We start from the raw sequence: 55,115 nt of genomic DNA, 5'->3' as shown, positions 1-55,115 counted from the left end.
ACGCGATGTCGGTGCGATCGCCCGAGCGCAGGATCTGGCCGATCGCCTTTGCCGCACGTTCGATATTGCGGGTGCTGCCGACGAGCGTCATGACGTCGCCGACATAGACCCGCGTGTCCGCACTTAAGGGCACCTCGCGGCCCATGCGGCTGAGCGCACGCAGAAAAACGCCGCGGGCGTCGGTGCCGACGCGCGTCGCGATCTCCTGGATCGAGCGGCCATGGAGATGGCGATTGTCGACGAGCACTTCCAGCACGTTGCCGGGGACGGCTTTCAGGATCTCGTCGGCATCGATTTCGGTGCCGATGATCGGCCTGGCCGCGACAATGACCGCAGTGCGCCCCGCAATGACGATGTCGTCGCCGGCCTCGAGCACGGTCTCCAAATGCGGCTCGACGTCCGCGCCTTGGCGGACGATGCGCTCGATGACCGTGCGGCTTCCGATTTCCTCCTCGATCGACTTGACGGTCCGGCCGGCGCCCGCGGTCACGCGATAGGCGCGCGCCTGGAATTTGCGATAGGACAGGTTTTCGGTCTTCGGCGGATCGCCGCCGGCGAGCTCCGCCTCCAGCTTCTTGGCCTCGGCCTTCAGGTCGATTCTCATCAATCTCGGCGCAACGAAGGGGACGAACAGCAGCGTCAGGATATAACCGAGCACGTAGGTCACCGCGTAGCCCGCCGCGATGTTCGCCTCCTGCTGGCTCAATATGTCCTTGGGCAGGCCGAGCTGGGCCAATGCGCCCGACGCCGTTCCGATCACCGACGATTGCGTCAGCGCTCCGGCCGCAATCCCCGAAGCGGTGCCGGGATCGAGCCCGAAACCGTGAGCGAACAACAGCACGATGGCGAGACCCGTACCGCCCAGCACCAACGCCAGAGCCACCTGGGCGAGCGTGCGGACGCTCAGCGATGCGAAGAATTCGGGGCCGGATCGATAGCCGATCGTGAACACGAACAGGCTGAACAGGATCACCCGCAACAACGCGGGAAACGCGAAATGGCCGAGCTGTCCGAGCAGCACGGACACGATGAGGATGCAGGCGGTGGTACCGATGGCGAAACCGCGGACCCTGATGCGACCGAAGATGGTGCCGATCGCGATCGCGAGCAGCAGAAATATCTCCGGTGCAGCGGTGATGATCCACCTGACGGTTTCCATGGTCGCATTCCCCCGGCGCGTTGACGCGATTTGATTGGTGCTGCCAGGACATTTGCTTGATCCAGATCAAGCCTCAGTGGAGACGAGGCGATGCCTATGGCGCGATGGACCGTTCGCGACAGCGCCTATTGCCGACATGAGCACCCTGGACGTCGCAGCCGGAGCGATCCGCCGGGACGAGACGGTCGGGATCGTATTGCTGCTCGCCTTCGCCGGCGGCTATATCGACGCCTACACTTGGATCATCCACGGCGTGATGGCGAATGCCCAGACCGCCAATCTGATCTTACTCTGGGTCTATGCGACCGCCGGCAACTGGACGGAGGCGCTGCACTTCGTGCCGCCGATCGTGGCTTTCGTCTTTGGCGTCGTGATCGCGGCATGGCTGCGCCGTGCCGCCGGCGAGCGCGCCAATGCGATCAGCACCCTGGTCGAGATCATCCTCCTCATTGCGGTCGGCATCCTGCACAATCGTCTGCCGGATGCCGCCGGCACGCTCGGTATCTCCTTCGTTGCGGCGATGCAGGCTGCGACGTTCACCAGGGTCGAAGGCACCGCTTGCAGCACGGTGATGCTCACCGGCAATCTGCGCCAGGCGATCGAGACGATCTTCGCGGTCGCGTCCGGCGGCGCGCCGGTCGGAACGCTGCGCCGCTCGGGCATCTTCTTCGCGTTATGTGCCGTGTTCGGTTTCGGTGCCGCGGCCGGTGCTTTTGCCACCAAGAGCATCCCCGATCTTGCGCTGGGCCTGCCCGTGGTGGCGCTGTTGCTCGTGTTGCTGCGCTGCGAAGGGGCGCGTTCGGAGGGCGGGCGATGAATCGGCCATCCGCTCCGGCCTGGATACGGCCCCGGCTCTCAGAATGCACGTGACCGTTGACTTGGATCAATGGAGCGACCGGCGGCCCACTCACGATCCCGCATCACTCGCAAGGATCGGGAGAGACAGATGTCCAAAGAGGCGAAGCCCGCACATCATCGCATCGACCAGTTCTTTTCCGGCCCGGGAGCGCGGGCGGACGACTGGCGGGACCTCGTGGAGGCGGCAAAGACCTGGGCTCGCGTGGGCAATCGCGCGGCCTATGATGCGGCGCTGGCCGATCTCTCGATCACCGAAGAGTATCACGGCTATCCCGGTCTGCAGCTGATGGCGGCGCTGCGGGAAGCCGCGGCTGCGGGGGACGGTGCGACGTCGTTCGCCCTTGCAACGAGGATTGCCCAGGCACTTGCGACGCGATCCTTCCGCCAGCATGCCGGCGATTGGAGCGCCAGGGATGAAGGTAATGGCGATGCGCCCGAGCTGGTGCCGCCGAGCTTCGGCGCGCATGTCGCGCGCCGGCCCTATTTCGAGACCCTGGTCGTCACCGGCGTGTCATCCTCCCAATGGCCGACACTGGCCGCGGAATGGCGCAAGCTGCGACGCCCGGTCGATGCTTTCATCTATGAACCTGTCATCGTCGGCAGCCTGGAGGACGCTTTCTGCGCGACGATTCTCAATCCGAACATCGGTGCGGTTATCGTCAACGACGGCTTTGGGCTGCGTTCGCGCCACGATGCGCCGGTGCTGCGCTCGATCATGGCCTCGGCCGGCCTCAACGACGAAACCGACGCCTCGGCGCTGCGGCTTGCCCAGATCATCAAGCGCGTCAGGCCCGAGCTCGATCTCTACATGATCTCCAATCGCGACGTGGAGGAGCTGGCCGGCAATCCCGAGGCCAGCGTCGTCCGCCGCATCTTCTATTCGGTGGAAGAGCTTCTGGAGCTGCACCTGTCGATCCTGGAAGGCATCCAGGATCGCTACGACACGCCGTTCTTCGATAATCTCAAGAAATACGCGCAGCGCCCGATCGGCACTTTCCATGCGCTGCCGATCGCTCGCGGCAAGTCGATCTTCAAGTCCGACTGGATCCGCGACATGGGCGAGTTCTACGGCCCGAACCTGTTCCTGGCCGAGAGCAGCGCCACCACGGGCGGCCTCGACAGCATGCTGGAGCCGACCGGCAACATCAAGAAGGCGCAGGAGAAGGCGGCGAGGGCGCTCGGTGCCGATCGCGTCTTTTTTGTCACAAACGGCACTTCGACGTCGAACAAGATGGCGGTGCAGGCGCTGCTCGCGCCCGGCGACATCGCGATCGTCGATCGCAACTGCCATAAGTCGCATCACTACGGCATGGTGCTGGCCGGTGCGCAACCGCTCTACGTCGAAGCCTTCCCGATGACGGAATATTCGATGTACGGCGCGGTGCCGCTGAAGACCATCAAGCAGGCGCTGCTCAACGCCAAGGCCGATGGCCGGCTCGATCGCGTCAAGATGATCGATCTGACCAACTGCACCTTCGACGGCCACATCTACAACACAAGGCGGGTGATGGAGGAATGCCTCGCCATCAAGCCCGACCTGATCTTCCTCTGGGACGAGGCCTGGTTCGGCTTCGCGCGCTTCTCGCCGTTCCTGCGCCGCCGCACCGGATTGGGCGCGGCCAACGAGATCGAGGCGTGGATGCGCGATCCCAAGTCGGTCGCGGCCTATGAGAAGCAGCAGGCCGAGCTCGGCAAGAATCCGTCCGACGAAATGCTGCTCAAGACCCGGCTGATCCCGGACCCGCGCAAGATCCGGCTGCGTGTCTACCAGACCAACTCGACCCACAAGTCGATGTCGGCGATCCGCCAAGGTTCGATGCTCTCGGTCAAGGACGTCGAATTCCACACCGTCGAGCAGCAGTTCAAGGAGGCGGTGTTTACCCACGCCTCGACCAGTCCGAACCAGCAGCTGATCGCCAGCCTCGATATCTCGCGGCGGCAGATGGAGCTGGAAGGCTATGGCCTCGTCGCCAATGCGATCGAGATCGCGTTCGCGATCCGCCAGGCGGTCAACAACAATCCGCTGATCTCGAAATATTTCCGCATCCTCGGTGCCGACGCCATGGTGCCGGCGCAATACCGCCAGAGCGGCTTCACCGACTTCCTCGCGCCCGGCGTCAACTGGGCGAACACGCTCAAGAGCCTGGACGACGACGAGTTCTGCCTCGACCCGACCCGCATGACGCTGGTGTGCGGCATGGCCGGGTTCGACGGTACGCAGTTCAAGGGGATTCTCGCCAACGAGTACAACATCCAGGTCAACAAGACCTCGCGCAACTCGGTGCTGGTCCAGTCCAACATCAACAACACCCGCAGCGATGTCGCACATCTCATTCGCGTGCTCGCCGAGATCGCGGGCGAGATCGACCGCGGCCTTGCCCAGGGCGGCGCCAATGCCCGGAAGACCTTCGAGGCACGGGTGACGAGCCTGATGAAGGATGTGCCCGACCTGCCGAACTTCTCGCACTTCCACCCGAGCTTCCGCGGCGATGCCGGTACCAAGACCAACGAAGGCGACATCCGCAGCGGCTTCTATGCGGCCTATGACGTCGCCGGCTGCGAGCACATCCGTCTCAACGATCCCGAGATCGATCGGCGGCTGAAGGCCGGGCCCGAGCTCGTCTCGGCCAATTTCGTCATTCCGTATCCGCCGGGCTTCCCGATCATGGTGCCCGGCCAGGTCATCACCCAGGAGACCATCGACTTCATGCGCAAGCTCGATGTGAAGGAGATCCATGGCTACGACGCCAAGGAGGGCCTGAAGCTCGTGCGCAGCGAAGCCTTGGCGAAGCTCGGCCGGCCAAAACCCGGCGCGCAGGCGAAGCTCAAGGCCGCATCCTAAGGCTTGGAGGGGACCAACATGCAGGCATTTTTCCAGTTCCTGCAGCAGTACCCGTATCTGCTGCTGTTCTTCGTGGTCGGTCTCGCCGTCTATATCGGCCGGGCCAGCATCAAGGGTTATGGCCTCGGCATGGTCGCCGGTGCCATCGTGGTCGGCGCGGGCATCTCGGTCTGGGCATCCAGCTACGGCGTGAAGCTGGAGCTGAACAACTTCGCCAAGAGCCTGTTCTACTATCTCTTCATGTATGGCGTCGGCCTGCGCGTGGGCCCGTCCTTCGTCAACAGCCTGAGGGGGGACGGCATCAAGTTCCTGTTCCTCGCGGTGGTGTCGAGCGTGATCGGCTTGGCGCTGGTGGTGCTCGGCGCAAAGCTGTTCGCGCTTCCGCCAGGAGCGGCCGGCGGCATGCTGGCGGGGTCGCAGACCATGTCGGCAGCGATCGGCTCGGCCGAGCAGGCCGTCACGTCGGGAGTCGTGAAACTGCCTCCGGGCATGAAGCCTGAGGATGCCTCCGGCATGATCGCCCTGTCCTACGGGATCACCTATATCTGGGGCACCGTCGGCATCATCCTGATCTGCAAATATCTGCCGCGCTGGTGGGGCGTCGATGCCAAGGCCGCTGCGAAGCAGTATGAGCAGGAATTCGGCGTCAAGGATCTCGAAGGCGGCGGCCTGACCGGCTATCGCCAGTTCGGTCTGCGGGCCTACCGCTTGGAAAATCCCGCAACCGTCGGGATGAGCATCGCCAAGTTCCGCGCGATCAATCCGGAATACCGGATCGTCAATGTCGGGCGTAATGGCGAGCCGCAGGGCGCTGATCCTGATCTCGTGCTGCAGAAAGGCGATATCGTCGCGCTGGGCGGCGCGACCGAGCATCTGACCGAGAAGATGGGCCTGATTGGTCCGGAGGTCGCCGACGCCAAGACGCTCGGCATACCCATGGACCAGGCTGAGATCGTGGTCTTCAACAAGGACGTCGTCGGACGTACCTTCGAATCCTTCCGCGAGACGGCGATCGCCGGTCAGTTGCAGGTGACCAAGGTTGAGCGTGGCGGCGTGCAGATCCCGGCCGGTCTGAAGACCAAGCTGGAACGCATGGACATCGTCTCGGTGGTCGGCCTGAAATCGGCGGTCAATGAGCTCGGCGAGATGTGGGGCCGCATCGCGCGTGCCAACACCTCGACCGACCTGCTGACCCTGTCGATCGGCATGATCATCGGCTTCCTCATCGGCATGGTCGAATTCCCCGCCTTCGGTGCCAAGGTTGGCCTCGGCAACGCCGGCGGCCTGTTGCTGTCCGGCGTGCTCGTGTCGTCCATCGTGTCGCGGCTGCGCTTCTTCGGCAACACGCCGAATGCGGCGCGAAACGTGCTCGAGGATCTCGGCCTCGTCGTGTTCGTCGCGATCGTCGGCGTCAATGCCGGCGCAGGCCTGTTGGCCCAGCTCACCGGTGCGGTCGCGCTGAAGATCTTCATCGTCGGCTTCATCGCGTGCACGATCCCGCCCTTCATTGTCTGGGCGATCGGATTCCACGTCTTCAAGATCAATCCGGCGGTGCTGATGGGCGGCGTTGCCGGCGCGCGCTCGCATTCCGGCCCGTGCCGCGAGGCCGCGGTCGAGATCCAGAGTTCCGTGCCCTGGATCGGATTCCCGGTTGGCTACGCCGTCTCGGGCATCCTGCTCACCATCTTCGGCTACTTCGCGATGATCCTGGCTCAATAAGGGGAAAATGCATCATGAGAAAACTGACCTTCGGCGCCGTCCTGGTCGCCTCGCTCGCTGCCGTTGCCGGCTTCAGCACGTCCGCGCGTGCCGACACCGGCCAGGTTGCGGTCGTTTTCACCAAGGGTGGCTTTATCGTTGGCGCCGGTGGCGGCGAGGGCGTTCTGCTCTACCGGGGCAAGAAATACCCATTCACGGTGTCCGGCATGAGCGTGGGTCTCACCATCGGGGCGTCCACCACGAAGTTCGTCGGCCGCGCGCTCAATCTGAAGGGGCCGGCGTCGATCGAAGGCTCCTACGCGGTGGGTGGAGCGGGTGGGGCCATTGCTGCAGGCGCCGGCGCCGTGCAGCTGCAGAACGGCAATGGCGTCATCCTTCAGCTCAGCGGTCCCAGGGTCGGTGCGGAAGTGTCGGCCGCCGTCGGCGGGGGCACGATCCGTCTGAAGTGATCGGAACAGCCGGCGGGCTGCGTCACCGCGGCTCGCTCGCGCTTCAATATCGTTCGGCGACGAAATTCATTCCCTTCAGGCTGGCCTGGTCGTTGTAGCGTCCCTTGTCGGCGCGCTTCGGCAGCTTGATCTTGTCCTTCTTGATGCGTTTGTAGGGGATGGCGCCCAGAATGTGGGCGATGCAGTTCAGTCGCGCTTTGCGCTTGTCGTCGGAGCGGACGATGGACCAGGGCGCATCCTTCGTGCTGGTCTTCTTCAGCATCAGGTCGCGCGCCCGCGAATAGTCGTACCAGCGCCGAAACGATTCCAGATCCATCGGACTGAGCTTCCATTGCCGCACCGGGTCGTCGATGCGGGCCTTGAAGCGGCGCTCCTGCTCGTCCATGCCGACCTCGAGCCAGATCTTGACCAGGATGATGCCGCCGTCGATGACGTATTTCTCCATCTGCGGGCATAGCGTGAGGAAGCGCTGGTGATCCGCGGGGGTGCAGAAGCCCATGACGTATTCGACGCCGGCGCGGTTGTACCAGCTCCGGTCGAAGATCACGATCTCGCCGCCCGCCGGAAACCGCTCCATGTAGCGCTGGAAGAACAGCTGCGTCTTCTCGCGGTCGGAGGGCGCGGGCAGGGCGACGACCCGGAACACGCGCGGGCTGACCTTCTCGGTGATGGCCTTGATCGTGCCGCCCTTGCCGGCGGCGTCCCGGCCCTCGAACAGGATGATGACGCGAAGCTTGTTCTCCCGCACATAGTCCTGGAGGTGACACAGCTCGACCTGGAGCTTTTCGAGCTCCTTCTCGTAATCCTTCCGCTTCATGCGTTCCGCAGCTGCGCCCTTGGCCATGCGACCCTTCCCTCTGCTAATCGTCCCAGGAAATGGTCACGCCGATGTCGCCGGGCACGCCGCCAGGAAAATCGATGATCTGATAGGCGATGCGATAGCCGCGCGGCTTCAGATAATCGGTCCAGAGCTGGAAGATCTCCTTGGGGATTCCGGTCAGGGTGTTCTCCCATCCCTTTTCCATCTGGTTGATGGCGCGTCCCTTGTCGGTGCACAGCGAGTTGGGGAAGCGATAAACCATGACTTCCGTGAGGCCGTTGCGCACCGCACGCTGGATGATGGTGGAGGCGAGCTTGATCTTCTCCTCCTCGCTCTTGCCGGAGGGTTTGCTCAAGCGTTCGATCAGCGCGCGCTTCTCGGCCTCGGCTGCGGCGGCGAGGCGGACATATTCTTCCGCCTTTTCAGCTTCCTTGAGAGCGGCTTCCTTTCGAATCTGGGCGGCGCTGGGGATGAGATCGTCTAGGCCGGGCATGGCGAGCGGCTCCTGATGGTTGTCCAATCAGCATGCCGGAAACGCTAGGGCGGGCAGAGCGCGTTCCCTTGACTCAAGTCAAACAAACGCGAACATACCCGAACACAATACCGCACCTGCACGTTTTGACCGGGAGAGACGCGTGAGCGATCAGCTTCATCCGATGGCACCGCATCATCTGCCGTTCTATCTGGCGCCGGGCAGTGGGACCGATACGCTGATGGTGGTGATGGGCGTGTTCCTGATCGGGATCGTGCTCTGGGTCGGCACGCTCTATTGGAAGCTGCACAGCCTGCCGGAGCGGATGGCGCACAAATCGCAAAAATTGCAGTTCGAGTTCGTTGCGGTGCTTGGCCTGATCTCCCTGTTCACGCACATGCACATCTTCTGGATCGCCGGCCTGCTCCTCGCGATGGTCGATCTTCCGGATTTCGGCACGCCACTGCGCAGCATTGCAGGGTCCGTCGAGAAGATCGCCGACGCGACGCCGGCTTCTGATGCGGGCGAAGTCCAGGCCGAGGCCGCCGTCGCGCCGCCTGCCGCGGACAAGCCGGGGCCCGCCAAGGAGAAGGAGCCCAGCCATGCTTGAGCTGCTGATCTGCTCGCTGGTGACGATCCTGCCGGACTATCTCTACCGGCGCTACGCGCAAGGAAAGCGCCTCGGCAAGGAGATCACCCTCTTCTCGGTCTGGCACGAGCTGCGTTGGGGCATCACCAGCTGCCTGATGCTGACGATCTCGTTGATCACGATGATCTTCTATTTCCATCCGGCAACGCCGTCCGCGACGCTGTACTTCCGCACCGTGCCGATCCTCCCCGAAGGCTCGGGCCGCGTCGCCGAGGTCAAGGTCGGGTTCAGCGCGGCCGTGAAGAAGGGCGATGTCCTGTTCACGCTCGACAGCTCGAAGCAGCAGGCCGCGTTCGAGACTGCCAAGCGGAAGGTAGCGGAGGTCGACGCCACGATGCAGACGGCGCAGGCCGACGTGGTCAAGGCCGAGGCGCAGATCGGAGAGGCGAAAGCCAACTACCAGCAGGCCAGGGACGAGCTCGAAGTCAAGACCGAGCTCCAGCGCCGCAATCCGGGCATCGTTCCGCAGCGGGATATCGAAAAGCTCCAGGTGCTGGTCGATCAGCGCCAGGCGGGCGTCGATGCCGCGACGGCCGCGAAGCAATCCGCATCTCTGCAGGTCTCCGTCCTGCTGCCGGCTCAAAAGGCCAGCGCCGAGGCCGCGCTCGACCAGGCCCGGGTCGATCTCGACAAGACCTTCGTCCGTGCCGGTGTTGACGGGCGGGTCGAGCAGTTCCTGGTTCGCCCCGGCGACGTCGTCAACCAGCTGATGCGCCCGGCGGGCGTCCTCATTCCGGAAGAGGCCGGCCGAAAGGTCCTACAGGCCGGCTTCGGTCAGATCGAGGCGCAGGTGATGAAGACCGGCATGGTCGCCGAGGCAGCCTGCATATCGAAGCCCTGGGTCATCATCCCGATGGTGATCACGACCGTGCAGGACTACATCGCGGCCGGGCAATTCCGGTCCGGCGAGCAATTGCTGGAAGCGCAGAATGCGGTCCGTCCCGGCACGATCCTGGTGTTCCTGGAGCCGCTCTACAAGGGCGGCCTCGACGGCGTCACGCCGGGCTCGAGCTGCGTCGTCAATGCCTACACCAGCAACCACGAGGAAATCTCGGCCAAGGACACCCCGACCAGCCGGAAGATCGCGCTGCACGTCGTGGATGGCGTCGGCCTCGTGCACGCGCTGCTGCTGCGGATCCAGGCGCTGTTGCTGCCGATCCAGACCCTCGTGCTCAGCGGCGGGCATTGAACGGCGAGAAGAGGACGGAGCAGATCGGGGTCGCGGGACATCACGCTGGAATCTTAGCGAGAAGATTCCCGAGCCTTGACTCATGTCAAGCAAGTGGGTGGCCGGCGCATCTCAATGTCCTCATCCGAGGAGGATACGCGATGAGATCAACAACGACCCTTCGTGCGACATTGCTCGCAATCGGTGCAGCGACGTTGCTGGCTGCCGCCTCACCCGCCCGTGCGGATGATCCGGCCAAGATCCTGAAATTGATGACGGACTATCTGACCAGCCAGAAGACGCTGTCCGCCACGTTCGACAGCGACATCGAGATCATCACCCCCGAACTTCAGAAGATCCAGTTCGCGAGCTCCGGGCAAGTCAAGCTGGGCAGGCCCGACAAGCTGCGCGTCAGGCGCACCGGCGGCTATGCCGATGTCGAGCTGGTCTATGACGGCAAGACCCTCTCGCTCTACGGCAACGACGCCAAATCCTACATGCAGGCCGAGATGGCAGGCACGGTGGACCAGATGATCGCCGAGATGCAGTCCCATTCCGGACTCGGCATGCCCGGTACCGATCTGCTGCTCGCCAATGCCTTCGAGGAGCTGACGGCCACGGCCACCGAGGGCAAGCATGTCGGCCAGGGCGTGATCGACGGCGTCGAATGCGAGCATCTGGCGTTTCGCACGCCCGAGACCGACTGGCAGATCTGGATCGAGACGGGCGCAAAGCCGGTGCCGCGCAAATATGTGATCACCAGCAAGACGGTCACGGGCGCACCGCAATACACGCTGCGGACCAGGGATTGGAAGACCGACGCCTTTGCCGAGGATACGTTCGTGTTCAAGGCGCCAGCCGGCGCGATCAAGATCGACATCAACTCGGTCGCGATGGCCGATTTCGACGAACTTCCCCCAGGCACACCGACAGGAGCCAAGAAATGATCACGCTGCGAAAAACCATGATTGGCGCGGCCGCGATGGTCGCCTTCGCCGTCGGACTGTCCTGGAATGGCGCATCCGGCATCGGCGAAAGCAGCTTCCTTGCGCAGGCGCAGGCGCGGGTGGGGCGGCCGCTCACACCTATGAGCTATGCCGGCGTCGCGCGTCGGACGACGCGCCGGGCGGTCGCGGTCGGGGCCGCGGCGGGAGCCGCCGGCGCCTATTATGCGCCCTCCTGTGCGCAAGTCGTGGACGTCTATGGACGGGTCGTCACCCGCTGCTGAGATCCGCCTCGGGCTGTCCGCGCGCCGCAATCCCCGCTAGGATTGCCCGGAAGGCAGCTGCCGGAAGCTGCGAGGGTGCAGCATGAGCGGGGGCGCGTCCATCGACGGGGTGAGGCCGCGGGTCGTGGCCGCGTTGCTCTGTCTCGCCCTGCTCCTTGCCGAGTGCCTCTCGGCTGGGCCAGCTGGCGCCGTCGAGCGGAGCCGGCGTGGCGAACTCAAGCGCGTGCTGGTTCTGCATTCCTTCGGCCGCGAGTTTCGACCGTGGAGCGAGTATGCGCGCGACATCAAGGTAGAGCTCGAGCGGCAATCGCCCTGGCCACTCGATATCCAGGAGCACGCGCTGCTCACCGCGCGCTTCAACAATCCCGGACCCGAGGCGCCGTTCGTCGATTATCTGCACTCGCTCTACCAGGGGGCAAAGCCCGACATCGTCTTGAGCATCGGCGCGCCCGCCACCCGGTTTGCGCAGAGATACCGCGCCCGGCTGTTCCCGGATACGCCGCTGATTTTCACCGCGGTCGAGCAACGGCTGATCGATCGCGCCGATCTCAGCGACAAGGATGTCGTCGTGTCGGTCCGGAACGATTTCGTGGCGGTCTTCAACAATATCCTTCAGGTTTTGCCCGAGACGAAGTCGGTTGCGGTCGTGATCGGCGCCTCGCCGCTGGAGAAGTTCTGGATCGAGGAGCTCAAGCGGGAGCTGAAACCTGTCACCGAGCGGATAGAGCTCGTCTGGTACTCGGATCTGTCGTTCGAGGAGATCCTGAAGCGCGCATCGAAGCTGCCGCCGCACACGGTGCTGTTCTGGGGGCTGATGTCCGTCGATGCTGCGGGCGTCGTCCACGAGAGCGATCTTGCCTTGCGCAGCCTGCATGCCGTTGCGAGCGCGCCGATCTTTTCATACCAGGAGCCGTTTTTCGGCGAGAGCACTGTCGGCGGGCCGATGCATCTGATTACGGACACGAGTTCGAGGACCGTCAGCGCGGCGATCGCCATTCTCGGCGGCGCGAAACCTGCGAGCATCAGCTATGCGCCGATCGGCTTCTCCGCGCCGAGATACGACTGGCGGGAATTGCAGCGCTGGGGCATCAGCGAGAGTCGTCTGCCTCCGGACAGCGAAATCCTGTTTCGCGAGCCGAGCATTTGGCAGCGCTATCGCTGGCAGATGCTGATGATCTGGGCCGTGTTCCTGGTGCAGGCCGGGCTCATCAGCGGGCTATTGCATGAGCGCCGCCGCCGCCGCTCCGCCGAAGTGGAATCGCGCCAGCGGCTGGCGGAGCTGGCTCACGTCAATCGCTATTCGGCCGTCGGCGAGCTCACGACGTCGATCGCTCACGAGCTGAACCAGCCACTCGGCTCCATCCTCACCAATGCCGAGACGGCCGAGCTCATGCTCAAGGCCGATTCGCCTGACATCAACGAGGTCCGTCAGATTCTCGCCGATATCAGGCGCGATGATCAGCGGGCGAGCGAGGTGATCCGCAGGCTGCGCAGCGTCCTGAAAAAGACCCCGTTCGAACTCGAGGACATCGAGCTCAACCACACGGTTCGCGAAGCGATCGGCCTCGTGAAGGCCGTCGCCGACGGGCGCCGGATCATGCTGAGTTATCTGCCCGCCCTGGCGGATCTGCGTGTGAAGGGAGATCCGGTCCAGCTCCAGCAGGTCATTCTCAACCTGATCATCAATGCGATGGATGCGATTTCCGATGCGGGCGCCGGAAAGCGGGAGGTCAGCGTCGCGCCCCTCCGAGCCGGCAATCAGGCCGAAATCAGGATCACCGATACCGGGCCTGGAATGGCCGCCGCCGACCTCGCAAACGTCTTCGATCCGTTCTTTACGACGAAGCCGCAAGGCATGGGTATGGGACTGGCGATCGCCAAGACCATCATCGAGGCCCATCACGGCACGATCTCTGCTGCGAACCAGCCTGCTGGCGGCGCGCTGTTCACGATCCGGCTTCCGATCGCTCGCTGAGCGGGCGGGACCTCGATCTTGACGATGCCTCCGCGGTGCGACTGGACGTCGTCTTGGTCCAGGGTCTCGGGCGGATGCCGCCCGCGTCTTTGCGCGCTGCAGCAGCCTCGACGGCTTCGTTTCGTTGATCTCGATCAACGAATCCCTGCGCCCCCGCCCGATCCTCCCGCACTGGAAGTCCGAGGGAGGATGCGATGTTTCGTTGCGGCAAGACCCTGATGGTGCTGGCGCTCTTGATGGTGAGTTCGGTCGCCGCAATGGCGCAGACCACGACGCCCCCTGCAGCACCGGCGGCGCAGCCCGCCAGTCCGCCTGCACCGGCTGTCGAGCTCTTGAAGCCCGAGCAACTCGAGGCCCTCGTCGCACCGATCGCGCTCTATCCCGACGAGCTCCTGGCCAATGTGCTCGCGGCCTCGACCTATCCGCTGGAGGTGGTGCAGGCCGACCGCTGGCTGAAGGAGCGCAAACAGCTCAAGGGCGATGCGCTGAAGACGGAGGTGGAGAAGCAGAGCTGGGACGACAGCGTCAAGGCGCTGGCCAGCACCGCCGATGTCCTGAGCATGATGAGCGACCAGCTCGACTGGTCCAAGAAGCTGGGCGATGCCTTTCTCGCCCAGCAGCCCGACGTGATGGATGCGATCCAGCGGCTGCGCACCAAGGCCTATGACAACAAGAAGCTTGTCACCACCAAGCAGCAGAAGGTCAGCGTCCAGTCTCAGGAAGGCAAGCAGGTGGTGGTGATCCAGCAGGCCGATCCCGCGGCCATCTACGTCCCGTATTACGATCCGGCAACGGTCTACGGCAGCTGGCCCTATGCGGAATATCCGCCGTATTACTGGGGCTATCCGTCCTATATCGGCGCGGGCATGGTTGCCGCCGGCATTGCCTTCGGCACGGCCTGGGCGATCGGACGCTGGGGCAATTACTGGGGCGGCGGCTGCAACTGGGGTAATCGCAACGTCTACGTCAACCATCGCACCACCAACATCGGCAATGGCTGGCAGCACAATCCGGCGCATCGCGGTGGCGTGCGCTACAACAACAGCAATGTTCAGCAGCGCTTCGGCAACAACAATCTGAAGGCCGGCGTGTCGGACCGGATGGATTTCCGCGGCCGCGACGGCAATCAGGTGCTGCGCCCGAACCAGGGTGCCGGAGATCGCGCAGGAGATCGCGCCGGTGATCGTGCTGGTGATCGTGGCGGTTCCGGTGATCGTGCAGGAGATCGTGCAGGCGATCGCGCCGGTAACCGCGGCGATCGGCCCGGCGGTGGTGATCGCGCTGGAGCCGCGGATCGTGCCAAGGGCGGAGGGGACCGCGCCAAGGCCGCTAACAAAGGTGGCGGCGATCGCGCCAAGGCTGCGAACCGGGCCGGCGGCGGTGCGGCCAATCGTGGCGGCGGCAATCGCGGCGGTGCCATGAACGTCTCCTCCGGCCGCTCGGCTGCCGCAGCGTCCGCGCGCGGCCGCGCCAGCATGGCGAGCATGCCGCGCGGTGGCGGCGGCGGAGCAAGCTTTGCCGGCCGCGGCGGTGGTGGTGGAATGGCGATGCGTGGAGGCGGCGGCGGAGGTGGCTTCCGCGGCGGTGGCGGCGGCGGGCGGCGCTCCGATGTCGCGCTGAAGCATGACATCGTCTTGCTCGGTCATCTCTCGAACGGCCTCGGCTATTATCGCTTCAGCTATCTCGGCAGCGATAAAGCCTATGTCGGCGTGATGGCGCAGGAGGTCGAGCAGGTGATGCCTGATGCCGTGACCCGCGGCCGCGACGGCTATCTGCGCGTCTCCTATGAAAAGCTCGGCCTGACATTCCGCACCTACCGCGACTGGCTCGCCGGCGGCGCGAAGATTCCCGCGGAGGGGACGCCATGATCGCTCTGAAATCGCTCCGTCGCGCGGTGTTGCCGGGCATCGCAGTGCTGGCGCTGCTTGGCACCGCGTCGCAGGCACAGCAATCCTTCAAGACGCCGGAGGACGCGGCGGCGGCGCTCGCGGCCGCGGTCAAGAGCGGGCCGGGCGACATCCTGAAAGTGCTGGGCAAGAACGCCGACGACATCGTCTCGTCCGGCGACGAGGTCGCCGACAACGACATCCGGCAGCGCTTTACCTCGATGTATGACGCCAGGCACAGCATCAAGGCGGAGCGCAACAAGACCGCAACCCTGATGCTCGGGCCGGACGACTTCCCGTTCCCGATTCCGCTGGTCAACACCAAGGCCGGCTGGGAGTTCGATACCGATGAGGGACGGATCGAGGTGCTCCGCCGCCGTATCGGCCGCAACGAGCTCGACGCGATCCAGACGGCGCTTGCCTTCGTCGACGCCCAGAACGAATATGCCGACAAGGACCGCGGCGAGGGCGTCGGCGTCTATGCCCAGCGCATCGTCTCCTCGCCCGGCAAGAAGGACGGGCTGTTCTGGCGCGACGACAGCGATCCCAGCCCGCTTGGCGCGCTGGCGGCCGAGGCCTCGAAGGAGGGCTATCGCGGCGGCGATGTCGGACCGGCGCCCTATCACGGCTATTACTTCCGGATTCTCAAAGGGCAGGGCCGGGATGCGCCCGGCGGCGCGCTCAACTACGTGGTCAAGGGCAAGATGATCGGCGGCTTCGCTCTGATTGCCTGGCCCGCGGAATACGGCAATTCGGGTGTGATGACCTTTCTGGTCAACCATGTCGGCACCGTCTACCAGAAGGATCTCGGCAAGCGCACGGCATTCGTCGCCGAGCGGACCACGCTGTTCGATCCCGATGAGACCTGGAAGAAGGTCGATGCAGCGAAACCCTGAGCGGCGCGCGCGCCGGCGCGCATTTCGCTTGATTGCGCTGCTTCTGCTTGCTCTCGGACTGACCGCGCCGGCGACGCCATCCTTCGCGCAAGCAGCCGGTCACGTCCGGGTCAAGATCGTCAAGGCCGGCCTCCTGCTCGGCGGCGGCGCCGGCAGCGGCGTACTCACCTACCGCGGCAAGACTTATCCCTTCACGCTCAGCGGTCTGAGCTTCGGCATCACGGTCGGCGCGACGGTCGGCCGTCTCGACGGCTGGGCCTCGGGCATCCGCGAGGTCAGTGACTTCGCCGGCACCTACAGCTCCGTCGGTGGCGGCTTCGCGCTGGTCGGCGGCGCCAACGGCGTCCACCTCCGCAACGAGAAAGGTGTGACGATCGTGCTGCAGGGCCCGAAGGCGGGACTCGAGCTCGCAGCCAACATCAGTCAGATCACCATCGCGTTGAGATGAGGCTCGAACGCGGCGCGCGGACCAGGCCGTCAGACGGCCCGCGCGCTGCAAGTTGTGATTTGTGACAGACGTCGCCCGTCGGAAGTTCGCTCAATCGAATCTCGCTTCACGCCTTCCGCTGCAGCATCAGCGCCTCCCAAGCGTGCAGATGATCTTGACCTAGATCAACGTTCGTCCTCGTCCGGCGCCGTCAATTGGCGAACGCGACGGAGAGGTCGAAATCATGTCGATGGACAAGATGCAAATTCCGGGCGGACCAATGTCGGGGCTAGTCGCCTCGGCGGTCGAATATCTGGTCGATGCGGGACAGCGCAGTGTCCTGTTCCTGGATATCATGCGCCGGCGCGGCGATCAGTACAACGAGCACGTCGCGCAAACCGCACCACATGTTCTGCAATATGCTGCCGAACTGATCATAGACGGGCGTCAGCTCGCCGAGCCGGTCAACTACGCATTGGTGCGCATCGTTCCCCCCGATAACGTCGAGATCGACATGAACCGGCGGCCGTTCGTCGTGGTCGATCCGCGCGCGGGCCACGGTCCCGGCATCGGTGGCTTCAAGGCGGACAGCGAGATCGGCGTCGCGATGAAAGCAGGCCATCCCTGCTATTTCATCGGGTTTCTGCCGGATCCAATGCCCGGACAAACCATCGAGCGCATCGCGCGCGCCGAAGCCATCTTCATCGAAAAGGTCATCAGTCGTCATCCGGATGCCGACGGCAAGCCCTGCGTAATCGGCAATTGCCAGGCCGGATGGGCCGTCATGATCCTGGCTTCGCTCCGTCCCGAACTTTTCGGGCCGCTGATCATCGCCGGTGCACCGCTGGCCTATTGGGCCGGCGTGCACGGAAAATATCCGATGCGCTACTCGGGCGGGCTGCTGGGCGGAAGCTGGCTGACGGCCCTCACCTCCGATCTCGGCGCCGGCAAGTTCGATGGCGCATGGCTGGTGCAAAATTTCGAGAACCAGAACCCCTCGAACACGCTCTGGACCAAGCAGTACAACGTCTATTCGAAAGTCGACACCGAGGCGGATCGCTACCTTGAGTTCGAGCGTTGGTGGGGCGGCCACGTCAATCTGAACGCCGAGGAGATTCAGTTCATCGTCGACGAGTTGTTCGTCGGCAACAATCTCGCCGCGGGCAACATCGAGATGTCCGACGGCCGGAAGGTCGACCTTCGCAACATCAGATCGCCGATCGTGGTGTTCTGCTCTGAGGGCGACAACATCACGCCGCCGCAACAGGCGCTGCACTGGATCCTCGATTGCTACGCCGATGTCGACGAGATCAGGGCCTATGGGCAGACCATCGTCTACACCGTGCACAAGAGCGTTGGCCATCTCGGCATCTTCGTCTCCGGTGGCGTTGCCAAGAAGGAGCATGCTGAGTTTTCCAGCAATATCGACCTCATCGACGTCCTGCCGCCCGGGCTCTATGAAGCGACCTTCGAGGCGAAGGGTGACGACACCGCGAGTTCGGATCTGGTCGTCGGCCAGTGGGTGATGCGTTGCGAAGCGCGCACGCTCGACGATATCCGCGCCATGGGCGGCAATTCCCCCGAGGACGAGCGGCGCTTTGCCACCGCCAAGCGGGTCTCGGAAATCAACTTGGCGGCCTATCAGAAGTTCGTCCAGCCGTGGGTCAGGCGCATGGTGTCGCCGCAGATGGCCGAATGGGCCCACAAGATGCATCCGCTGCGGTTGCAATACGAGCTCTTCAGCAGCCACAACCCTTATATGGCGACGGTGAAATCACTGGCCGAAAAGGCCGAGGAGGAGCGCAAGCCGGTCGCCACGGACAATCCGTTCCTGGCGTTCCAGGAGCAGATCTCGAAGCAGGTCGTTCACGCCCTCGACAGCTGGCGCGATTCACAGGAGGCGCTGAGCGAAGCGATCTTCCTCGGCGTCTATGGATCGCCTGCGCTGCAGGCGGCGGTCGGGATCGATCCCACGTCCGCGCCGTCGCGGCGGCGTGAGATGTCCGCCGAGCACCGCGCCATGCTCGAGCAGCGCATCGCCGATTTGAAGTCGCGGACCGCCGAGGGCGGTCTTCGCGAAGCGGCGCTGCGCGCCTTGCTCTATGTCGGCTCGGCGCGGGGGATGGTGGACGAACGGAGTATCGAGGCTCTGCGCCGGATTCGTCGCGAGCAGGGCGGCGAGCGCATGACGCTTGCCGAGTTCAAGATGCTGGTGCGCGAGCAGTTCTTCATGCTGTTGCTCGACCGTGACGGGGCGCTCGCCGCCATACCGAAGTTGCTGCCTGATGACACGAACCTTCGGCGCGGCGCATTCGAGGCGATCGAGCAGGTGCTGTCGGCCAGTGAGGATGTCACAGGCGAGCGCGCAAACCGCCTGCGTCAGGTCGCCAGCCTGTTCGGCATCGACACGATGGAGGGCTCGGAAAGGGCGTCGAACGTTGCCCCTTTCGATCCCAGAGCGAAAGCGTCGTAGCGCGGGTTGCAAGGACCGGGAGCGGCATCATGTCACCAGATACGGCGGCCACGCAGTCTCCAAGCAAGTACGATCGCCTGATCGCCGCGGCCAAGGCGATCCCGCCGACGCCGACCGTCGTCGTGCATCCCTGCGACGAGACGTCCTTGCGTGGCGCCGTCGACAGCGCCGCCGCCGGCATCATCCGGCCCTTGCTGGTCGGGCCGGAGCGGAAGATCAGGGAGACCGCCGCCAAGTTCGGGCTCGATATCACCGGCCATGAGATCGTCGATGCCGCGCATAGCGACGATGCGGCTGCGAAGGGCGTCGAATTGATCCATGCTGCCCGAGGTGAATTGCTCATGAAGGGCAGCCTTCATACCGACGAACTGATGCGGGCCGTCACGGCCAAGGTCGGGGGATTGCGGACCAATCGACGCATCAGCCACGTCTTCGTCATGGACGTCCCGGCCTATGCCGAAACCATCTTTGTCACCGACGCCGCCATCAACATCTTCCCGGACCTGGACGCCAAGCGGGACATCATCCAGAACGCGATCGACCTCTACACGCAGGCCGGCTTCGGCAAGTCGCCGCGCGTCGCCATCCTGTCCGCGGTCGAAACCGTCACGTCGAAGATTCCGTCCACGATCGAGGCTGCGGCGCTCTGCAAGATGGCTGATCGCGGGCAGATCGTTGGCGGCGTGCTCGACGGGCCACTGGCGTTCGACAACGCCATCGACCTCGAATCCGCGCGGATCAAGGGCATCAAGTCCGAGGTGGCCGGCCGCGCGCAGATCCTGGTCGTGCCGGACCTCGAAGCGGGCAACATGCTGGCCAAGAATCTGGCCTATTTCGCCAAGGCCGACGGTGCCGGCATTGTGCTCGGCGCGCGTGTGCCTGTGGTCCTGACCTCGCGTGCGGACAGCCCGAGGGCGCGGATGGCGTCCTGCGCGGTCGCGGCCCTTTACGCTCACGCGCGGCGCCAAAAGGCGCCGACAATCGCAGCGTGACCGCCATGGACAGCATCCTCGTCGTCAACGCCGGCTCCTCGAGCGTCAAGTTCCAGGTCTTTGCGGTCGAGGGTGAGGGCGCTCTGCGCCGCCTGATCAAAGGTCAGGTGGACGGCATCGGCAGCCGGCCGCGCTTACGGGCGACCAGGGCAGACAACGATCCCATGGCGGACCGGGCCTATCCGATCGAGGCCATTCCGGACGTGCCGGCAGCGATGGATGTCGCGGGGGCATGGCTCCGGAACGAAGCGCGCATCCATCCATTGGCGGTCGGCCATCGTGTCGTCCATGGCGGGCCGGATTATGAGCGGCCGGTTCTCGTCGATCATGGCGTGGTGGCGCGGCTGGAGCGCTTCGTCGCGCTGGCGCCGCTGCATCAGCCGCACAATCTGGCCCCGATCCGCTCGATCCTCGCCAATTTCCCGACGGTGCCGCAGGTCGCGTGCTTCGATACCGCGTTCCACCGCACCCACGGCCCGCTGGCCGACCACTACGCCATTCCGCACCAGCTCCACGCCGAAGGCGTGCGGCGCTACGGCTTTCACGGGCTCTCCTATGAGTACATCTCCAGGACCCTGCCGCAGATCGCACCAGACATCGCAAAGCGCCGGGTGATCGTCGCCCATCTCGGCAGCGGCGCCTCGATGTGCGCGATGAAGGGTGGATTGAGCGTCGAGAGCACCATGGGTTTCACCGCGCTCGACGGGCTGCCGATGGGCACGCGTCCCGGCCAGCTCGACCCAGGGGTCGTGCTCTACCTGCAGTTCGCGAAGGGGTTGACGGCGTCGAAGGTGCAGGACTTCCTCTATCGCGAGTGCGGTTTGAAAGGTCTCTCCGGCATCAGCAACGACATGCGCGAGCTGGAGGCAAGCACCGATCCGCAAGCCAAGCTGGCGGTGGACTATTTTGCCTACCGCATCGGGCTCAATGCCGGCATGCTGGCCGCGGCACTGCAGGGGATCGATGCCTTCGTCTTCACCGCTGGCATCGGTGAAAACTCGAGCGGCATCCGCGCACGCGTGGCGGAGCAGCTCGGCTGGCTCGGGGGGACACTCGATGCGGCGGAGAACGCGCGCCATTCGCGGCTGATCTCGGCGAAGGCGAGTCCTGTCCCGGTCTTCGTCGTCCCGACCGACGAAGAGCTGATGATCGCGCAGCACACGCTGTCGCTGTTGATGAACGGGCATTCGCCCAACTCCAGACCTGAGAGGGTGTCATGATCCCAGTATTTCCGGACAGCAACGTCGCCCTGAAGGGGAAGAAGGGCCTCGTCGTCGGCATCGCCAACGACCAGTCGATCGCCTGGGGCTGCGCCAGGGCGTTTCGCGCGCTCGGCGCCGAGCTCGCCGTCACCTATCTCAACGACCGTGCCAAGAAGCACGTCGAGCCGCTCGCGCAGGCGCTGGAGGCGCCGATCTTCCTGCCGCTCGACGTCATGGTCGAAGGCCAGACCGAGGCGGTATTCGAGCGGATCAAGTCGGAGTGGGGGCAGCTCGATTTCCTGCTTCACTCCATCGCCTTCTCGCCGAAGGAGGCATTGCACGGCCGCGTCGTCGATGTCGGCCGCGACGGCTTCCTGAAGACCATGGACGTCTCCTGCTGGTCGTTCCTGCGCATGGCGCATCTTGCCGAACCCTTGATGAAGAACGGCGGCACGATGTTCACCATGACCTACTACGGCAGCCAGATGGTGGTGGAGAACTACAACATCATGGGCGTCGCCAAGGCCGCCCTCGAAGCTTCGGTCCGCTATGCCGCCGCCGAATTGGGTCCGAAGGGCATCCGGGTCCACGCCATTTCGCCAGGACCGCTCGCCACCCGCGCCGCCTCAGGTATTCCGGAATTCGACGAGCTGATGGACAAGGCGCAATCCAAGGCGCCCTCGCGCAGTCTCGTCAGCATCGACGATGTCGGCAATGCCACCGCGTTCCTGGCGCTCGACGGTGCCAAGCTGATTACCGGCGGCGTGCTCTATATCGACGGCGGCTATCACATCATCGATTGATCGTGCGGCGGCGCATTGCCGCGCCGGGCTGGGCCGTCCGGCCCTTCGGCCGGCGATGCATCCTGCCTGTGCTTTGGCCGAAGACGGTTCCGAGCGAACAAAAAAGCGCAGTCAAATCAACCCCATGTCTACTGTGCATGGGGTTGTTTTAGACGTTTTCGGTTCAGCGGTAGTGCAGCGCGATCAGTTCGGCGATGCAGGCCGGCTTCTTGCCACCCTCGATCTCGATCACGAGGTGGTAGTTGACGCGCAGCCCGTCCGGCGGCACGTCCTCCGCTTCCGCAATCGTGACCCGGCCGCGCAGCTTCGAGCCCGCCGGCACCGGCGCGAGATATCGGATCCGGTCCGCACCGTAGTTCAGCGTGTTGCGCAGCCCCTTCAGGCCGATGACCGAGCGGATGAACAGCGGGGCAAGGGCCAGCGAGAGCAGGCCATGGGCGATGGTCTTGCCGCCCGGCATCTCCTGCCTGGCGCGCTCCTGGTCGACATGGATCCATTGCTCGTCGCAGGTCGCCTCGGCGAACTGGTTGATGCGGTCCTGCGTGATCTCGATCCAGTCGCTGGCGCCGATCTCGGTGCCGACCGCGGATTTGATCTCGTCGAAGTCGCTGAATATGCGCATGGGTTGACCTGTTCAGAGCTTCATTTCCGGAACATCGTCGGGGATGGCGAGCTCGGCCTCCGTCAGCGCCAGGACCTCGCCGATGCTTATGCCGGGCGCGGTTTCCAGCAACGTCGCTCTGCCATCGGGAAAACCGATCACGGCCAGGTCTGTCACGACGAGGTTGACGGGGCGCGCCGAGGTCAGTGGCAAGGAGCATTTCGCCACGATCTTCGACTTGCCTTTCGCCGCGTGCTGCATGGCGACGATCACGCGTTTGGCGCCGCTGACGAGGTCCATTGCGCCGCCCATGCCCGGCACCATCTTGCCCGGGATCATCCAGTTGGCGAGATGGCCGTGCGCGTCGACCTGCAGGCCGCCGAGCACGGTGACATCGACGTGGCCGCCACGGATCAGTCCGAACGACATCGCGCTGTCGAAGGTGGAGGCGCCCGGCAGCGCGCTGATCGGGCGCCCGCCGGCATCGGTGAGTGTCGGATGCGCCATGCCCTGCTCGGGAATCGGCCCGGTGCCGATCAGTCCATTCTCCGACTGGAAGAACACCTTCAGGTCCGGCGGCACGTAGTTGGCGACCAGGGTCGGAATGCCGATGCCGAGATTGACGAGGTTGCCGTCTCTCAGCTCCTTGGCGACGCGCCGGGCGATGATGATCTGGGGATCCATGATGTCACCCGTTGGTGATGAGATAGTCGACGAGCGGCGCGGGGGTGACGACGTGGTCGGGCGCGATCACGCCGACCGGGACGATATGCTCCGCCGTCACGATGACGGTGTCGGCCGCCATCGCCATGACCGGGTTGAAATTGCGCGAGGTGAGCGCATAGGCGAGGTTGCCGAGGTAATCGGCGAGGAAGGCGTGCACCAGCGCGAATTGCGCCCGCAGCGCCGTTTCCAGCAGGAATGGCTTGCCGTCGACTTCGATCTGGCGCTTGCCTTCGGCCACCAGTGTTCCGACGCCGGTCGGCGTCAGCACGCCGCCGAGACCGCATCCGCCGGCGCGGATGCGCTCGACGAACGAGCCTTGCGGCACGAGATCGACGGCGATCTGGTTCGCCAGCATCTGCTGCTGCGCCTTCGGATTGAGGCCGATATGCGTTGCCGTCAGCTTCGACACCAGGGCCTGATCGAACAGCTTGCCGACGCCCTTGCCGGGTGTGGCCGCGTCGTTCGAAATCAGGGTCAAGCCCGTCTTCCTCTGGCGCACGACCTCGTCGAGCAGCCGCTCGGGAGTGCCGACACCCATGAATCCGCCAACCATGACGCTGGCGCCCGCCGGGATCATCGCAACGGCTTCTTCGACGGAAACAGCCTTCATGATCGAAACTCCCGGTCGGCCGGCGATGGGCAGAAGGGCGACAACGCGCCGATGTTGGCGGCCGGTGGTCGCCCTCCCTTGATCTGCGTCAAGACTTCCGGATCATTCCGATCCGGACAGGTCGATGCCGATGCTCGCGAGTGTCTCGCGCCAGAGCTTGCGAATGCCGGCGTGACGCTGTTCAAGTGCCGCGCTCACTGCTTCCCGATGTGGCGCGAGGTCGGCGCTCTTGAGGAACAGGATCTGCGCCTGCAGCAGCCGGCCGCTCTCGAATTCGATGCGGCGCAGGGCCATGACGAAGGGATCCTGCGGATTGGCTTCGATCGGGAGCAGCGCGGCCGGCCGGATGCCGGCGTGGACGGCATGAGCCAGGGTTGCGAGGTGAACCGCCGGGGCCAGGTGAGGGTCTGCGATTCCCGCGATGGGCGCAGGAAGCCAGGCGGTCTCCCAGGATAGGGCCATGTATCCCAGCGCGAGATCCGGGACCCAGGAGGTGGCGCGTATCAGCAGCGAGACGATCTCGCTCTCGCGGTAGAACTGCGCGTTCAGTTCGGTCTGCCAGGCCGCCTCAAGCTTCAGGGGCAGTGCGAAAGCGAATTGTCGGGCAAGGGCGCCGTGCGCCGAGACCAGGAATGCGCCGACCCGCGTCTGCTGGCGCGGCGGGATACGGCCGTCGAGATCGAGCGGACCGAGGAAGACGCTCATGGCATTGCTCTTCTGACCGGGATGGCGCGCAGATGGTCGTAACCCTCGGGAAACGGCGTCAGCTCGCCGCCGGGCTCTTCCGGTGCCACCCAGACGGTCTTGTTGCCTTGCCAGCGCCCGGCCAGCACGTCGTCGGCAAAGCGCGCCAGCAGATCCGCCGTCACCGCGCCTTTCTCCAGCGTGAAGGCGTGGTAGGCCTTGGGCATGATCACCAGGGCGCTGTTGGGAATTTCGACGCGCAACGTTTCGTGCAGGCCGCGCGGCGTCAGGAAATCGAACTCGCCGTTGAGGATCATGGTCGGGGCTGCGATCGCGGACAGGCGTGGCGTGAGCGGCTGGAAGTCGAGGAAGGATTCCATCAGGTTCTGGAGCGCGTAGACGTCGTTGACCAGCCAGCCCTGGCGCTTGACGCCGTCGAGCTTGTCCAGCAGCGGCTTCAGCCATTGGTCCGAGAGGTTCATCGGCAGCAGCAGGTCCTGGAGGGAACTTGTGCCGCCGAGGATCAGCGCGGTCCGCAGCGCATTGCCAAGCAGCAGGAGTTGGGGCGACAGCTCCGCAAAGCAGCTCATCGGCACCAGCCCGGACAGTCGCTTGCCATGCTCGATCGCATACTGCAGTGCGATCAGGCCGCCGAAGCTGATCCCGCTCAGAAAGACCGGACCGTCCCCAAGCTCGTCGATCAGGAGGCGCAAGGCTGTGACCTGGTCGTCCTGGCTGATGAAGAGCGTCGGCTTGTCGGAGGCGCCCTGGCCGAGCAGATCGAAGGTCGCAACGCGAAAGCCCCGCGCCGACAAGGCCTCGCGATAGGCGCCCCACAACTCGGAATATTGCGTCAACCCGTTCACGAGCACATAGGCCGGCGCACCCGCCGGCCCGTCGAGCTCATAGCGGATCCGATATGAGCCGTGGCTGAGGAAGGGCATCGCGGGATATTACCGGTGGTCTGATGCCCGCGATCCTCGATCCGCCCGAGCAGATTCCATTGAGTTAGATCAAACCTCCCCTGGCCGCGCTGCCTAGCGTTTCGGGAAAATCTTCCAGGGAGGACCGCATCATGACCGGACAAGACGCGTTGCAGCGTTGCGTGTTGGGCCTGATCGTGCTGCTGCTCGGCACGGCGATCGCAACCGCACAGCCTTTCCCCCGCCGCTCGTCACAGGTGCAGCATGACGGGCTGAAGAAGACCTACGAGATCGCCAACTTTCGCCTTGGCGGCAAGTATGACCTGTCCGAACCCTCCAAATGGGAGAACGGCGGCGAGGGCGGTGTCACGCTGGAATCGCTTGGCGCCGGCAAGCTGCGCACCGCTTACATCGCCGTCGGCAACGCCCGGCGCAACGCGGCCGGCGAGATCACAAATGCCATCGTGATCAACTCCTACTATTCCGGCGATTCCACCGATATGTACGAGCAGTGGGTCAAGGGTGCGCCATTGTCGGGTGGTGTGCCCATCATCGGTCCGGGCCGGCCGATCGACACGGACCGCTACTATGTCATCATGGTCGATCCGCTCGGCACGTGGGGCGCGAGCAAGCCGTCCGACGGCCTCGGCATCAAGTTTCCGCAATACAGCTACTACGACATGGTGCAGGCGAACTACCGCTTGCTGCGCGACGAGCTGAAGGTGGCGCGCGTTGCACTGGTAACCGGCGTCTCCATGGGCGGCACGCAGACTTATGTCTGGGGCGTGATGCATCCGGAATATGTCAGCGCCCTGATGCCGATCGGCGGCACGACGCAATCGGATGGCGACGATCCCGTCGGCAACTGGACCTTCCAGATGATGACGGCCGCGATCCAGGGCGATCCGGTCTGGCAGGCAACCAAGGGCGATTATTACAAGCTGCCCAAGGAGAAGCATCCGGTGCCGGGCGTGGCCTTCGGCTGGTCGATCCTCGGCATGACCGGCTATGACTTCGCCTTCCGCACGACCCAGAACTGGGCGGCTGTGCAGCCCGAGATTTTCTATTGGGATCCGCCGAACGAGAAGGCCGGCCTCAACGTCACCAATCGCGCCAAGCTCTACGACGCGGTCGACCTCGTCTGGCGCAACCGGGTCGGCGAGACCCACAACGTCAATCCCTATCTCGGTCGCATTCAGGCCCGGACGCTGGTGATGCACATCACCAACGACCTCTGGCTGAACTTCAAGCTGGCGCAGAAGGCCGTTGATCGCGTGCCCGGCGCTGACCTCATCGCACAGGAGAGCCCGGTCGCGCATTACGGCGTGTTCCCGATCATCAACCAGCGCAAGAACGATCCGAAGTTCGTCGCCTTCATGGATGACGTAGCGGCGCTAGATCGTGCCCAGAAATTCGTCGACAAGAACTATCGCGTCCCCGACGTCGCCCAGACCATCGATCCCAAGAAGTCGTTCTGGAAAGCGTATGTGACCTATCCCTACCCGGTCAAATTCGGCACTGCCAAGGACAAGAGCGGCAATTCCTGGGAGATCGGCTACATGGACGAGTATGCCGGCACCGACAAGGATCCGAAGGTGCTCGTCATCATCCACGGCAAGGGCGCGTTCGGCGGCCATTACGGCAACATCATGCAGTATGCGCTGCGCAGCGGCCTGCGCGTGATCGTGCCCGATCTGCCGCACTACGGCATGTCGGGACCCGGCAATGTCGACAAGAGTCCGGCTCGCACCATGCAGGACATGCGAGAGGTGATCTATGACCTCGTGGTCAATCAGCTCGGCGTCAAGAAGGCGTACTATCTCGGCCACTCGCTCGGTGGCCAGTTCGTAGTGGGCTACGCACTCACCTGGCCCGATGCGGTGCAGGGCCTCGCCTTGGAAGCGCCGTCCGGCCTCGAGGAATATCCGCGCGAGATCACCATCGCCAAGGACAAGAAGGCGCCTCTCTTCGCCGACGGGCTCGGCCGCGACTTCGACAAGTGGAAGAAGGTCTGGGATCAGACCGAAATTCTCGCCGCGGAAAAGGCGCGCAGCGAGCAGAACATCCGCGACTTCTTCTATTTCAAGAAGCGTGACCCGGACACCGGCGTGGTGTCGGCTGCCAAGAGCGGCTACTTCTTCAGCGACAGCGAATATGCCCGCTTCCACACCGAGCAGCGCGTCGGGCTCACCAAGGGCAACCCGAAGGAGCTCGAGCAATGGTGCAACGTCTTCATCTTCGACATCTATACCATCGGTGCCGAACTCCAGCAGGACGACCCGAAGAATCTCTATGAGCGGGTCACCCAGATCAAGGCGCCGATCTTCCTGGCGTTCGGCGACAAGGAGCCGTTCATTCCGACGCCCGCGTTCAACGGGCTGACGGACCTCGGCCGCGACGTCATCACGCCGTTCATGACGCGCATGACCAACGCCGGCAACCGGCCGATGCTCAAGATCTATCCGGAGACCGGGCACTTCATCCACACCGACAATCCGGTGGAATACGCCGCGGATGTCGTCGACTTCGTGACCAAGGGGACGGTCGACACCTCGTCGCCGCTTGGCACCGATCGCATGATCAAGGGCTCCGTTGTCTCGGCCTTGCCGGTGGCGCCGACGCCGCCCGGAGCGGCGCCGACGGCCGGCCTCAACAAATAGGCCCGGCAATGCCGAGGGTGCAGGCGGGCGAAGTCCAGCTGGGCTGGCGCGAGTGGGGACGAGGCGACGTCACCGTCGTCTTCATCCACGGCAATCTCGCCAGCAAGGACTGGATCGAGCTTGCCGCGCCGCTGTTTCCGACCGGGCTGCGCGTGGTTGGAATCGATTGGCGCGGCTGCGGCGATAGCGACCGGCCGAGGCCGACCGCGGACTATTCCAACTACTCGATGCAGCAGCATGCCGAGGACATGCTGGCGGCCCTCGATACGCTCGAGATCGGCTATTGCCATCTCGCGACGCATTCCACCGGCGGTATCATCGCCGCCAGGATGCTGCTCGAGCAACCGCAGCGCTTCGGCCGTGTCTTCGCGCTCGATCCCGTGACGCCGCTCGGCATGGCCTTCAATACCGACCAGATCGGCCTGTTCAGGGCCATGATGGCGAGCAAAGAGCTGACGCGGTCCGTGATGGCGACGGCCGCTTCTTCGCTGTTCGTCCCCGAGAGCATGGCACCGAACATGATCCCGCGCTTTCGCGAGGGGCGTGGAGAGATCGAGACGCTGTTCGACCGGATCATCGAGCAGACCTTCGGCGTATCGGAGGGGATCTGGATCGGAACGCCGGTGAACCTGACCCGCGAAAAGGAGAGCCGCGAGCTCGAGCGCCGCATGCCCGAAATCCGGCATCCGCACCTCGTGCTGTGGGGTGAATGGGACGGCTGGATCGCGCCCTCCGATCTCCGCACCATGACCGAGGCGATGCCGGACTGCCGGCTGGTGATCGTGCCCGGCATCGGTCATTCGATGAATCTCGAGCGGCCCGCGCTCTATGCCGGCTATTTCGGTGCCTGGTTCGGCGGACTTCCCGCGTAACACTCGCCGTCGACAGCGACCATCTTCACGATGAGCGCCGCTACGCGCCAATCCCGCGAATATCGCGGGCCGGCTGCTCCTCGAGGATTCGCCTCACCGCTTGTGAGCATCGTCCGCACCTGACCGTGCAGCCAAGGCAGTCGTAGACCTGCGCCGTCGAGCAAAGCTCGTCGTCGATCGACACGGCGCCTCTGATGTCGTGATCGCTGATGACGTTGCAGGAACAGACGATCATGCCGGGTTCCAGTGTGTCGAGCGGCGAGCGGCGTAGAGCCTGATGGCGGCGGCTATCGCATCGGCAATGGCGCGTCCGCGCTGGTCTGTTCCCGTCCATTGGGCATCGCGGCCGCGGGGATCGACCTCCAGCAGCTTCACGCCGGCAGGGACCTCGCTGCCGTCGCGGGCGATGCCTCGCAAAATACCGTCACGCGGCGCAAGCACCGGAACGCCGGACAGATGGCCGAGCACCAGATCCCTGTAGACTCGGGTGCCGATCTCGATCGGCGTGTGCCAGCGTCCCGCGCACTGCGAGTAGACGAAACGTTCTGCACCGACTTCGCCCAGCGAACTCGCCACACCATCGGCAGCGTCGGTCCAGCGCGTGTCGGTCACGAGCCCGATCTTGCCGGGCCGGGTCTCCACCGCAACGTCGCAATTGGAGGTCGAGGAGAAGCCGGGGCCGAGCCCGATCGTCAACCGGGCGAGCCGTCTGAGGTCGGGTGTGATGCGGCGCTTCTGCAGGCGGGCGTCGATCAGCAGGGCGATGTGGCGGACCGGGGGCAGGTCGAGCAGGCCGAGCCAGGTTACCAGGATCTGCGGCGGCCGGCCCAGCGCCTGATAGACCTGCACGCCGTCGTCCACCCGTTCCGCCACGAACTCCTCGAGCTGTGCGGTGTCGGTGTAGAGTGCGTCGTGAAAGGCCATCTTGCGTCGGATCACCGGGGGATCCGGATCGTGCGACAGCACCACACAATATCCAGCGCGGACGAGCTGGATGGCGGTCGCGGAGGCGATCTCGTTGGTGCCGAGGATAACAGCAAAGAGTCGTTGGTCGTTCGGCTGGGACATTTGAAACCACGGTTGCAGAGAAATGTGCAGCAAGGCGCGAGCCGGCCCGGACCAGGAAGAGCAAGAGCCGGGCCATTTGGAACGATTGAAAAAGAGTGCTCAACTGCCGATCAACATTCACAAAGCCGTCGCGCGCCGATCTGGTCCGAAAGCACACGCGAGCGTGTTGCAAACCTTTCATCGTGTCGAAAAGCCGACATCAAGCGGGGAAAACCGCGACGATGGAGGCGTGGCCCAAATCCTGCAAAGTTGATCCTGTCGTATTCGTCGAGCGTCCGATCGGACGCAGTGAGGAGCTGACGTGACGCTCGATCTGCTGGATCGCGATGCTGCGCCGGGTGGCGCCTCCGCGCCAGATCTCGCTTTGTGCCCGTTTCATGCCGACAAATCGCGCGCGCAAGGTGGCGAACGGAAGACGCTGGTGCTGACCGGCGCGTCGCGCGGCATCGGCCATGCGACGGGAAAACTGTTCTCCGAGGCCGGCTGGCGGATCATCACCTGCTCCCGGCAGCCCTTCGATGGTGAGCGATGTCCGTGGGATTCAGGGACGGACAATCATGTGCAGGTCGAATTGAGCGACCACCGCGCCCTGCCGCGCGCAGTCGCCGAGATCAAGGAGCGGCTCGACGGCGGACCGCTGCATGCGTTGATCAACAATGCCGGCATCTCGCCCAAGTCCGCCGACGGCTCGCGGCTGAATTCGCTGACGACGCCGGTGGAAACCTGGATGAGCGTATTCCACGTCAACCTGCTCGCGCCGGTCCTGTTCGCGCAGGGCCTTGTGGAGGAGTTGAAGCGAGCCGCCGGTTCGATCGTCAACGTCACCTCGATCGTGGGCTCACGGGTGCACCCGTTTGCCGGCACGGCCTATGCGACGTCGAAAGCCGCGCTCGCGTGCCTCACCCGCGAGATGGCGCACGACTACGCGCCGTTTGGAATTCGCGTCAACGCGATTGCGCCCGGCGAGATCAAGACCGATATCCTGTCGCCGGAGACCGAGGCCCAGCTTGCGCCGATCATCCCGCTGCACCGTGTCGGAACGCCCGACGAGGTGGCGAAGGTGATCTTCTTCCTGTGCTCGGATGCGGCCAGCTACGTCACAGGTGCTGAAGTACCAATCAACGGAGGACAGCACGTGTGATCGAGCGGCAAGCGCTTATCGTCAAAGAAACTTTGCCGATTTGCGCTGGATCAATGTGGTGATCCCTCTTTCGTGCCTGTCGCCCTTTCCGACGGTAAATTCCGCGAAACGGATGACAAAGCGTGCAAGTGCGACGGAATCTTTTTGCAGCGATGCTGACAAGTTGAGCGCGACTCCCGACATGACATGAATCAGAATACGACAAATTCCAAAGAAGACCGCGGGGAGGATGTAACAGGGAACGGAGATTCCGTCATGCTGCACGCTGCTCCCATGCTTGAACGCGCACCGGCTGATCAGATCGCGCCACTCGTGCCGCTGAACGAGATTGCGCTGACCGGCATCTTCGAGATCTCGAAGATATTGACGGCGCCGACGCGGTTGGAGACCACGCTCGCCAACGTTGTTAACCTTTTGCAGTCGTTCCTGCAGATGCGTCACGGCGTCGTCGCGCTGCTCGCCGACGACGGCGTTCCCGATCTGGCGGTGGGAGCCGGCTGGAGCGAGGGCAGCGATGAGCGCTACCGCGGACGGCTGCCGCAAAAGGCGGTCGACCAGATCGTCGCGACCGCCATGCCGCTGGTCGCGGAAAACATCGCGAACCATCCCGCCTTCAGCCCCGCGGACGTGGAGACCCTGGGGGCGTCGGAGACCACGCGCGTGTCGTTCATCGGCGTGCCGATCCGCAGCGATTCCAAGGTCGTCGGCACGCTGACGATCGACCGGATCTGGGACGAGCGACCGCTGTACCGGCTCCATTCCGACGTCCGCCTGCTGACCATGATCGCCAATCTGGTTGGCCAGACCGTGAAGCTGCACCGCGTCGTCGCGCAGGACCGCGAGCGGCTGATGCACGAGAGTTATCGCCTGCAGAAGGAGCTGTCCGAGCTTAAGCCGACGCGCGATCGCCGCCGGGTTCACGTCGAAGGCATCATCGGCGACAGCCCGGCCCTGCGTGGGCTGCTGGAAAAGATCGCGGTGGTGGCAAAGTCGAATTCGACGGTGCTGCTGCGGGGCGAATCCGGCACCGGCAAGGAGCTGATCGCGAAGGCGATTCACGAATTGTCGCCGCGGGCGAAGCGTCCCTTCATCAAGATCAATTGCGCAGCGCTGCCGGAATCGGTGCTGGAGTCCGAGCTGTTCGGTCACGAGAAAGGCGCCTTCACGGGCGCGCTGAATTCCCGCAAGGGCAGATTCGAGCTCGCCGACAAGGGCACCCTGTTCCTCGACGAGATCGGCGAGATTTCGGCCTCGTTCCAGGCCAAGCTCCTTCGGGTGTTGCAGGAGCAGGAATTCGAGCGGGTCGGCGGCAACCAGACCATCAAGGTCGATGTCCGCGTCATCGCTGCGACCAACCGCAATCTGGAAGAGGCGGTCGCGCGCAACGAGTTCCGCGCCGATCTCTATTACCGCATCAGCGTGGTGCCGATGATGCTGCCGCCGCTGCGCGAGCGGCGCAGCGACATTCCGCTTCTTGCCAACGAATTCCTGAAGAACTTCAATACCGAGAACGGCCGCACGTTGAGCTTCGATCGGCACGCGATCGAGGTTCTGATGGGCTGCGGTTTCCCCGGCAACGTGCGCGAGCTCGAGAATTGCGTGCAGCGCACGGCGACGCTGGCTCCGGGTCCGGAAATCGTTCGGAACGATTTCGCGTGCTGCCACAGCCAGTGCCTGTCTGCGATGTTGTGGAAGGGGACGTCCGAAAGCCCGCAGCAGCGCTCGTTGCCGATCGTGCCGCTGGCCGTGCTTCCCGCCGGCGCTGTGCGCGAGAAGGTTGCCGGCGGACCTCCGCCGGTTGTCGCGCCGGTGGCGCCGGGATCGGGCAGTGCAGCCGTCTCGACGGCCGGCAGCGCGACCGACCGCGACAGCGTCGTGGCCGCCATGGAGAAGTCCGGCTGGGTTCAGGCCAAGGCCGCGCGCCTGCTCGGCCTCACGCCGCGACAGATCGGCTACGCGCTAAAGAAGCACGGCATCGAGGTCAAGCGGCTCTGACGGCGACTGTCGCAGATGCGACATGCTGTCGGGGCCACGACAACCGGGCTCCGCGCAAATAGTCGTTGAATTTCCGACGCTTCACGGTTGGCACGACGCTTGAAAGGAAGGTGTCCAACGGCATCGCCTGCTCAAGGAGTCGAACACATGTCCTACAAGATCGTCGCCTCGCAATGCACGGTATGCGGCGCGTGTGAGTTCGAGTGCCCGAACGCCGCAATCAGCCTCAAGCGCGACATGTACGTGATTGATCCGAAGAAGTGCACCGAGTGCGAAGGGCATTTCGACACGGCGCAATGCGCGGCCGTCTGCCCGGTGCCTGACACCTGCATTCCGGCCTGAGGGACAGTCGATGACGCGGGTTGCGAAATCTCCCCTGCGGACGGAGCGATAGATGGCGGCGGTTCAGGAGACCATCGAACGGGTCCGCGGCATCGACGTCGACCAGTATCGTTATGGGTTTGAGACCCTGATCGACACCGAGAAGGCCCCCAAGGGGCTGTCGGAAGAGATCGTAAAATTCATCTCGCAGAAGAAGAACGAACCCGCCTGGATGCTGCAGTGGCGGCTCGAGGCCTATCGGCGCTGGCTGACCATGCAGGAGCCGACCTGGGCGCGCGTCGACTATCCCAAGATCGACTTCCAGGATCTCTATTACTACGCGGCGCCGAAGCCGAAGAAAACGGTCTCCTCGCTCGACGAGATCGATCCCGAGATCCTGAAGACCTACGAGAAGCTCGGCATTCCCTTGCGGGAAGTCGCCATGCTCGAAGGCGTCGAGCCGAAGGTGGGTGAGGAAGATCCCGCCCGCCGCAAGATCGCGGTCGATGCGGTGTTCGACTCGGTCTCGGTTGCAACCACGTTCAAGGCCGAACTGAAGAAGGCCGGCGTGATCTTCATGCCGATCTCCGAGGCGATCCGCGAGCACCCTGAATTGGTGCAGAAATATCTGGGCTCGGTGGTCCCGACCTCGGACAATTTCTATGCGACGCTGAATTCGGCGGTGTTCTCCGACGGCTCGTTCGTCTACGTGCCGCCGGGCGTGCGCTGCCCGATGGAGCTGTCGACCTATTTCCGCATCAACGAGCGCAACACCGGCCAATTCGAGCGCACGCTGATCATCGCCGACAAGGGCGCCTACGTCTCCTATCTCGAAGGCTGCACCGCGCCGCAGCGCGACGAGAACCAGCTGCACGCGGCCGTGGTCGAGCTGGTCGCGCTCGACGATGCCGAGATCAAATATTCGACGGTGCAGAACTGGTATCCCGGCAATTCGGAAGGCAAGGGCGGCATCTACAATTCGTCACCAAGCGTGGCGACTGCCGCGGCGCCAACTCCAAGATCTCCTGGACCCAGGTGGAGACGGGCTCGGCCATCACCTGGAAATATCCGAGCTGCATCCTGCGCGGCGACAATTCCCGCGGCGAGTTCTACTCGATCGCGATCTCGAACGGCTTTCAGCAGGTCGATAGCGGCACCAAGATGATCCATCTCGGCAAGAACACGTCGAGCCGCATCATCTCCAAGGGCATCGCCGCCGGCAGGTCGCAGAACACCTATCGCGGCCTCGTCACCGCGCACCGGAAAGCCACCGGCGCACGCAACTTCACCGCCTGCGACTCGCTGCTGATCGGCGACAAATGCGGTGCGCACACCGTGCCGTACATCGAGGCCAAGAACTCCTCGGCGACGTTCGAGCACGAGGCGACGACCTCGAAGATCTCCGAGGACGTGCTGTTCTACTGCATCCAGCGCGGGCTCAGTCAGGAGGAGGCGGTCGGCCTCGTCGTCAACGGCTTCGTCAAGGACGTGCTGCAGCAGCTGCCGATGGAGTTCGCGGTGGAAGCGCAGAAGCTGATCTCGATCTCGCTCGAAGGAAGCGTCGGATGACGATCTTCCGACCCAGCAGGCAAGGAGAAGTGTGATGACGGCGCTCCTGGAGATTCGCGGACTGAAGGCCGAGATCGACGGTCGTCAGATTTTGAACGGGCTCGACCTCACCGTGAACAAGGGCGAGATCCACGCGATCATGGGCCCGAACGGCGCCGGCAAGTCGACGCTGTCCTATGTGCTGTCAGGCAAGCCCGGCTACGAGATCACCGGCGGTGAAGTGTTCTTCAATGGTGAAGACCTGCTTGCCATGGACCCCGACGAACGTGCCGCCAAGGGGCTGTTCCTCGCCTTTCAATACCCGCTCGAAATCCCCGGTGTCGCCACGCTGACATTCCTGCGCACGGCCCTCAATGCCCAGCGCAAGAAGCGGGGCGAGGAGGAGCTGTCGTCGCCCGACGTGCTGAAACGGGTGCGCGAGCTTGCCAAGCAGCTCAACATCGATCCGGAGATGCTGAAGCGTCCGCTCAATGTCGGCTTCTCCGGCGGCGAGAAGAAGCGCAACGAGACGCTGCAGATGGCGCTTCTGGAGCCGAAGCTATGTGTACTCGACGAGACCGATTCGGGCCTCGACATCGACGCGCTGCGCATCGTCGCTGACGGCGTCAATCGCCTGCGCGCCACCGATCGCGGCATGATCGTGATCACCCACTACCAGAGACTGCTCGACTACATCGTGCCCGATGTCGTTCATGTGCTGTCGGCGGGCCGCATCGTCAAGACCGGCGGCAAGGAGCTCGCGCTCGAATTGGAGGCGACGGGCTACGCGCAGTATCAGAACGAAGCGGCGTGATCCCATGAATGCCGAGATCCGCCCCGTGAAAACCGCTGCCGAGATCGGATTCGCCGACCTGTTCGCGACCGCGCAGCAGAGCCTGCCCGGTGGCCAAAGCACCGAGGCTCTCCGGCGTGATGCCATCGACCGTTTCGTGGCGCAGGGGCTGCCGAACTCGCGCGTCGAGGCCTGGAAGTACACTGACCTGCGACGTCTGGTCCGCGATGCCAAGCCGCTGGCGCCTCACCCCGACGCAAACGCGAAGGCTGCCGCCCGCAACGCCGGCGCGGCGTTCGCCGGCCTCCACCTGCGCCGGCTCCTGATCGTCGATGGCGCCTTCGTGCCGGAACTCTCCGATCTCGCGGGCCTCGAATCCGGCGTCACGATTCGCGCGACCGCTGACGCGCTGGGTTCAGACGAATCGGTTCTTTCGCTCGACATGGCGGGGGGCGATCCGGCCGCGGCGCTCAACACTGCACTTGCCGCCGACGGTGTCGTCATCACGGTCGCGCCCGATGTCGTCGTGGAACGGCCGATCCATCTCGTGTTCGTGACGACGGGCACGGCGCCTGCCGCAATGTTCACGCGATCGCGGCTGGAGCTCGGCAGCGGCGCCGCGCTCACGCTGCTCGAGACGCATGAAGGCCCGGATCAAACCGACTATCAGGTCAATGCAGCCTTGCAGATGAATGTCGGCGACAAGGCCCGCCTCGATCACATCAGGATCATCGGCGAAGGTGCGGCTGCGCTGCATATTGCAACGTTGGAGGCGTCGATCGGGGCCGACGCGGACTACCGCGAATTCGGCTTCACGACGGGCGGGGCCGTGGTGCGCAACCAGATCTTCGTGAAGCTCGCGGGCGAGGGGACCACAGCCGGCGTGCACCAGGCGAGCCTCCTCTCGGGACGCCAGCACGCGGATACCACGCTCATCGTCGACCATGTCGCCGCCGGATCGCAGAGCCGCGAGGTGTTCAAGGCCGTAGTCGACGACGAGGCGCGAGCGGTGTTCCAGGGCAGGATCACGGTGCAGCCAGGCGCGCAGCAGACTGATGCCCGGATGATGGCGCGGGCGCTGCTGCTGTCGGACGAGGCCGTCGCCAACTGCAAGCCTGAACTCGAGATCTTCGCAGACGACGTGCAGTGCGGCCACGGCACGACCACCGGCGCGCTGGACGACCAGTTCAAATTCTATCTGATGGCGCGAGGCATTCCGGAAAAGGAGGCCGAGGCGCTTCTGATCCAGGCCTTCGTCGGCGAGGTGATCGACGCCGTCGCGCGCGAGGACCTGCGCGAGGCGTTGTCGCGGACGATGCTCGCCTGGCTCAAGGGACGGGAATGATCCATGCACCCGGCGGTCAGCAACGCAAGCTACGACGTCGACCGCGTTCGCCAGGATTTTCCGATCCTGTCGATGCAGGTGCACGGCAAGAAGCTGGTCTACCTGGACAACGCAGCCTCGGCGCAGAAGCCGAAGGCCGTGCTCGACCGGCTGACCGGGGCCTATAGCAGCGAATACGCCAACGTGCATCGCGGCCTGCACTACCTCGCCAACGCCGCCACGGAGGCATATGAGGGAGCACGCGACAAGGTCGCCAAGTTCCTCAACGCGGAGCGGCGGGAGGAGATCATCTTCACCCGCGGTGCCACGGAGGCGATCAATCTCGTGGCCCAGACGTTCGGTCGCGAGCGGATCGGTCCAGGTGACGAGATCGTGCTGTCGATCATGGAGCACCATGCCAACATCGTCCCCTGGCATTTCTTGCGTGAGCGACAGGGCGCCGTCATCAGATGGGCGCCGGTCGACGACGGCGGCAATTTCCTGATCGAGGAATTCGAGAAGCTGCTGACCCCGCGGACCAGGCTAGTCGCGATCACCCAGATGTCGAACGTGCTGGGCAGCATCGTTCCCGTCAAGGAGGTCGTTCGCCTGGCGCATGCGCGGGGCATCCCCGTCCTCGTCGACGGTTCGCAAGCCGCCGTGCATATGGACGTCGACGTCCGCGATATCGGCTGCGACTTCTACGTCATCACCGGGCACAAGCTGTACGGCCCGACCGGCATCGGGGCGCTCTATGGCAAGTTCGAGCATCTGGCGGCCATGCCTCCCTTCAACGGCGGCGGCGAGATGATCCGCGAGGTCTCGTGCGAGGCCGTCACCTATGGCGAGCCGCCGCACCGCTTCGAGGCCGGTACGCCGCCGATCGTGCAGGCCATAGGCCTCGGAGCCGCCATAGACTATGTCGAATCGATCGGCAAGGAGCGGATCCGCAGGCATGAGAGCAGCCTTCTCGCCTACGCCCAGGAGCGGCTGCGCGGGATCAATTCGCTGCGGATCATCGGAACCGCCGCCGACAAGGGCGCGCTGGTCTCGTTCGAGATGACGAACGCCCACGCGCATGACTTCGCGACGGTCATCGACCGCGCCGGTGTGGCGGTGCGCGCCGGGACCCATTGCGCGATGCCGCTGCTCGACCGTTTCGGTGTGACGGCAACCTGTCGCGCCTCGTTTGCGCTCTACAATACCATGGACGAGGTCGATGCGCTGGCTGAGGCGCTGACCATGGCCCAGGAGCTGTTCTCATGAGCGAGCAGATCGCCACCAAGCCGCGGTCGGTCAAGCCGCGGCCCGTTGCCCGCGTCGTCTGCGATGCCCATCGGCGGCGGACGGTGCGAAACATAGAGCGACGCTTCCCCGGCGAGTTTGTGGCAGGCGAGCCGATCCGCGCCGCGGCGCTGATCAGGAATGACGGCATGTATCCGCACAAAGACATCGGTGAGCCCCTGGTGCATCCCGGCGACACCGGCGTCGTGCGCGAGAGCTGGCGCTTCCTCGGCGAGGTCTATTACACCGTCGAGTTCGTGGCTCGGTCGGTGTTCGTGATCATGCAAGGCAGCGAGATGAGGCGGATGGGAACCACGTTCGACGTCGCCTGACGCCTGTCGAACATCACACCGTCTCCGCCAGGGCGGCTGTCGCATCTGCGTGCATGCGCTTGATCATCGAGCGGAAACCGTTCGAGCGCTGGGGTGTCAGGTGCTCGCCGAGCCCGAGCCGCTCGAACAATGCGAGGGGATTTTCGCCCGAGATCTCCGAGGCCGGCCGTCCCGACAAGAGTGCGATCAGAATCGCAACCAGGCCGCGCACGATGTGGGCATCGCTGTCGCCGATGAAGGTGAGGAAGGGTTGCCCGTCCCGGTGCGCGATCGTGGTCGCCAGCCAGACCTGGCTGGCACAGCCTTGCACCTTGTTGGCGTCCGTGCGTTCCGTGTCGGGAAGCGGCGTCAGCTCGCGACCGAGCTCGATCACGTAGCGATAGCGGTCGTCCCAGTCCTCGAGCAGGGAGAAATTCTCGATGATGTCCTCGATCGGTGCGGGCCGGGATAGGGTCATGGATGCTCTCCGGGATGGTGGCGGCGTTAGCCGGGGGACGTGCAGGCGAGGCGCGGGGGCGCGCCGCGAGGAAGCTCCGCCAGGAGCCCCCGCTCGACCGCTTCGCAGACCGTATCGAACGAGATCGGCTTTCCGATGATGCCGCACGCGCCGCTTTCGAGCGCGAGCTGGGCAAGGGCATCGCGGCCGCTGTCGGCGACGACCAGGATCGCGGCGCTGCCGAACCGCTTGGCAAGGCGGCCGGGAGCACGTCGTGGCGGCCTTGCAGGAGCGAGCTCCCGAGCAGCACGACATCGGGCGCATCCGTGACGGCGGTCGGCGCCTCTTCAAGCGATGCGAACGCGTGGGTCCTGTAGCGGTCCCGCAGGATGAAGTCGAGCGCGGACCGCACGACCTGCTCGCGCTCGATCACGAACACAATTGGTCTCGCGCCCGCCGCCTGGGAATCCGTTGCGATTTGCATGAGCACCTCGATGCGTTTTGAGGTGGATCAAGCAAGCTCCGTACCGAAGTGGCGGAGCGGCGCTTTCAGGCAGGAAAATGCATGTTCGCCAATCCCGTGGCGCCCGCGCGCATTGTTTTGTTTCGAACAGCCGCCGCTGCGGACGCATGTCGACATGATGCGATGTCGGGTTTGCAACAACGGCTTGCCTCGCAGCTATCTCTCTCCAACCACTTCGTTTTTCGCGCTCGATGAGCGCTGGCACACTCGTTGCAAAAGTCCTTCTGCAAGGCGAGCTCGCGCCAAGAGATCGCGAGAGCGGCGCGCCGGTTGAGGGCAATCGGCCGAAGGAGAGCAGAGTGATTGAACCGGGACAGGTCGCGTTGTGGGGCCTGTCGATCGTCTATCAGGCGCTTCGGAGGAGGCGTCCGACCCCGCACAGGGATAACCGAAGGATATTCGTATGAGCCTAGCAACCACCCAGAGCGTCGCCGAGATCAAGGCCCGCAACAAGCAACTGATCGACGAAGTCTTGAAGGTCTATCCGGAGAAGACCGCCAAGCGCCGCGCCAAGCACCTCAACGTGCACGAGGCCGGCAAGTCCGATTGCGGCGTCAAGTCGAACCTGAAGTCGATCCCCGGCGTGATGACCATTCGCGGCTGCGCATACGCCGGCTCCAAGGGCGTGGTGTGGGGCCCGATCAAGGACATGATCCACATCAGCCACGGCCCGGTCGGTTGCGGCCAGTATTCCTGGGCTGCGCGCCGCAACTACTACATCGGCACGACCGGCATCGACACGTTCGTCACCATGCAGTTCACCTCCGACTTCCAGGAGAAGGACATCGTGTTCGGCGGCGACAAGAAGCTCGCCAAGATCATCGACGAGATCCAGGAGCTGTTTCCGCTGAACCACGGCATCACCATCCAGTCGGAATGCCCGATCGGCCTGATCGGCGACGACATCGAGGCCGTGTCGAAGGTCAAGTCCAAGGAGTATGACGGCAAGACCATCGTCCCGGTGCGCTGCGAAGGTTTCCGCGGCGTCTCGCAGTCGCTCGGCCACCACATCGCCAACGACGCCGTGCGCGACTGGATCTTCGACAAGATCTCCCCGGAGGCGAAGCCGGCGTTCGAATCGACGCCCTACGACGTCGCGATCATCGGCGACTACAACATCGGCGGCGACGCCTGGTCCTCGCGCATCCTGCTCGAGGAGATGGGCCTGCGCGTGATCGCGCAATGGTCGGGTGACGGCAGCCTGGCCGAGCTGGAGGCGACGCCCAAGGCGAAGCTCAACGTGCTGCACTGCTATCGCTCGATGAACTACATCTCCCGCCACATGGAAGAGAAGTTCGGCATCCCTTGGTGCGAATACAACTTCTTCGGTCCCTCCAAGATCGCGGAATCGCTGCGCAAGATCGCAAGCTTCTTCGACGACAAGATCAAGGAAGGCGCCGAGCGCGTCATCGCGAAGTACCAGCCGCTGATGGATGCGGTGATCGCGAAGTACCGTCCGCGCCTCGAAGGCAAGACGGTGATGCTGTTCGTCGGCGGCCTGCGTCCCCGCCACGTCATCGGCGCCTATGAGGACCTCGGCATGGAGGTCGTCGGCACCGGCTACGAGTTCGGCCATAACGACGATTACCAGCGCACTGCCCAGCACTACGTCAAGGACGGCACGCTGATCTATGACGACGTCACCGGCTACGAATTCGAGCGCTTCGTCGAGAAGATCCAGCCCGATCTCGTCGGCTCCGGCATCAAGGAAAAGTACGTGTTCCAGAAGATGGGCGTGCCGTTCCGCCAGATGCATTCCTGGGACTATTCCGGTCCCTATCACGGCTATGACGGCTTCGCGATCTTCGCCCGCGACATGGACATGGCGATCAACTCCCCGATCTGGAAGAAGACCAAGGCACCCTGGAAGGATGCCCCGCGGCCGAGCCTGATGGCGGCGGAATAACTGTAAGCGCCGGCTCCTCCCGATCGAGGAGGAGCCGGGGCAAGCGATCGAACACGACATCCAACGAAGGTGCCACCATGACACAGAATGCCGAACACGTGCTCGATCACTTCGAGCTGTTCCGAGGTCCGGAATACCAGCAGATGCTGGCCAACAAGAAAGCCCTGTTCGAGAATCCGCAGGATCCCGCGGAAGTCGAGCGGATCCGCGAATGGGCCAAGACGCCAGAATATCGCGAGAAGAATTTTGCTCGCGAAGCCTTGACCGTCAATCCCGCCAAGGCCTGCCAGCCGCTGGGCGCGGTCTTCGTGGCGGTCGGCTTCGAGGGCACGCTGCCCTTCGTGCATGGTTCGCAGGGCTGCGTCGCCTATTACCGCAGCCATCTGTCGCGCCATTTCAAGGAGCCGAGCTCCTGCGTCTCCTCCTCAATGACGGAGGACGCAGCGGTGTTCGGCGGCCTGAACAACATGATCGACGGCCTCGCCAACACCTACAACATGTACAAGCCCAAGATGATCGCCGTCTCCACCACCTGCATGGCGGAAGTGATCGGCGACGACCTCAACGCCTTCATCAAGACGGCGAAGGAGAAGGGCTCGGTTCCGGCGGAGTACGACGTTCCCTTCGCCCATACGCCAGCCTTCGTCGGTAGCCACGTGACCGGCTACGACAACGCGCTCAAGGGCATCCTGGAGCATTTCTGGGACGGCAAGGCCGGCACCGCGCCGAAGCTGGAGCGCAAGGAGAACGCCAAGATCAACTTCATCGGCGGCTTCGACGGCTACACCGTCGGCAACATCCGCGAGATCAAGCGCATCTTCGAGCTGATGGGGATCGAGTACACGATCCTCGCCGACAACAGCGATGTGTTCGACACCCCGACCGACGGCGAATTCCGCATGTATGACGGCGGCACCACGCTGGAGGACGCCGCGAACGCGATCCATGCCAAGGCCACCATCTCCATGCAGCAATATTGCACGGAGAAGACGCTGCCGTTCATCGAGAACCACGGCCACGAGGTCGCCGCCTTCAACCATCCGGTCGGCGTCAGCGCCACCGACGAGTTCCTGATGACGCTCTCGCGCATCACGGGAAAGCCGATCGCGAAGGCGCTGGAGCAGGAGCGTGGCCGCCTGGTCGACGCCATGGCCGACTCCAGCGCTCATATCCACGGCAAGAAGTTCGCGATCTACGGCGATCCGGACCTCTGCTACGGACTTGCAGCCTTCCTGCTCGAGCTCGGCGCGGAGCCGACCCATGTGCTCTCCACCAATGGCAACAAGGCCTGGGCTGAAAAGATGGAAGCGCTGTTCGCCAGCTCGCCCTTCGGCAAGAACTGCCATGCCTATCCCGGCAAGGATCTCTGGCACATGCGCTCGCTGCTGTTCACGGAGCCGGTCGATTTCCTAATCGGCAACACCTACGGCAAGTACCTGGAGCGCGACACCGGCACGCCGCTGATCCGGATCGGCTTCCCGGTATTCGACCGCCACCATCACCATCGCTATCCGGTGTGGGGCTATCAGGGCGGCATGAATGTTCTGGTGAAGATCCTCGACAAGATTTTCGACGAGATCGACAAGAATACCAACGTGCCCGCCAAGACCGACTACAGCTTCGACATCATCCGTTGATGCCGAGCAAACCTGCCGCCGCCCGACGAGGCGGCGGCAGACGACGATGTCTAGCCAGAGCGATCGAGACTGCGGGGCGGAAGCGCTCGCGCAGCGGGTCCAAGAACGGGAGAGACGAATGAGCTCGCTGTCGGCCACCATCCAGGACGTGTTCAACGAGCCGGGCTGCGGCAAGAACGCCAACAAGACGGAGGCCGAACGCAAGAAGGGCTGCACCAAGCAGCTCCAGCCGGGTGGGGCCGCGGGCGGCTGCGCCTTCGACGGCGCCAAGATCGCGCTGCAGCCCTTCACCGACGTCGCACATCTGGTCCACGGCCCGATCGCCTGCGAAGGCAACTCCTGGGACAATCGCGGCAGCGCCTCCTCAGGCTCCGATCTCTGGCGGCGCAGCTTCACCACCGACATGAACGAGACCGACATCGTGTTCGGCGGCGAGAAGCGGCTCTACAAGGCGATCAAGGAGGTCATCGATAAATACGATCCGCCGGCGATCTTCGTCTACCAGACCTGCGTGCCCGCCATGATCGGCGACGACATCAATGCGGTCTGCAAGGCTGCAGCCACGAAATTCGGCAAGCCGGTCATCCCCGTCAATTCTCCAGGCTTCGTCGGCCCGAAGAACCTCGGTAACAAGCTGGCGGGCGAGGCGCTGCTCGAGCACGTGATCGGCACCGAAGAGCCCGATTACACCACGCCCTACGACATCAACATCATCGGCGAGTACAATCTGTCCGGCGAGTTCTGGCAGATCAAGCCGCTGCTCGACGAGCTCGGCATCCGCATTCTCTCCTGCATCTCAGGCGACGGGAAATACCGGGAGCTCGCCTATTCGCATCGCGCGAAAGCCGCGATGATGGTGTGCTCCAAGGCGATGATCAACGTCGCCCGCAAGATGGAGGAGCGCTACGGCATCCCCTATTTTGAGGGCTCGTTCTACGGCATCCAGGATTCCAGCGATTCCTTGCGCGAGATCGCGCGGTTGCTGATCGAGCGCGGCGCGCCGGCCGAGCTGATGGATCGCACCGAGGCGGTAATTGCGCGGGAGGAAGCCAAGGCCTGGGCGGCGATCGAGCGCTTCAAGCCGCGCTTCAAGGACAAGAAGGTGCTGTTGATCACCGGCGGCGTGAAGTCGTGGTCGGTGGTCGCAGCGCTCCAGGAAGCTGGTCTCGAGATTGTTGGCACGTCCGTGAAGAAGTCCACCAAGGAGGACAAGGAACGGATCAAGGAGCTGATGGGCCAGGACGCCCATATGATCGAGGACATGACGCCGCGCGAAATGTACAAGATGCTGAAGGACGCGCGTGCCGACATCATGCTGTCCGGTGGCAAGTCGCAGTTCGTCGCGCTGAAGGCGGCGATGCCCTGGCTCGACATCAACCAGGAGCGCTGCCACGGCTACATGGGCTACATCGGCATGGTCAAGCTGATGGAGGAGATCGAGAAGGCGCTCTACAATCCGATGTGGGCGCAGCTCCGCAAGCCCGCCCCCTGGGATGACGCCGGCGTCAACTGGCAGTCGAAGGCGATGGCGCAGATGGACGCGCAGGCCGCCGAGATTGCTGCGGATCCGGTCCGTGCCGAGGAAGCCCGGCGCGCCAGGAAGATCTGCTTCTGCAAGACGGTCGATCTCGGCACCGTCGAGGATGCCATTGCCGCGCACGGCCTTTCCACCGTCGATGGGGTGAAAGAGCACACCAACGCTTCGGGCGGCTGCGGCGCCTGCAAGGGGCGGATCGAGGATGTCCTTGCCGCGCGATCCGCGCCGATGCTCCAGGCAGCAGAATAGGCGCGCGGCCATGGCGATCGTCACCACGTCCAAGAAGGCCTGCTCGGTCAATCCGCTCAAGATGAGCCAGCCGATCGGCGGATCATTCGCTTTCATGGGCTTGCGCGGCGCGATGCCGCTGCTGCACGGCTCGCAAGGCTGCACCTCGTTCGGCCTGACCTTGTTCGTGCGGCACTTCAAGGAAGCCGTGCCGATGCAGACCACCGCGATGAGCGAGGTCGCGACCGTGCTCGGCGGCTATGAGAATGTCGAGCAGGCGATCCTCAACATCTACAATCGCACCAAGCCGGAGATCATCGGCATCAACTCGACCGGCGTCACCGAGACCAAGGGCGACGATGTCGAAGGCTTCATCCGCTTGATCCGGCAAAAGCATCCGCACCTCGAGAAATTCCCGCTCGTCTACGTCGCCACGCCTGATTTCAAGGACGCGTTCCAGGACGGCTGGGAGAAGACCGTCGCGCGCATGGTCGAGGTGCTGGTCGATCCCGTCGAGGCCGCGGCTGTTCGCGATCCGGCGCGTGTGAACGTCCTGCCGGGCTGCCATCTCACGCCCGGCGATCTCGACGAGCTACGCACGATCTTCGAGGACTTTGGGCTCAAGCCGGCATTCTTGCCCGATCTTGCCGGCTCGCTCGACGGCCACATCCCGGATGAATTCACGCCGACCACGATCGGCGGCATCGGGGTCGATGAGATCGCCACCATGGGGCAGGCGGCCTGGACGATCGCGATCGGCGCGCAGATGCAGCGCGCGGCGGAAGCCATGCAAAAGAGGGCCGGAGTGCCGTTCCGCCTGTTCGAGCGGCTCTGCGGCCTCATCCCCAACGACGAATTCATCGCCTTCCTCAGCGAGATCAGCGGCCGGCCGGTGCCGGCGAAGTACCGCCGCCAGCGCGGTCAGCTCGCGGACGCGATGCTGGACGCGCATTTCCACATTGGCGGGCGCAAGCTTGCGATCGGTGCCGAGCCGGACCTGCTGTTCGATCTCTCCAGCATGCTGCACGAGATGGGCGCCGAGGTCGCGGTCGCCGTGACAACGACGGTCTCGCCCGTGCTCGAGCGCGTCAGGACACAGGAGGTCCTGATCGGCGACCTCGAGGATCTCGAAGAGCTCGCCAAGGCGCGCGACTGCGATCTCCTCATCACTCATTCGCACGGCCGCCAGGCCGCCTCGCGCCTCAAGATCCCGTTCTATCGGGCGGGCTTTCCGATGTTCGATCGGCTTTGCGCCGGGCACCAGCTGTCGGTCGGCTACCGCGGCACGCGCGATCTGATCTTCGACCTCGCCAACCTCGTCATCGCCGACCGCGAGGCCAACCACCAGCCGACGCCCGACACCTGGCGGACCACGGACAGCGGCCTCCAGGTCGTCCCGCCGCAACTGCATTGACGCAAGAAGAGGGACCAGACCGATGAAAGTCGCCTTTGCCACCCAGGACCTGAAGCGCGTCGATGCGCATTTCGGCTGGGCCAAGAATATCGCCATCTACGACGTCAATCCGGACGGCCATCACTTCGTCGAGGCGATCCAGTTCGACGGCGACCTCAAGGAGGACGGCAACGAGGACAAGCTGGCGCCGAAGATCGAGGCGATCAGGGATTGCGTGATCCTCTATGTCGCCGCGATCGGCGGCTCTGGCGCAGCACGGGTCGTCGCCAACAACATCCACCCGATGAAGGTGACGCAGCCCGAGGCGATCGACGACCTCTGTGTCAAGCTCGAGGACGTGCTGAAAGGCTCGCCCCCGCCCTGGCTGCGCAAGGTGCTCGCCAAAGGCCAGGAACGCAGCTTTGATTTCGAAGACTGAAGGACACCATCATGTCAGAGGCGGCTGAACTCGTTCAACCCGACGCCGCGGCCGAGGCGCCGTTCGTCAAGGAGCTCGTCAAGATCTGGCGGGCGCAGGACACCCATGGCGCCTGGGAGGGCAAGAAGGACCTCGATCTGCTCGAGCCCTACATCCTCGACAAGGAGAAGCGCCGTGCGCTTCCAATCGTCGGCGATCCCGACCCGGACACGATCTGGCGCATGGAGCTGTTCTTCAATGCGGTCGCGCTCTCGATCGAGAAGGTGACCGGCGTGATGATCTCGCCGATGCTGAAGATGCATCATGAAGGCTTTGGCCGCATGGTCCTGATCGGCGGCCGGCTCATCGTCGTCAACAAGCAGCTGCGCGACGTCCATCGGTTCGGCTTCGACAATCTCGGCAAGCTTGCCGCCGAAGGCGACAAATATGTCGCGGGCGGGGTTGAGATGATCCGCAGATTTCCCGATGTGGCGAACTATTGAGGTTTGAGCATGAGCGATCTTGAAACCCTGAAGGCCGAGATCAAGAAGCTGTCGGCCAAGGCCACGCAGGCCAAGATGGACCTCCATGATCTCTCGGAGGAGCTGCCGATCAACTGGACCTCGATCCTGAGCGTGGCGCAGAAGGCCCACGACGCCTTCGCCGAGCTCGAGCGCAAGCGCGAGGACCTCAAGACGCTGGAAAAGGCATAACCGGACCCCGACCATGTCCTACGCAACCCGCGACGGCCGCGACTGGAAGCCGGACTATCTGGTGTCGATCGATGCCCAGAAGTGCATCGGCTGGGGCCGCTGCTACAAGGGCTGCGGCCGCGAGGTCATGACGCTGAAGGGCATCAACGAAGATGGCGAGATGGTCGACCTCGACGACGACGATGACGAGGTCGAGAAGAAGGTCATGGTGATGAACGACGAGGGCGCCTGCATCGGCTGCGGTGCCTGCGCGCGGGTCTGCCCGACCAACTGCCAGACCCACGTCCCTGCGGCGGCCTGAGCGCCGCGGCGGAGGCAGCGATGACCAAGACCAGGTTCGCAAGGTACAATATCGGCCAAGTGATCCGTCATCGGCTCTATGCGATGCGGGGCGTCATTTTCGACGTCGATACGTCGTTTGCCGGCACGGATGGCGAAGTCGTGCCCGACGGGACGGCGACGGGCCTGGTCTACCGGCTGTTCGCCGAAGACGACGAGATCCCCTATGTGGCCTGCATAGCGGAACGCGACCTCGAGCCCGATGAGTCCGGCGAGCCTGTCAGCCATCCCGGGATTGGGGCGATGTTCGAGGTCGGCGAGGCAGGCCGCTATCGCCGGCGCAGGCACGCGCTGAACTGACGCCCGCGGGGCTCCCGCTCTACTCGATCCCCTGTTCGCGCGCCTTCATCATCGCAGCGATGCGGAAACGTTCGTGAATGGCGACGGGATTGGCGAGCATGTCGGCTTCCGCCTGCTTGAACGCGGCGAGCACGATTTCGGCTTCCTCGGGGGTCAGGGGCACGCGGCCGGCAATGTGGCTCGCCTCCGGTGCGGCGGCGCGGATCGCGCGGCGATAGGGATGATCCTTCACCTCGACCAGCTCATTGGCTTCGAGCTTGCCGCCCAGCGTGATCGCGAGCCCGACGACCTCGAGCTTGCGGCCGTCCTGCGTGGTCTTGACCAGTATCGCCATCGTCACTCGGCCTCCTGCGCCGCGTACCACATGTAGCCGTCCTCGTCCCAGAGCCGGGCCAGCGCCTGATCGGGCCTCCAGGCGGGATGTTGCTGCCGTACGGCATGATAATCGGCCTCGAAGCGTATGGCCTCTTCCCCCGCCAGACGCGCGATGAAGAAGTCGGCCTTCGACCGCAGCACGAAGACGGACCGGTCGACGTTCGCCCGCAGCTCGAACCTGTCGCCGTCGGACAGGACGTGCTCGTTCGCCAGCGCAGGCATCACGGCACCAGCGGCATGGCAAAGCCGGGACGGGGATGCGCATCGTAATAGTCCGGGCGCTCCGGCCAGCAGCCTTCGGCGATGAACTTGAACGCGACGATCTTCACGGGGGCGCCTTGCGAGCACGAGACCTCGGTGAACTTGATCTCGCGCGGGCCAGGCCCGGCGGAGAAATCCGCGACCACAGTGCCGTCGGCCTTGCAGGCACGTGCAAAGCCTGGCGTGCCGACGCTGCTCGCCGGCACCGGGTTGGCCGCGAGGCTTACGCCGCCATCGCCGTCGAAAGCGGGGCTTGCGAATTTGAAGGTGGCGAGCACTGCGCTGCGATCGACCGGACGGTCGGCGGTGATCGGGCGCGCGACCGAGTAGACGGTCAGCGTGCCGCCGTCGAGCAGCGCCTTGATCTCCTCTTCCGAGCAGGCGGCAAATTCAGACGCAACGTTCATGTCGTTCTCCATGCCGAAGGGCCTGACTGAGCAACATCAATTTCCATGCCATCTTGCGCTCGTGTCGCGGGAGCCAATGCGGTCCGGAATATGAAGGAATCGGCGCGCAACGCGCGCCCTTATGCCGTCCAAGCCAGGTCATTCCGACAACGAAGGCGCACCTGTCGGATTCCAGACAGACCCAAGCCAGCGCGCTACGCTGGCCTAGCGCGATTCTTGCAACGCTTTGAAAATACCCGGCCGCGAACGAGGGCAGCATGGACCAGAATACCGCTTATGCGATCTGCGCTTTCAACGACATTCCGAGCCAGCGGGCGATCGGCTTTCATCTCATGATCGTCGGCGAGGACGGCGCGCCGCGGCCCTGGCCGATCGTCATCGTGCGCTGGGGCAAGCAGGTGTTCGGCTATCTCAACCGCTGCCCCCACAACGGCGTGAACCTGGACTGGGAACGCAACCAGTTCCTGGATGGTAACGGCACAAGGCTGCTGTGCGGGAAGCACGGCGCCGCCTTCGAGCTCGGCACGGGCCGTTGTGTCGATGGGCCGTGCAAGGGCGAGAGCCTGACGCCGATCGCTCTCGCCGTGCTTGACGGCGATATTTGCGTCACCGGCGTGACGCTGGTGGAGGACGATGAAACGGCCTGCGAGGAGGAAGTCTGACGCAGACGCGTCAGACCGGACGGTTCTCGTTACGGTTCTTCACCGGCTCCATCTTCGCAACGCCCTCCTCGTAGGAGATATCGGTATAGGAGCCGTCGAGACCCTTGGCAGCGTCGAGCAGGTAATCGAGCTTGCCGGCGGTATCGAGCTTCTTGATGTCGTTCTTGTCGACGCCGGCGAGGTCCATCATCTCCTTCCACACCGTGGATTCGTCACACGGCAGCACCCGGAACTCGATATCGCCGATCTTGGTGCGGTATTTCGCCAGGAAGTCGATGTTATTGCAGAACATGAAATAGCTGCCCTTCGGGCTGAGCGCGCCGTCCAGCACCTTGGCGACGTCGGCGAGATAGGCGAAGGAATGCAGGTAGCCGGCAAGCACCGGGATGGTGGCCTCGCCCTCCTGCGCCACGGTGAGCACCTGCTCGATCGAATAATCCGGCGGACGCTTCTCGTCGGCGACCTGAGTCTGGAATTTCAGCGCGATGTCGCCGCGGAAACCGAACCGGCCCGGTTTGGTGGTGTCGCCCTTCAGCACCGCGTTCAAGAGCCGGCCCTCCTTGTCCAGGCGGCCAAGGGCGGTGTTGTCGATCGACGTCATGACATCTCTCCTCGTCTCATCTGCCGCGCGGCTGTCCGCCGGCGCGAAGGTTTCGATCCCCCCTATGCAAGGAGTTTGCCGACCGCGCGCGCATGCGCCGAAAGTTTGAATGCTGCGCGAATCCGGACGGCTTTGCGCAATCGCGGCGCAGCGTCCGGTATCGCGTTGCCGTTCCGCCCGTCCCGGCGTCGCCATGACCGCCTGTCGCAAACCCGACACGCGTCGCAAAAGCAACAGCCCGGACGCCTCGCGAAAACTCAGCAGATTCAGGGATATGCGCTCTGGCACGGGACTTGCGATCCCATCTGGCAACAGACCCAGACAGCGAGGGCGAGCGATGATCAACCTGACGGACAGCGCGGTGAATGCGGTGAAGACCGCGATCTCCTCCGCGGCGCAGCCGGCGAGCGGCTTGCGCATCATGGTCGAGACCGGCGGCTGCGCCGGGGTCAAGTACATGATGGGCCTCGCCGAGGAAGCCAAGCCCGACGACACCGTGATCGAGCGCGGCGGCGTGAAAGTGTTCGTCGACAACGCGAGCCACGAGCATCTCAACGGCACCACGATCGACTTCGTCGTCGCCCTGGAGGGGTCCGGTTTCACCTTCGACAATCCCAACGCGAAGTCGAGCTGCTCCTGCGGCAAGTCATTCAGCTGAACCGTCCCCTTCGATCCGATCCGCAAGAGAGAGAATCTGAAATGCTCGTCGAATCCGAACATCTCAAGCAGGCGCCGGTCGCCGAACCTGGCGATCGTGAGCGCATCATTCGCGCCGTGCTCGACGAGGTCAGGCCCAATCTCAAGCGCGACGGTGGTGATTGCGAATTGCTCGAGATCGACGGCAACAAGATCATGGTTCGGCTCACCGGGGCCTGCGTGTTCTGCAAGCTCGCCAGCGCGACGCTGGAGGGTATCCAGGCTCGCCTGATCGAACGGCTCGGCGAGTTCGTCCGCCTGATTCCCGTTGCCGGAGCGGCCAAGCCCCGTCACTGAGCAGGCCCCGACACCGAGCGAGGGATTCCGTGCGGCCGATCTATCTCGACAACAATGCGACGACCCGCACGGATCCTTCCGTCGTCGCGGCGATGCTGCCGTTCTTCTCGGAGCAGTTCGGCAATGCGTCCTCAGCGCATGCGTTCGGCAGCAACGTCGCTCAGGCGATGAGGGAGGCGCGGCGTAGCGTCCAGGGCCTGATCGGCGCAGCGTTCGATCACGAGATCGTCTTCACCTCGGGCGGCACCGAATCCGACAATGCCGCGATCCTGTCGGCGCTCGCCGTGCAGGAGGGGCGCGACGAGATCGTCACCACCGCGGTGGAGCATCCCGCGGTGCTGTCGCTGGTAGAGGATCTCTCTCGCCGCGGCATCAGGAGCCACCTCATCCCGGTGGACGGGCGCGGCCGGCTCGATATCGAGGCCTACAAGCGCGCGCTCGGTCCGCGCACCGCGATCGCCTCCGTGATGTGGGCCAACAACGAGACCGGCACGGTCTTCCCGGTCGAGTTCCTGGCAAAAATGGCCCGTTCGGCCGGCGCGCTGTTTCACACCGATGCCGTGCAGGCGGTTGGACGGATCCCAATCGATCTGAGCGCCACCGAGATCAACATGCTGTCGCTGTCCGGCCATAAGCTGCACGGCCCCAAGGGGATCGGCGCGCTCTACGTGCGCAAGGGCACGAAGTTCAAGCCGCTGATCCTCGGCGGTCCGCAGGAGCGTCGCCGCCGCGCCGGCACCGAGAACGTTCCCGGCATCGTCGGCCTCGGCAAGGCGGCCGAACTCGCCGTAAGCCAACTGGAGCAGGAGCGGACCGGGATCGCCACGCTGCGCGACCGGATGGAGCGGGGGATTTTGCAGCTCGGCCATTGCATGGTGCTGGGGGATGTCAAGAACCGGCTGCCCAATACGTCGAACATCGCCTTCGAGCATGTCGAGGGCGAGGCGATCATCCACCATCTGAACCGTGCCGGTATTGCCGCCTCGCTGGGATCGGCTTTCGCATCGGGGGCGATGGAGCCCTCGCACGTGCTGCGCGCGATGAACGTGCCGCCGCAGACGTTGCGCGGCGCGATCCGCTTTTCGCTGTCACGCGAAACCACGGTCGACGAGGTCGACCGCGTCTTGCACGTGCTGCCGGACATCCTATCGAAACTGAGAGCATTGTCTCCTTCGTGGCAAGAGCGCGCGAGCGACACCTCTCTGACCGAGGAGCTCAGCTCATGAAAGTCATGATTCGCCGTTCGCCGGAGACCGGTCTGTCGATCTATGTGCCGAAGAAGGATCTCGAGGAGCCGATCGTCGAGTCAGAGCACGAGACGCTGTGGGGCGGCTGGATCAAGATCGCCAATGGCTGGGTGCTCGCCCTGCCGCAGATGGCCGCCGACACCAACCTTCCGATCACTATCAACGCCAAGAAGCGCGGCGGCGAGGGAGACGAGTGATGAACGCGCCGGTCCCGCAGATCGACTTCGCCAATCCCGCCGACGCTGAGGCCATTCTCATCGGCGTCGTCGCGCGGCTGCGCGGCGGCAGCGTCATTCCCTATCTCGGGCCGGGCGTCGCCGAGCTCGCGGCGTCGGCCGTACCGATGAATCCGGAAGCGCTGGCGGCCTTCTTCGGCACCAAGGTTGCGCTACCGCGACGCGCCCGCGGCAATGCCTGGGCCTCCGCGCAGCACATCGAGAGCACCAGGCACCGCGCCACCGTGACGGCGCTGATGGCGGACGCCTTCGCCAGTCCGGTGGCACCGACGGCGCTGCATCGCCATCTCGCCTCTCTGCCGCTGCCGCTGATCGTCGACAGCTGGTACGACGGTGCGATGCGCAGCGCACTCGCCGAGCGCGGCGACTGGGGCGAGATCCAGGGCATCACCCGCGCCGGCATCGGCGAGGATCGCTGGTACCGGTTTTACGATGCCGCAGGCCAGGAGGTCGATCGCGCGCAGGCCGGGGGCTGGACCACGATCCTCTACAAGCCCCACGGCAGCGTCGCGCCGGCGAAGAACTTTCTGATCTCCGACGCCGACTATGTCGAGGTGTTGACCGAGATCGACATCCAGACGCCGATCCCGGACGAGGTCAAGGCGCGACGCACGGGCCGCAGCTTTCTGTTCCTCGGCTGCCGCTTCAACGATCAGCTCCTGCGCACCTATGCGCGGCAGGTGTCGAAGCGTTCGGCGGACATCCACTATGCCGTGGTCGAGCCGGACACGCTGTCGAAGAACGAGCTGCGCTTCCTCGTGAGCCAGGGTCTGACTCCGCTCGCCATCTCGCTTCCGCGCGCGATTGAGATTGTTCTGGCGGGCTGACCTCCATCGAATGGCCGATCTGGCGATCTCCGCACGAGCGATCCTCGCGCGGAGATCCCGCGCGCATCGATGCATCTCGTCGACGATGTCGCCTCTGTCGCCTTTGCAACATGCGTTGATAACCCGACATTCTTCGGCGAGCGCGCTAACTCCTTGAAGCAAGCGAAGAAAGTCGCGGATGCGGCGGTGGCATGCGGGTTGCTAATACCTTTCTAGAACGACTCTTAGGACGCTTCTCGAAATCAGAGCCCCGCAAATCCGTTCGGCCTGCAAGGAGAACTGAGCACATGGACGTTTCAGCACAACACGACGCCAGCAGCATCGGCCACGTCGCCGAAGTCGGCGAGATCATGCAGGCCATCGCCGAGCACAAGGGGTGCGGCACCAGCGGCGGCAGCGGCAAGGCGAGCTGCGGATCGCAGGCCGGGCAAGGCGATCTGCCGACCGAGATCTGGGAGAAGGTGAAGAACCATCCCTGCTACAGCGAGGAAGCGCATCATCACTATGCGCGTATGCATGTCGCGGTTGCGCCGGCGTGCAACATCCAGTGCAATTACTGCAATCGCAAATATGATTGCGCCAACGAATCCCGCCCCGGCGTGGTCAGCGAGAAGCTGACGCCCGAGCAGGCCGCCAAGAAGGTTCTGGCGGTCGCCTCCACCATCCCGCAGATGACAGTGCTCGGCATCGCCGGCCCCGGCGATCCCCTGGCGAACCCCGAAAAGACCTTCAAGACGTTCGAGCTGATCAGCCAGACCGCACCCGACATCAAGCTCTGCCTGTCGACCAACGGCCTCGCATTGCCGGACCATGTCGACGCCATCGCGCGGTTCAACGTCGATCACGTCACCATCACCATCAACATGGTCGATCCCGAGATCGGCGCCAAGATCTACCCCTGGATCTTCTACAAGCACAAGCGTTACACCGGCTACGAGGCCGCCAAGATCCTCACCGATCGGCAGCTCCAGGGCCTGGAGATGCTCACCGAGCGCGGCATCCTCTGCAAGATCAACTCGGTGATGATCCCGGGGATCAACGACCAGCACCTGGTCGAGGTCAACCGGGCGGTGAAGTCTCGCGGCGCCTTCCTGCACAACATCATGCCGCTGATCTCCTCGCCCGAGCACGGCACCGTGTTCGGCTTGAACGGGCAGCGCGGTCCGAGCGCACAGG

Annotated in this window: 59 protein-coding genes and 1 pseudogene (2 of these 60 only partly in view); 44 read left to right on the top strand and 16 right to left on the bottom strand. The window is 64.2% G+C overall.

Annotated features, from left to right (window positions below):
• On the bottom strand, positions 1 to 1,159 hold the 5' portion of the coding sequence (locus tag X268_RS27000) for an aspartate:alanine exchanger family transporter (RefSeq protein ID WP_128927748.1). The gene continues 530 nt to the left of window position 1, outside the view; the window shows 1,159 of its 1,689 coding nt (coding positions 1–1,159); its start codon is at positions 1,157 to 1,159; its stop codon lies beyond the left edge, outside the window.
• A gap of 136 nt (positions 1,160 to 1,295) precedes the next feature.
• Here X268_RS27000 and X268_RS26995 point away from each other — a divergent pair, with 136 nt between their 5' ends.
• The 4 genes from X268_RS26995 (at position 1,296) to X268_RS26980 (ending at position 7,027) form a co-directional block, all read left to right on the top strand.
• On the top strand, positions 1,296 to 1,976 hold the full coding sequence (locus tag X268_RS26995) for a YoaK family protein (protein WP_128927747.1): 681 nt from the start codon (positions 1,296 to 1,298) through the stop codon (positions 1,974 to 1,976).
• Positions 1,977 to 2,105: 129 nt separating this feature from the next.
• A complete protein-coding gene (locus X268_RS26990) occupies positions 2,106 to 4,859 on the top strand; it encodes a beta-eliminating lyase-related protein (RefSeq protein ID WP_128927746.1) in 2,754 nt (917 codons plus the stop codon).
• A gap of 18 nt (positions 4,860 to 4,877) precedes the next feature.
• Positions 4,878 to 6,578: an aspartate:alanine exchanger family transporter gene (locus tag X268_RS26985; RefSeq protein ID WP_128927745.1), complete on the top strand. Its 1,701-nt coding sequence runs from the start codon at positions 4,878 to 4,880 to the stop codon at positions 6,576 to 6,578.
• Positions 6,579 to 6,592: 14 nt separating this feature from the next.
• Positions 6,593 to 7,027, top strand: coding sequence for a hypothetical protein (locus X268_RS26980; protein ID WP_128927744.1), 435 nt, complete (start codon positions 6,593 to 6,595; stop codon positions 7,025 to 7,027).
• A gap of 43 nt (positions 7,028 to 7,070) precedes the next feature.
• On the opposite strand, the gene ppk2 is transcribed toward X268_RS26980, so the two are convergent.
• Positions 7,071 to 7,871: a polyphosphate kinase 2 gene (gene ppk2, locus X268_RS26975; protein ID WP_128927743.1), complete on the bottom strand. Its 801-nt coding sequence runs from the start codon at positions 7,869 to 7,871 to the stop codon at positions 7,071 to 7,073.
• Between the two features lie 16 nt (positions 7,872 to 7,887).
• Positions 7,888 to 8,340, bottom strand: a complete 453-nt coding sequence (locus tag X268_RS26970) for a hypothetical protein (protein WP_128927742.1) — start codon at positions 8,338 to 8,340, stop codon at positions 7,888 to 7,890.
• Positions 8,341 to 8,503: 163 nt separating this feature from the next.
• Here X268_RS26970 and X268_RS26965 point away from each other — a divergent pair, with 163 nt between their 5' ends.
• From X268_RS26965 to fabI, 12 genes are all read left to right on the top strand, one after another.
• Positions 8,504 to 8,929, top strand: a complete 426-nt coding sequence (locus tag X268_RS26965; protein ID WP_128929399.1) for a hypothetical protein — start codon at positions 8,504 to 8,506, stop codon at positions 8,927 to 8,929.
• Complete coding sequence (locus X268_RS26960; RefSeq protein WP_128927741.1) at positions 8,922 to 10,157, top strand: HlyD family secretion protein; 1,236 nt, start codon at positions 8,922 to 8,924, stop codon at positions 10,155 to 10,157. Before X268_RS26965 ends, X268_RS26960 begins: the two co-directional genes overlap by 8 nt.
• Positions 10,158 to 10,297: 140 nt before the next feature.
• Positions 10,298 to 11,083, top strand: coding sequence for a DUF2092 domain-containing protein (locus X268_RS26955; protein WP_128927740.1), 786 nt, complete (start codon positions 10,298 to 10,300; stop codon positions 11,081 to 11,083).
• Positions 11,080 to 11,364 (top strand): hypothetical protein, encoded by a 285-nt coding sequence (locus X268_RS26950; protein WP_128927739.1) that lies wholly within the window; start codon positions 11,080 to 11,082, stop codon positions 11,362 to 11,364. Before X268_RS26955 ends, X268_RS26950 begins: the two co-directional genes overlap by 4 nt.
• A gap of 82 nt (positions 11,365 to 11,446) precedes the next feature.
• Entirely contained in the window at positions 11,447 to 13,339 is a 1,893-nt protein-coding gene (locus X268_RS26945) for a sensor histidine kinase (protein WP_128927738.1), read from the top strand.
• A 194-nt stretch (positions 13,340 to 13,533) separates the two neighbouring features.
• Positions 13,534 to 15,207, top strand: a complete 1,674-nt coding sequence (locus X268_RS26940) for a DUF3300 domain-containing protein (RefSeq protein WP_128927737.1) — start codon at positions 13,534 to 13,536, stop codon at positions 15,205 to 15,207.
• Positions 15,204 to 16,121, top strand: coding sequence for a DUF2950 domain-containing protein (locus X268_RS26935; RefSeq protein WP_128927736.1), 918 nt, complete (start codon positions 15,204 to 15,206; stop codon positions 16,119 to 16,121). The genes X268_RS26940 and X268_RS26935 overlap by 4 nt, the downstream gene beginning before the upstream one ends.
• Positions 16,105 to 16,569, top strand: a complete 465-nt coding sequence (locus tag X268_RS26930) for a hypothetical protein (protein ID WP_128927735.1) — start codon at positions 16,105 to 16,107, stop codon at positions 16,567 to 16,569. The genes X268_RS26935 and X268_RS26930 overlap by 17 nt, the downstream gene beginning before the upstream one ends.
• 223 nt (positions 16,570 to 16,792) lie before the next feature.
• Positions 16,793 to 19,021 carry a DUF3141 domain-containing protein gene (locus X268_RS26925; RefSeq protein WP_128927734.1) on the top strand — a complete coding sequence of 743 codons (2,229 nt, stop codon included), beginning with the start codon at positions 16,793 to 16,795 and terminating at the stop codon, positions 19,019 to 19,021.
• A 29-nt stretch (positions 19,022 to 19,050) separates the two neighbouring features.
• The gene (locus X268_RS26920; protein WP_128927733.1) at positions 19,051 to 20,013 is read left to right on the top strand and encodes a phosphate acetyltransferase; all 963 of its coding nucleotides are present in this window, start codon (positions 19,051 to 19,053) and stop codon (positions 20,011 to 20,013) included.
• A gap of 5 nt (positions 20,014 to 20,018) precedes the next feature.
• A complete protein-coding gene (locus tag X268_RS26915) occupies positions 20,019 to 21,233 on the top strand; it encodes an acetate/propionate family kinase (protein ID WP_128927732.1) in 1,215 nt (404 codons plus the stop codon).
• Positions 21,230 to 22,018, top strand: coding sequence for an enoyl-ACP reductase FabI (gene fabI / locus X268_RS26910; protein WP_128927731.1), 789 nt, complete (start codon positions 21,230 to 21,232; stop codon positions 22,016 to 22,018). Before X268_RS26915 ends, fabI begins: the two co-directional genes overlap by 4 nt.
• 163 nt (positions 22,019 to 22,181) lie before the next feature.
• On the opposite strand, the gene X268_RS26905 is transcribed toward fabI, so the two are convergent.
• The 5 genes from X268_RS26905 to X268_RS26885 form a co-directional block, all read right to left on the bottom strand.
• On the bottom strand, positions 22,182 to 22,640 hold the full coding sequence (locus X268_RS26905) for a MaoC family dehydratase (protein ID WP_128927730.1): 459 nt from the start codon (positions 22,638 to 22,640) through the stop codon (positions 22,182 to 22,184).
• A 12-nt stretch (positions 22,641 to 22,652) separates the two neighbouring features.
• Positions 22,653 to 23,303: a 3-oxoacid CoA-transferase subunit B gene (locus X268_RS26900; RefSeq protein WP_128927729.1), complete on the bottom strand. Its 651-nt coding sequence runs from the start codon at positions 23,301 to 23,303 to the stop codon at positions 22,653 to 22,655.
• Between the two features lie 4 nt (positions 23,304 to 23,307).
• Entirely contained in the window at positions 23,308 to 23,955 is a 648-nt protein-coding gene (locus X268_RS26895; protein ID WP_128927728.1) for a CoA transferase subunit A, read from the bottom strand.
• Positions 23,956 to 24,057: 102 nt separating this feature from the next.
• A complete protein-coding gene (locus tag X268_RS26890; protein WP_128927727.1) occupies positions 24,058 to 24,660 on the bottom strand; it encodes a hypothetical protein in 603 nt (200 codons plus the stop codon).
• The gene (locus tag X268_RS26885) at positions 24,657 to 25,583 is read right to left on the bottom strand and encodes an alpha/beta fold hydrolase (RefSeq protein ID WP_128927726.1); all 927 of its coding nucleotides are present in this window, start codon (positions 25,581 to 25,583) and stop codon (positions 24,657 to 24,659) included. Before X268_RS26885 ends, X268_RS26890 begins: the two co-directional genes overlap by 4 nt.
• Positions 25,584 to 25,714: 131 nt before the next feature.
• Here X268_RS26885 and X268_RS26880 point away from each other — a divergent pair, with 131 nt between their 5' ends.
• Positions 25,715 to 28,222, top strand: a complete 2,508-nt coding sequence (locus X268_RS26880) for an alpha/beta hydrolase (protein ID WP_128927725.1) — start codon at positions 25,715 to 25,717, stop codon at positions 28,220 to 28,222.
• Between the two features lie 8 nt (positions 28,223 to 28,230).
• Entirely contained in the window at positions 28,231 to 29,094 is an 864-nt protein-coding gene (locus X268_RS26875; protein ID WP_128927724.1) for an alpha/beta fold hydrolase, read from the top strand.
• Between the two features lie 40 nt (positions 29,095 to 29,134).
• On the opposite strand, the gene X268_RS26870 is transcribed toward X268_RS26875, so the two are convergent.
• Both X268_RS26870 and X268_RS26865 read right to left on the bottom strand, forming a co-directional pair.
• Complete coding sequence (locus X268_RS26870; RefSeq protein ID WP_128927723.1) at positions 29,135 to 29,329, bottom strand: (2Fe-2S)-binding protein; 195 nt, start codon at positions 29,327 to 29,329, stop codon at positions 29,135 to 29,137.
• Positions 29,326 to 30,162, bottom strand: coding sequence for a xanthine dehydrogenase (locus X268_RS26865; RefSeq protein ID WP_128927722.1), 837 nt, complete (start codon positions 30,160 to 30,162; stop codon positions 29,326 to 29,328). The genes X268_RS26870 and X268_RS26865 overlap by 4 nt, the downstream gene beginning before the upstream one ends.
• A 22-nt stretch (positions 30,163 to 30,184) precedes the next feature.
• On the opposite strand from X268_RS26865, the gene X268_RS26860 reads away from it, so the two are divergent.
• Positions 30,185 to 30,415: a hypothetical protein gene (locus tag X268_RS26860; RefSeq protein WP_128927721.1), complete on the top strand. Its 231-nt coding sequence runs from the start codon at positions 30,185 to 30,187 to the stop codon at positions 30,413 to 30,415.
• A gap of 48 nt (positions 30,416 to 30,463) precedes the next feature.
• Positions 30,464 to 31,303 (top strand): SDR family NAD(P)-dependent oxidoreductase, encoded by an 840-nt coding sequence (locus tag X268_RS26855; RefSeq protein WP_128927720.1) that lies wholly within the window; start codon positions 30,464 to 30,466, stop codon positions 31,301 to 31,303.
• A gap of 21 nt (positions 31,304 to 31,324) precedes the next feature.
• Here the strand turns inward: X268_RS26855 and X268_RS39665 are convergent, their stop codons facing one another.
• Positions 31,325 to 31,486, bottom strand: coding sequence for a hypothetical protein (locus X268_RS39665; RefSeq protein WP_164937952.1), 162 nt, complete (start codon positions 31,484 to 31,486; stop codon positions 31,325 to 31,327).
• Positions 31,487 to 31,558: 72 nt separating this feature from the next.
• On the opposite strand from X268_RS39665, the gene nifA reads away from it, so the two are divergent.
• From nifA to X268_RS26820, 7 genes and pseudogenes are all read left to right on the top strand, one after another.
• Positions 31,559 to 33,298: a nif-specific transcriptional activator NifA gene (gene nifA, locus X268_RS26850; protein ID WP_128927719.1), complete on the top strand. Its 1,740-nt coding sequence runs from the start codon at positions 31,559 to 31,561 to the stop codon at positions 33,296 to 33,298.
• Positions 33,299 to 33,445: 147 nt separating this feature from the next.
• Positions 33,446 to 33,640: a 4Fe-4S dicluster domain-containing protein gene (locus tag X268_RS26845; RefSeq protein WP_100176004.1), complete on the top strand. Its 195-nt coding sequence runs from the start codon at positions 33,446 to 33,448 to the stop codon at positions 33,638 to 33,640.
• Between the two features lie 52 nt (positions 33,641 to 33,692).
• A pseudogene (sufB, locus tag X268_RS26840) lies at positions 33,693 to 35,188 on the top strand (Fe-S cluster assembly protein SufB).
• Positions 35,189 to 35,222: 34 nt separating this feature from the next.
• Positions 35,223 to 35,981: a Fe-S cluster assembly ATPase SufC gene (sufC, locus tag X268_RS26835; protein WP_128927718.1), complete on the top strand. Its 759-nt coding sequence runs from the start codon at positions 35,223 to 35,225 to the stop codon at positions 35,979 to 35,981.
• 4 nt (positions 35,982 to 35,985) lie between these two features.
• Positions 35,986 to 37,305, top strand: coding sequence for a Fe-S cluster assembly protein SufD (gene sufD, locus X268_RS26830; RefSeq protein WP_128927717.1), 1,320 nt, complete (start codon positions 35,986 to 35,988; stop codon positions 37,303 to 37,305).
• 3 nt (positions 37,306 to 37,308) lie between these two features.
• Positions 37,309 to 38,550 (top strand): cysteine desulfurase, encoded by a 1,242-nt coding sequence (locus X268_RS26825; RefSeq protein WP_128927716.1) that lies wholly within the window; start codon positions 37,309 to 37,311, stop codon positions 38,548 to 38,550.
• Positions 38,547 to 38,900 (top strand): nitrogen fixation protein NifZ, encoded by a 354-nt coding sequence (locus X268_RS26820; RefSeq protein WP_128927715.1) that lies wholly within the window; start codon positions 38,547 to 38,549, stop codon positions 38,898 to 38,900. Before X268_RS26825 ends, X268_RS26820 begins: the two co-directional genes overlap by 4 nt.
• Positions 38,901 to 38,913: 13 nt before the next feature.
• Here the strand turns inward: X268_RS26820 and X268_RS26815 are convergent, their stop codons facing one another.
• Complete coding sequence (locus X268_RS26815) at positions 38,914 to 39,357, bottom strand: SufE family protein (protein ID WP_128927714.1); 444 nt, start codon at positions 39,355 to 39,357, stop codon at positions 38,914 to 38,916.
• 253 nt (positions 39,358 to 39,610) lie between these two features.
• Between X268_RS26815 and X268_RS26810 the strand changes: the two genes are divergently transcribed.
• The 10 genes from X268_RS26810 to hspQ all read left to right on the top strand — a co-directional run bounded on the left by X268_RS26810 (position 39,611) and on the right by hspQ (position 48,330).
• Positions 39,611 to 39,841 carry a hypothetical protein gene (locus tag X268_RS26810; protein ID WP_128927713.1) on the top strand — a complete coding sequence of 77 codons (231 nt, stop codon included), beginning with the start codon at positions 39,611 to 39,613 and terminating at the stop codon, positions 39,839 to 39,841.
• 421 nt (positions 39,842 to 40,262) lie between these two features.
• On the top strand, positions 40,263 to 41,765 hold the full coding sequence (nifD, locus tag X268_RS26805) for a nitrogenase molybdenum-iron protein alpha chain (RefSeq protein ID WP_128927712.1): 1,503 nt from the start codon (positions 40,263 to 40,265) through the stop codon (positions 41,763 to 41,765).
• Between the two features lie 77 nt (positions 41,766 to 41,842).
• Complete coding sequence (gene nifK, locus X268_RS26800) at positions 41,843 to 43,402, top strand: nitrogenase molybdenum-iron protein subunit beta (protein ID WP_128927711.1); 1,560 nt, start codon at positions 41,843 to 41,845, stop codon at positions 43,400 to 43,402.
• Between the two features lie 118 nt (positions 43,403 to 43,520).
• Positions 43,521 to 45,188, top strand: a complete 1,668-nt coding sequence (nifE, locus tag X268_RS26795) for a nitrogenase iron-molybdenum cofactor biosynthesis protein NifE (RefSeq protein ID WP_128927710.1) — start codon at positions 43,521 to 43,523, stop codon at positions 45,186 to 45,188.
• Positions 45,189 to 45,198: 10 nt separating this feature from the next.
• Positions 45,199 to 46,581, top strand: a complete 1,383-nt coding sequence (gene nifN / locus X268_RS26790; protein ID WP_128927709.1) for a nitrogenase iron-molybdenum cofactor biosynthesis protein NifN — start codon at positions 45,199 to 45,201, stop codon at positions 46,579 to 46,581.
• A 22-nt stretch (positions 46,582 to 46,603) separates the two neighbouring features.
• Positions 46,604 to 46,999 (top strand): nitrogen fixation protein NifX, encoded by a 396-nt coding sequence (gene nifX, locus X268_RS26785; RefSeq protein WP_128927708.1) that lies wholly within the window; start codon positions 46,604 to 46,606, stop codon positions 46,997 to 46,999.
• An 11-nt stretch (positions 47,000 to 47,010) separates the two neighbouring features.
• On the top strand, positions 47,011 to 47,481 hold the full coding sequence (locus X268_RS26780) for a NifX-associated nitrogen fixation protein (protein ID WP_128927707.1): 471 nt from the start codon (positions 47,011 to 47,013) through the stop codon (positions 47,479 to 47,481).
• A gap of 9 nt (positions 47,482 to 47,490) precedes the next feature.
• On the top strand, positions 47,491 to 47,691 hold the full coding sequence (locus tag X268_RS26775) for a CCE_0567 family metalloprotein (RefSeq protein ID WP_028137114.1): 201 nt from the start codon (positions 47,491 to 47,493) through the stop codon (positions 47,689 to 47,691).
• Between the two features lie 13 nt (positions 47,692 to 47,704).
• Entirely contained in the window at positions 47,705 to 47,992 is a 288-nt protein-coding gene (gene fdxB / locus X268_RS26770) for a ferredoxin III, nif-specific (protein ID WP_128927706.1), read from the top strand.
• Positions 47,993 to 48,012: 20 nt separating this feature from the next.
• Positions 48,013 to 48,330: a heat shock protein HspQ gene (hspQ, locus tag X268_RS26765; RefSeq protein ID WP_128927705.1), complete on the top strand. Its 318-nt coding sequence runs from the start codon at positions 48,013 to 48,015 to the stop codon at positions 48,328 to 48,330.
• A 19-nt stretch (positions 48,331 to 48,349) separates the two neighbouring features.
• Here hspQ and X268_RS26760 read toward each other — a convergent pair whose 3' ends face one another.
• The 3 genes from X268_RS26760 to X268_RS26750 are packed head-to-tail and all read right to left on the bottom strand — an operon-like array spanning position 48,350 to position 49,373.
• Positions 48,350 to 48,664, bottom strand: a complete 315-nt coding sequence (locus tag X268_RS26760) for a hypothetical protein (protein ID WP_128927704.1) — start codon at positions 48,662 to 48,664, stop codon at positions 48,350 to 48,352.
• A gap of 2 nt (positions 48,665 to 48,666) precedes the next feature.
• Positions 48,667 to 48,927 (bottom strand): hypothetical protein, encoded by a 261-nt coding sequence (locus X268_RS26755; protein ID WP_245477669.1) that lies wholly within the window; start codon positions 48,925 to 48,927, stop codon positions 48,667 to 48,669.
• Entirely contained in the window at positions 48,927 to 49,373 is a 447-nt protein-coding gene (locus X268_RS26750; protein WP_128927703.1) for a hypothetical protein, read from the bottom strand. Before X268_RS26750 ends, X268_RS26755 begins: the two co-directional genes overlap by 1 nt.
• Before the next feature lie 257 nt (positions 49,374 to 49,630).
• Here X268_RS26750 and X268_RS26745 point away from each other — a divergent pair, with 257 nt between their 5' ends.
• Entirely contained in the window at positions 49,631 to 50,035 is a 405-nt protein-coding gene (locus tag X268_RS26745; protein ID WP_128927702.1) for a Rieske (2Fe-2S) protein, read from the top strand.
• A gap of 10 nt (positions 50,036 to 50,045) precedes the next feature.
• Here X268_RS26745 and X268_RS26740 read toward each other — a convergent pair whose 3' ends face one another.
• Positions 50,046 to 50,636 carry a hypothetical protein gene (locus X268_RS26740; protein WP_128927701.1) on the bottom strand — a complete coding sequence of 197 codons (591 nt, stop codon included), beginning with the start codon at positions 50,634 to 50,636 and terminating at the stop codon, positions 50,046 to 50,048.
• 337 nt (positions 50,637 to 50,973) lie between these two features.
• Here X268_RS26740 and X268_RS26735 point away from each other — a divergent pair, with 337 nt between their 5' ends.
• The 6 genes from X268_RS26735 to nifB form a co-directional block, all read left to right on the top strand.
• Positions 50,974 to 51,294, top strand: a complete 321-nt coding sequence (locus X268_RS26735; RefSeq protein WP_128927700.1) for an iron-sulfur cluster assembly accessory protein — start codon at positions 50,974 to 50,976, stop codon at positions 51,292 to 51,294.
• Positions 51,295 to 51,335: 41 nt separating this feature from the next.
• A complete protein-coding gene (locus X268_RS26730; protein WP_128927699.1) occupies positions 51,336 to 51,629 on the top strand; it encodes a NifU family protein in 294 nt (97 codons plus the stop codon).
• A gap of 29 nt (positions 51,630 to 51,658) precedes the next feature.
• The gene (nifS, locus tag X268_RS26725) at positions 51,659 to 52,855 is read left to right on the top strand and encodes a cysteine desulfurase NifS (protein ID WP_128927698.1); all 1,197 of its coding nucleotides are present in this window, start codon (positions 51,659 to 51,661) and stop codon (positions 52,853 to 52,855) included.
• Positions 52,852 to 53,073 (top strand): putative nitrogen fixation protein NifT, encoded by a 222-nt coding sequence (gene nifT, locus X268_RS26720; RefSeq protein WP_128927697.1) that lies wholly within the window; start codon positions 52,852 to 52,854, stop codon positions 53,071 to 53,073. The genes nifS and nifT overlap by 4 nt, the downstream gene beginning before the upstream one ends.
• Positions 53,073 to 53,939 carry an SIR2 family NAD-dependent protein deacylase gene (locus X268_RS26715; RefSeq protein WP_128927696.1) on the top strand — a complete coding sequence of 289 codons (867 nt, stop codon included), beginning with the start codon at positions 53,073 to 53,075 and terminating at the stop codon, positions 53,937 to 53,939. Before nifT ends, X268_RS26715 begins: the two co-directional genes overlap by 1 nt.
• A 287-nt stretch (positions 53,940 to 54,226) precedes the next feature.
• Positions 54,227 to 55,115, top strand: partial view of a nitrogenase cofactor biosynthesis protein NifB gene (nifB, locus tag X268_RS26710; protein ID WP_164937951.1) — the 5' portion only. It continues 674 nt past the right edge of the window; only the first 889 of its 1,563 coding nucleotides appear in the window; the start codon lies at positions 54,227 to 54,229; its stop codon lies off the right edge, out of view.

Origin of the sequence: Bradyrhizobium guangxiense (genome assembly GCF_004114915.1) — a bacterium.
In the GTDB taxonomy this organism is placed as follows: domain Bacteria; phylum Pseudomonadota; class Alphaproteobacteria; order Rhizobiales; family Xanthobacteraceae; genus Bradyrhizobium; species Bradyrhizobium guangxiense.
Note: the sequence above shows the minus strand (reverse complement) of the source record. Positions and strands in the feature narration are given on the sequence as shown.

Bases quoted from the DNA above. Each gene is read 5' to 3' on its own strand.
- X268_RS26980 (WP_128927744.1), top strand. From the start codon at position 6,593: ATGAGAAAACTGACCTTCGGCGCCGTCCTGGTCGCCTCGCTCGCTGCC.
- X268_RS26915 (WP_128927732.1), top strand. From the start codon at position 20,019: ATGGACAGCATCCTCGTCGTCAACGCCGGCTCCTCGAGCGTCAAGTTC.
- X268_RS26820 (WP_128927715.1), top strand. From the start codon at position 38,547: ATGAGCGAGCAGATCGCCACCAAGCCGCGGTCGGTCAAGCCGCGGCCC.
- X268_RS26780 (WP_128927707.1), top strand. From the start codon at position 47,011: ATGTCAGAGGCGGCTGAACTCGTTCAACCCGACGCCGCGGCCGAGGCG.
- X268_RS26985 (WP_128927745.1), top strand. From the start codon at position 4,878: ATGCAGGCATTTTTCCAGTTCCTGCAGCAGTACCCGTATCTGCTGCTG.
- X268_RS26875 (WP_128927724.1), top strand. From the start codon at position 28,231: ATGCCGAGGGTGCAGGCGGGCGAAGTCCAGCTGGGCTGGCGCGAGTGG.
- nifK (WP_128927711.1), top strand. From the start codon at position 41,843: ATGACACAGAATGCCGAACACGTGCTCGATCACTTCGAGCTGTTCCGA.
- X268_RS26965 (WP_128929399.1), top strand. From the start codon at position 8,504: ATGGCACCGCATCATCTGCCGTTCTATCTGGCGCCGGGCAGTGGGACC.
- fdxB (WP_128927706.1), top strand. From the start codon at position 47,705: ATGTCCTACGCAACCCGCGACGGCCGCGACTGGAAGCCGGACTATCTG.
- X268_RS26970 (WP_128927742.1), bottom strand. From the start codon at position 8,340: ATGCCCGGCCTAGACGATCTCATCCCCAGCGCCGCCCAGATTCGAAAG.
- X268_RS26755 (WP_245477669.1), bottom strand. From the start codon at position 48,927: ATGCCTGCGCTGGCGAACGAGCACGTCCTGTCCGACGGCGACAGGTTC.
- X268_RS26815 (WP_128927714.1), bottom strand. From the start codon at position 39,357: ATGACCCTATCCCGGCCCGCACCGATCGAGGACATCATCGAGAATTTC.
- X268_RS26935 (WP_128927736.1), top strand. From the start codon at position 15,204: ATGATCGCTCTGAAATCGCTCCGTCGCGCGGTGTTGCCGGGCATCGCA.
- nifN (WP_128927709.1), top strand. From the start codon at position 45,199: ATGGCGATCGTCACCACGTCCAAGAAGGCCTGCTCGGTCAATCCGCTC.
- X268_RS26900 (WP_128927729.1), bottom strand. From the start codon at position 23,303: ATGGATCCCCAGATCATCATCGCCCGGCGCGTCGCCAAGGAGCTGAGA.
- X268_RS26890 (WP_128927727.1), bottom strand. From the start codon at position 24,660: ATGAGCGTCTTCCTCGGTCCGCTCGATCTCGACGGCCGTATCCCGCCG.
- ppk2 (WP_128927743.1), bottom strand. From the start codon at position 7,871: ATGGCCAAGGGCGCAGCTGCGGAACGCATGAAGCGGAAGGATTACGAG.
- fabI (WP_128927731.1), top strand. From the start codon at position 21,230: ATGATCCCAGTATTTCCGGACAGCAACGTCGCCCTGAAGGGGAAGAAG.
- X268_RS26905 (WP_128927730.1), bottom strand. From the start codon at position 22,640: ATGCGCATATTCAGCGACTTCGACGAGATCAAATCCGCGGTCGGCACC.
- X268_RS26745 (WP_128927702.1), top strand. From the start codon at position 49,631: ATGGACCAGAATACCGCTTATGCGATCTGCGCTTTCAACGACATTCCG.
- X268_RS26730 (WP_128927699.1), top strand. From the start codon at position 51,336: ATGCTCGTCGAATCCGAACATCTCAAGCAGGCGCCGGTCGCCGAACCT.
- X268_RS26950 (WP_128927739.1), top strand. From the start codon at position 11,080: ATGATCACGCTGCGAAAAACCATGATTGGCGCGGCCGCGATGGTCGCC.
- X268_RS26885 (WP_128927726.1), bottom strand. From the start codon at position 25,583: ATGCCCTTCCTCAGCCACGGCTCATATCGGATCCGCTATGAGCTCGAC.
- X268_RS26920 (WP_128927733.1), top strand. From the start codon at position 19,051: ATGTCACCAGATACGGCGGCCACGCAGTCTCCAAGCAAGTACGATCGC.
- X268_RS26760 (WP_128927704.1), bottom strand. From the start codon at position 48,664: ATGGCGATACTGGTCAAGACCACGCAGGACGGCCGCAAGCTCGAGGTC.
- X268_RS26940 (WP_128927737.1), top strand. From the start codon at position 13,534: ATGTTTCGTTGCGGCAAGACCCTGATGGTGCTGGCGCTCTTGATGGTG.
- X268_RS26990 (WP_128927746.1), top strand. From the start codon at position 2,106: ATGTCCAAAGAGGCGAAGCCCGCACATCATCGCATCGACCAGTTCTTT.
- X268_RS26715 (WP_128927696.1), top strand. From the start codon at position 53,073: ATGAACGCGCCGGTCCCGCAGATCGACTTCGCCAATCCCGCCGACGCT.
- X268_RS26865 (WP_128927722.1), bottom strand. From the start codon at position 30,162: ATGTCCCAGCCGAACGACCAACGACTCTTTGCTGTTATCCTCGGCACC.
- X268_RS26735 (WP_128927700.1), top strand. From the start codon at position 50,974: ATGATCAACCTGACGGACAGCGCGGTGAATGCGGTGAAGACCGCGATC.
- sufC (WP_128927718.1), top strand. From the start codon at position 35,223: ATGACGGCGCTCCTGGAGATTCGCGGACTGAAGGCCGAGATCGACGGT.
- nifX (WP_128927708.1), top strand. From the start codon at position 46,604: ATGAAAGTCGCCTTTGCCACCCAGGACCTGAAGCGCGTCGATGCGCAT.
- X268_RS26870 (WP_128927723.1), bottom strand. From the start codon at position 29,329: ATGATCGTCTGTTCCTGCAACGTCATCAGCGATCACGACATCAGAGGC.
- X268_RS26845 (WP_100176004.1), top strand. From the start codon at position 33,446: ATGTCCTACAAGATCGTCGCCTCGCAATGCACGGTATGCGGCGCGTGT.
- X268_RS26960 (WP_128927741.1), top strand. From the start codon at position 8,922: ATGCTTGAGCTGCTGATCTGCTCGCTGGTGACGATCCTGCCGGACTAT.
- sufD (WP_128927717.1), top strand. From the start codon at position 35,986: ATGAATGCCGAGATCCGCCCCGTGAAAACCGCTGCCGAGATCGGATTC.
- nifD (WP_128927712.1), top strand. From the start codon at position 40,263: ATGAGCCTAGCAACCACCCAGAGCGTCGCCGAGATCAAGGCCCGCAAC.
- X268_RS39665 (WP_164937952.1), bottom strand. From the start codon at position 31,486: ATGTCGGGAGTCGCGCTCAACTTGTCAGCATCGCTGCAAAAAGATTCC.
- X268_RS26880 (WP_128927725.1), top strand. From the start codon at position 25,715: ATGACCGGACAAGACGCGTTGCAGCGTTGCGTGTTGGGCCTGATCGTG.
- X268_RS26895 (WP_128927728.1), bottom strand. From the start codon at position 23,955: ATGAAGGCTGTTTCCGTCGAAGAAGCCGTTGCGATGATCCCGGCGGGC.
- nifT (WP_128927697.1), top strand. From the start codon at position 52,852: ATGAAAGTCATGATTCGCCGTTCGCCGGAGACCGGTCTGTCGATCTAT.
- X268_RS26750 (WP_128927703.1), bottom strand. From the start codon at position 49,373: ATGAACGTTGCGTCTGAATTTGCCGCCTGCTCGGAAGAGGAGATCAAG.
- X268_RS26860 (WP_128927721.1), top strand. From the start codon at position 30,185: ATGTGCAGCAAGGCGCGAGCCGGCCCGGACCAGGAAGAGCAAGAGCCG.
- X268_RS26825 (WP_128927716.1), top strand. From the start codon at position 37,309: ATGCACCCGGCGGTCAGCAACGCAAGCTACGACGTCGACCGCGTTCGC.
- X268_RS26740 (WP_128927701.1), bottom strand. From the start codon at position 50,636: ATGACGTCGATCGACAACACCGCCCTTGGCCGCCTGGACAAGGAGGGC.
- X268_RS26945 (WP_128927738.1), top strand. From the start codon at position 11,447: ATGAGCGGGGGCGCGTCCATCGACGGGGTGAGGCCGCGGGTCGTGGCC.
- X268_RS26775 (WP_028137114.1), top strand. From the start codon at position 47,491: ATGAGCGATCTTGAAACCCTGAAGGCCGAGATCAAGAAGCTGTCGGCC.
- nifE (WP_128927710.1), top strand. From the start codon at position 43,521: ATGAGCTCGCTGTCGGCCACCATCCAGGACGTGTTCAACGAGCCGGGC.
- nifA (WP_128927719.1), top strand. From the start codon at position 31,559: ATGCTGCACGCTGCTCCCATGCTTGAACGCGCACCGGCTGATCAGATC.
- X268_RS26955 (WP_128927740.1), top strand. From the start codon at position 10,298: ATGAGATCAACAACGACCCTTCGTGCGACATTGCTCGCAATCGGTGCA.
- X268_RS26995 (WP_128927747.1), top strand. From the start codon at position 1,296: ATGAGCACCCTGGACGTCGCAGCCGGAGCGATCCGCCGGGACGAGACG.
- hspQ (WP_128927705.1), top strand. From the start codon at position 48,013: ATGACCAAGACCAGGTTCGCAAGGTACAATATCGGCCAAGTGATCCGT.
- X268_RS26925 (WP_128927734.1), top strand. From the start codon at position 16,793: ATGTCGATGGACAAGATGCAAATTCCGGGCGGACCAATGTCGGGGCTA.
- X268_RS26930 (WP_128927735.1), top strand. From the start codon at position 16,105: ATGCAGCGAAACCCTGAGCGGCGCGCGCGCCGGCGCGCATTTCGCTTG.